The organism is Aliiglaciecola sp. SL4, assembly GCF_041538045.1.
In the GTDB taxonomy this organism is placed as follows: domain Bacteria; phylum Pseudomonadota; class Gammaproteobacteria; order Enterobacterales; family Alteromonadaceae; genus Aliiglaciecola.
In genome coordinates this window covers 576,714-634,384 of the sequence record NZ_JBGOSE010000001.1, presented here as the reverse complement: position 1 = coordinate 634,384, position 57,671 = coordinate 576,714, and the positions used below count along the sequence as shown (strand labels likewise).

The window sequence follows — 57,671 nt, the reverse complement described above, 5'->3', positions numbered from 1 at the left end:
CTTTGGAATATGATTTGTTCACCAAAGTTATCAATCTGTAAGTATAACTTCCCACTATCTTGCTGGTAATAGACGGTGTAAAACCCCACATTTGACTGCATTCCGCTAGTAAAATCACTGATTGATTTACTTTGGGAAAACGCTACTGATGAAAATAACATCAAGCAAATAACTACGTATTTCTTCACACCTGTCTCCTAAATTTTTAGTTTATTACCTAATAGAAAGCACTCTAAAGCATGTTTGTCACATGACGATGTGCAACTATTTAACGGTTAATATTATAATTATGATTAGTCTGTTTCAGGCTATGCCGATTATCACAAAACAAGTACACTATGCACTCGCTAATTCTACACAAGGACTTTTATGCTCTCCTCAACTCAACTTAATACTATGCTTAACCTTCAAGCCAAAATGAATCAAAAGGTTAATGCCCAGTGGTTAACTGCTGGATATCAATACCTTAGAGCTGCAATGATAGAGGCGGTCGAGGGGATTGAACATCATGGGTGGAAATGGTGGAAAGCGCAACAAAAAGACCTACCCCAGTTGCAAATGGAATTAGTGGACATTTGGCATTTTGCTCTTTCCGCAATCATTATCGACTTTGATGGCAACATAGAGTCCTCTGCCGAAACTATTGCAAGTGAATTGATTAGTGGTGTCCAGTCCGTTACGTTCGACGGCAAAGAATATGCGTTTAATGACCAAGATATTTTAGATAATTTGGAATTAATGGCTGGCTTATGCGCCGCTAAACGCTTTTCAGTACCATTATTCATTAAAATTGTAGAACAAGCTGAAATGGACTCAGATGAGCTTTATCGTCAGTACGTTGGTAAAAACGTTCTTAACTTTTTCCGCCAAGACAATGGCTATAAAGATGGCACCTATTTAAAAGTTTGGTTAGGCCGTGAAGATAACGAACACTTAGTTGAAGTATTAAACGAGCTAGATATCAGCCTTCATAATTACAGCGATTGTGTTTATCAGGGCCTGCAAAAACGCTATCCAAACTAAGCAGTTTGATAGTTAACCCCGAGTGCAAGTTTAAGGTTAAATCACAAGACCAATTTTATGAAAAATAAAGTGACTCCAGCACCTATTATTGACGAAAAATTAAAGCTAGTGAATAAACCTAATGGCAAAGGGTTAACGCGGATAATCAAAGCCACACAATGCTCTTTTCGTGGTTTTTCTGCGGCGTGGCAACATGAATCAGCATTTCGCCAAGAATTGATCATGGCATTGGTTTTGTTACCTTTTTCATTTGTGATTGCATCATCGACCTTACACCTGCTGGTGCTGATTAGCTGTTTACTTTTTGTATTGTTTGCGGAGATTGTTAATTCCGCCATTGAAGCTTTGGCTGATGCAATAACCCTGGAAAACAATGTCCTCATTGGTCGCGCTAAAGACATGGGCTCATCGGCAGTATTTATCGCGTTAACCCTGCTAACTTTAGTTTGGCTTGAAGCAATATGGCAGTTTGTAACACTTCATATTTAATCAAAAAATTTTTATTTTTCACGGTATAAAATCAAAAAGACCTCCAATTGGAGGTCTTTTAATTTATTGGTTTTTAGTACTAAAACAGATAGCGTTTAGAAACTGTACGTACCCTGAACATAGTAATAACCACCGTTGTAATCGAAAGGACCACTTTCATAATATATGGCACCTAACTCACCCAAAGTACCGTCTTTGAGTTTTTGAGCTTCTTGATCAAACAAGTTGTTTGCTCCAGCAGAAATGGTAAATGAGTCATTGATGTAATAGCTCACTTCAATATCTACAGTTACCGCAGAATCAGCAATCTCAGAACCCCAATCAGAGGTATCATCCGCATGAGTCGCGTAATATTCACCAAAGTAGTTAGCACGAACGAACATGCTTACATCTTCCCAGCTCTGGGATACGGTGAATGTTCCACGATGGTCTGGCATGCCTCTTTCTAAGCGGCGCACTTTACCTTCATCGGTTGTTTCTGGGTTAAATGAATCAACTGAAGTTTCATTCCAGTTATAAGCAAGACTTAAAGTTGTATCACCGTCAAACAAATTAAGGGAATAATTTGCCACTAAATCGATACCTTGAGTTGTAGTATCGAAATCGTTTGCGTAGTAAGTAACGGCTGAAATCAACTCAGGATTTTGCACACCTAGACTTCTAAGTTCCTCATAGTCTTCTTCAAGAACCGTAATCTGACTTGACTGTGCGATACGATCTGTCACTTCGATATTGTAGTAATCAATGGTGAAGAAAACATCACCCGTTTCAATTACAGCACCAAATGCAAAACTAGTTGATTCTTCAGGATTTAACTCTTTACCGCCGTAGAATGATGACAAAGGATCCGTTGGTGGCGCGATAAAGGTCTGGATTAAATCACCATTAACAATTGAAGTCTGGGTATTTACAACATTCGCCTGACCAACAGTTGGCGCTCTAAAACCAGTACTGTGAGAGCCACGTAGAGACACAGTATCGTTAACAACATACTGAACCGTCAATTTATAGTCTAATGTGTCACCAAAAGAAGAGAAGTCCTCGTATCTAATTGCTGCACCTAGTAGGAAATCGTCGGTTAAGTAACTTTCCACATCTAAATATGCACCCACATTGCGACGTGTGTTTACACCTGCCGACTCTGGACCAAAACCTTTGAAGCCGTGAGAACCGATGTTAAAGCCTTGGTCTGCGTATTCACCAGCCTCCCAAGAAGCCTGTTCACCTGCAACAATTTCAAAGCTTTCTTCACGCCACTCTAATCCAGATGCGAAATTAACATCTTTACCGCCCATTTCTAATTGTTTAACTAAATCGAAGTTAAAGGTTTTTTCTAATTGGATATATGAGCCTGTTTCAAATTCCGTAGGTGTATCTAAACCTAAAGAAGGGTTTAGAGTATTTTTCAGGTTAAATTTAGATTCACTGCGGCCGACTGAACCACTTAAATCAAAATACCAATCCGCCAAAAAGCCTGATTTAATCTCGCCTTTGGTTCCCATTGTTAAAGATGTATCGGTAATATTACCACCGAACTGAGGTGTATAACCGCCTGCAAAACCAGGAACCATGTTCATTGAGAAACAATTTGGATCTGCAACCATATCCATATATTCTTGCGTGTCTAGCACGTTGGGAACATTTGCAGGCACTACAGCACAACTGCTTTGATCGCCGTTTACAGCACCAACCAACAATGTTTCACCGCCGTCATTTGAATAAACGTTACCGCGGTTATGGGGATTACGGTAATAAAAACCACCTGTCACGTCACGCTCTGAGTAGTTACCGAATAAATAAAATTCTTTATCATCACCTAAATCAAGACCAATATTACCGAAAATGGTTATATCGTCATCAATTTCTGGGTTACCCCATATTTGTGCAGGGTTTTGTATTTCTGTATTGCCAGCTTCAAATATAGCCTGAGCATCTGGACGTTGCACACTGCGGCTAGTGGCATCTGCAGTTTTATACTGAAAACTAAAGTTGGCAAAACCTTCGGTAGTGAAAGGCAAACCAATGTTACCGTCGAATACTGTTGAATCACCATCACCTTCATAATAACTACCTTGGCGAATCGAGAAAGATCCCCCTTCAGAATCATCTTTAAGCACAAAGTTCATTACCCCAGCAATGGCATCTGAACCATATTGCGCAGCCGCACCATCCCGTAACACTTCAACTTGCTTAAGAGCGACACTAGGAATAACAGAAATGTCTGGGCCTTGTGCCCCATCGTTTACACCACCCCCTTGGAAAGCAATTACTGATGCACGGTGACGGCGCTTACCATTTAACAAAATCAACGTACTATCAGAGGATAAACCACGCAAATTTACCGGACGAATTAAGGAAGCCGCGTCACTAATGGGTTGTGCACGGACGTTAAATGACGGAACCGCTGCAACCAACATATCTAGCATGTCAGTAGATGCGTTTTTCGACAGCTCGTCTCCACCAATTATATCGATGGGTACAGGAGAATCACCTACTGAACGTGGCGCTCCGCGACTACCAACTACCGCAATTTTTTCAACGTCAGCGTTTGCATCAGCAGACTCTTGAGCCATTAGTGATGAGGTCATTGTCAAAGATAGTGCAGCCGTTGCCGACAATCCCATCTTTATTCCCATCGAAAGTTTAGAAAAGTTTTTCTTCATGTGTTGTTCCCATAATTTAAAATATTTGGATTTTTCAGTTTATTTTCCAATCTAATCACGCGATTTAGCTAAGCTCTTATTTGCGAACTGATACTAAAATCGACATGTTGGATGCGCTACTTATGACCTATAACTTTTTTTTAGCGCAACCACAATATTAGTTATAGTTTGGAATGGAAATAATTTCAACCAAATTGGCTAAAATTCCTTTAAAAAATAGTGGTTTACTGCTTAAATTCGATATCATCGTAAAGATTTAATTGCTACTAAACGAGATAGAAAAGATTCGTTTGCTACTATGCTTTCATTCGATACCACCTAAAATATTCGTTAAACCTTTATATTATTTAGAGTTTTTATATTGATGCAGTTGTCACCAAAAAGTGCTATCGAGCTGTGCAAGGAGTAATTATGGGTAGTTTAGATATAAAAAAGCCCCGTATAAAACGGGGCGAAAGCATCCAGCTAGACTGGAAAATTGGGGAGAAGCGTTTCACTTGTTGCATTAAGGTCAATCATTGACGAGCTTTGATCAGCAAATATTATCCACAAAGTGAACAGTTATTTAATCAACCTTAAGCAATCCAAGAAAACAAGTTCACTATTAGTTTACGCTTTGCTATGTAATTCAACATACCATCTACCGTATAATTCCTGTCATATATCGCATAACCAACTGAGTTTTGGTTAGAAATGAAAAAAGAAGTTTATTTTGATGATCCACGGTTTGCTATTATGGGCAGAACCTTAAGCACAAATAACAGCCTTGAGCTCAGTTATCCTGGGGTCAGTGTGCACTTTAATGCTTTAGCAGAAAGGGTTCAGTTGGTTGCTTACAGCCAACACGGCAAAGGCCGAATAGACGTTGTTGTAAATAACAAACTAGCCAAGATTTTAGTGGTTTCCAAGACACCTAAACCTTTTTATCTAATCAAAGCTAAACAAGCAAAACTCAACAAGATAGAACTAATTAATCGCGGAGAATCTTGGCATGGCATCATTAGTCTCAAATCACTCATTTTAGAAAGTGGCGACTTGTTAGAGACACCTTCACTGCCTTCCAAAAAATTACTTTTTGTTGGCGATTCAATCATCTCAGGTGCTTTAATGGAAAGGCCGGCACCAACCAGTAATACCCGCAAAGGCCCTCATTTATCCAATGCTAGACAATCCTTTGGCATGCTCTTAGGCAGAATGTTAAACGCCCAAGTACACTTAATCGCTTACGGGGGACGAGGACTACTACAAGGTTCAGATACGTCAGTACGTTTACCACAGTTGCCCCAGATTTTTCCTCTGACAATTCCAGAAACACCTTATAACCATAGATGGCCCACTGACGCCTATATACCAGATGGCATTTTTATTTGTTTGGGAACAAATGACTTCTATAATGACATTCCTAATATCGATTTATTCAACCAGCACTACGCTGATTGGATTGAGCATTTATTAGCCCTATATCCTGATACTCAAATTATGATTTCAGAAGGACCCATGCTCAGCAATAGCATGGAAAATAAGCTTAAAAAACACTGTTTGATCCAATGTTTGCACAGCATAGTCAAACAAGTCAATCACCCACAACTTCATCATGTACCTTGCATAAATTGTGAGGGGGATGAGTTCGATCCCCACCCCACAATTGACCAGCACTTGGCAATAGCAACGCATTTTTCGCCGCTGTTTACCGATATTTTAAACTGGTAACCTAGGTTAAATTGCGGACATAAAAAAAGCTGCAAATGCAGCTTTTTTAACGCTTAAATTATTTACACATCGTAGGTGGTTGAAGCAGTATCTCCGCCTCTGCCTGTCCAATTAGTATGGAAGAATTCACCACGCGGTTTATCTTTACGCTCATAAGTGTGAGCACCAAAATAGTCCCGTTGAGCTTGCAATAAATTCGCTGGAAGGTTTTCCGTGCGGTATCCATCAAAATAACTTAATGCGGATGATAAACAAGGAATCGCAACACCTTGCATAGCTGCGGTAGCGACTACTTCACGCCAACCTTGCTGAGCGTTAGCTACCACTTGGTTAAAGTAGTCATCTAACAATAAATTATCTAAGCCAAGGTTGTTGTCGTAAGCGGCTTTGATGTTATCCAAGAATACCGAACGAATAATACAGCCTTCGCGCCACATCATAGCGATGCTGCCATAATCGAGGTCCCATTTATATTCTTTAGCAGCTTCTTGCAAAACAGCAAAACCTTGGGCATATGAGACGATTTTAGAAGCCAGTAACGCCTGACGTAAGCTTTCAAGGAAAGCTTCTTTATCCCCAGTAAATTCGGCCTTAGGACCTGAGATAGTTTTCGCAGCTTGCACACGCTGATCTTTTATCGCCGAAAGACATCGAGCAAACACAGCTTCACCGATCAACGTTAGAGGCACACCTAAATGCAACGCCGTGATGCCTGTCCACTTGCCAGTACCTTTTTGTCCTGCAGTATCCAAAATACTATTGACTAGCGCTTCGCCGTTCTCTTTATAACCTAGAATATCGGCGGTAATTTCAGTCAGATAGCTCGATAATTCAGTTTCATTCCACTGTTTAAAAACAGCCTGCATTTCATCGGTGCTCATGCCTAATAAATCTTGCATTAGAATGAAGCCTTCGCAAATAATTTGCATATCGCCATATTCAATGCCGTTATGGACCATTTTCACGAAATGTCCTGCTCCGCCTTCTCCTACCCAATCACAACATGGGATCGATAGCTCACCGTTTTCATCTTTTACTTTAGCCGAAATAGCTTGGAAAATAGGTTTAACGTGTGGCCATGCTTGTGAGTTTCCGCCCGGCATAATTGATGGGCCAAGCAATGCGCCTTCTTCGCCACCAGACACACCCGTCCCCACGTATAACAACCCTTTTTCGGTTAACATGGCGGTACGACGGTTAGAATCTTCAAACTGACTATTGCCGCCATCAATGATAATGTCACCTTTATCTAAATGGGGGATCAATTGTTCGATAAAGTCATCTACTGGTTGGCCCGACTTAACCATTAACATAATCTTGCGTGGTGAACTTAATGAGGCAACAAGAGATTCTATAGAATCTGCTCCACGAATGGTTTTGTCTTTTGCTCGCGTTCCTAGAAAATTTTCCACTTTGCTATAAGAGCGGTTATAGGCCGTAACCGTAAACCCTTTACTAGCCATATTTAAAATTAGGTTTTCGCCCATTACGGCTAAGCCAACTACGGCTATGTCAGAAAGTGCTTTCATAAATTTCCTCGTTGAATATATGTTCAATCTACTCTGATTTTTGCGCAAGTATAGTCTAGACAGCGTCAGATTGATTAAGAATGATGACAAAAAGTGCGCGTAATTTACAGGAATATGGGCTGTATTTATAGTTTGATACTTAATCAATTGCTTAAAATCTTCAGTTTTAAACATTTTTCATATAACTAGACTTTATAAGACGCTAATTTTAAGCTGTTTAGCAAATTACTTATCCGTGGATTATTATGCTATTTCGACGCTTTTTATTCTTTTCTCTCACTCTATTTTCTGTGCTTGTAAACGCCGCTCAGGTTAGTCCGCGTATCGAAGCTAAGATTGTTGATACTTTGAATCAGCAATTACCTGAAGCCAAAGCACTGTTGATAGAGTCCGTTAATATCAATAGTGGCACCATGAACTTTAGTGGAGTCAAACAAGTTGGTATGTTATTTAAAGATGAATTAGAGCCCCTAGGATTCGATGTACAATGGCAAGATGGTGCTGAGTTTGGACGAGCTGGACACTTAGTTGCTAGCTACGGGAGCAAAGGCCCCAAAATTTTGATGATCGGACACCTTGATACTGTGTTTGCGAAAACTGACAGTTTTCAAAGCTATCAAAGTTTAGCAAATAACAAAGCCGCAGGCCCGGGCGTTACCGACATGAAAGGCGGCGACGTTATCATTATTGAGGTGATGCGAGCGTTAAAAACCCTAGGGCTGCTGGATGAAGTGAGCATTCAGATTGTGATGACCGGCGACGAGGAACGCAGTGGCAAACCTTTGTCAGCATCAAAAGCCGCTATAATAGATGCTGCAAGATGGGCAGATATTGCCCTTGGGTTTGAAGATGGTGATGGCAGTATTAAAACCGCAGTAGTGGCGCGCAGAGGCTCTGTTGATTGGCAATTAGAAGTCAGCGGTCGGCCAGCCCATTCTTCGCAAATTTTTAGTGAAAAAGTAGGCTATGGCGCAGTATTTGAAGCCGCTCGTATCTTAGATACCTTCCGCCAAAAACTAGCTAACCTGGGCGATTTAACTTTCAATCCAGGTGTAATTTTAGGAGGGACTGAAGTAACCTTCGATGATAAGTCAGCCAGTGGCAGTGCATTTGGTAAAAATAACGTAGTTGCGCAAAAGCTGTTAGTGAAAGGCGGAATACGAGCCTTAACTCAAGACGAGTTAACGACAGCCAAAACCACTATGCACAATATTGTTAAACAAAATTTGCTGCATACCAGTGCCACCCTAACGATTGGCGAAGGATATCCGCCCATGGCACCAACGGAACAAAACTACCAGTTACTGCAATGGTATAGTGATATCAGTGACTCCCTTGGTTACGGTAAGGTAGAAGCGGTTAACCCACGTAATGCGGGAGCAGCAGATATTTCCTTTGCCGCTGAGCACGTGGATATGGCCCTTGATGGTTTAGGTTTAATGGGCAGCGGAGGTCATACTAAAAACGAGATTGCGGATATGGATAGCTTTGCTAAGAATATGCATAAAGCAGCGCTATTGATTTACCGCATAAGTCAGAATTACCCAAGCCAACAACAATAGTTAGCAATAGTAATTAATACTCTTAACTCCTATGGTTAACCAAAAAAAAAGCCTGAATGGCGTTCATTCAGGCTTATTCAAAACTAGCTTATTAAGCCCAAGTTACGTTATAAACGTCCTTTAAATAACGCACAAAATTTTCATCATCACATAGGTTTTTACCTACAGTGTCAGATATTTTGGCTACGGGCTTTCCGTTTACTTTAACTAACTTCATAACCATATTTAACGGTTCAACCCCTTCAACATCGTTTGATAAAAAAGTGCCTATACCGAAAGAGGTGCGGATCCGACCTCGAAAGTGCAGAAATAGCTCTACCATTTTTTCAAAATTCAGAGCATCACTAAAAATCACTGTTTTAGTTGTCGCATCGAGCTTTAAATCTGTGTACATTTTTATGGCTTTTTCACCGAACTCAAAGGGGCAACCCGAGTCTTGCCGTAAACCCTCAAACAATTTAGCGAAGTATAAATCAAAGTCTCGCACAAAGGCGTCCATACCAATAATATCAGTAAGCGCATAACCTAATTGTCCACGAAACTCCTTCACCCAACACTCTAAAGTATGTTTTTGAGAATGGGCTAATTGAACCCCAACTTGCTGGGATAACATAAAGATTTCATGGGCCATAGTACCAATAGGATTGACACCCAACTCTTTGGCAATATGCATATTAGATGTCCCCAGAAAAAACTCTGGAAGTTGCTTGTTAAGCATATCAACCACGGTCAATTGGGTTTCATAGCTAAATCTACGTCGAGTTCCAAAATCCGCTAAGGTTAAGCCTGTAAGGTCGTGCTTTTGATGCTGTGCCTTTAACCAATCAATTTTGTTGAATAAAGGTTTACGCACATCTTGATAAGATTTGTTCGGATAATTTCGGCGGTTATATACTTCGGCTACCGTGGATAAAACCGGCATTTCAAAATTATGAATGTGCATTAACGGACCACGAGCACTAATAGCTAATTGACCGTTTTCTTCAGAGACGAACAAGAATCGACTTTGAAACGACCACATTCTTGCCCACTCAATGAAATCTTTGGTGTACCAAGGTGTTTTCTCTAACCAACGAATTTGATCATCAGTAAACTTCAAACCGTCGAGCTTTTGTAACTCTTGTTGAATCTCTGCCTGATAGGGCCGCAAATCCACATCACTACGCATGAAAAAACGGTATTCTGCTTCCTCAATATATGGGTATTGGTGCATGAAGCACTGCCACATATTCATTTTATAATAATCGTTATCTAGGGTAGAAAAATTGAGATTTTTGCGAAAAATAGAATTGCGTTTAACAGAAGCCTTGGGAAAGTTCACTAACCTGCACTCCGATTAGCTAGCCATGTTTTGACCTCATGACTGTTTTCCAAGATAGTAATGCCTTTAGTTTTCATTATTTCAATCTGTTCCTTTACTCCATCAGGATTAATTCCCCGACACGCTGCCAAGTTCAGAGCGACATTAAAGTGTCGAGAATTTTGCAACTGAATGGCCGTTGTGGCAACGCAAAAATCGGTAGCTAACCCGCCAACAATGACAGTATCAACATTGTTAAACACCAAATATTCAATCACACCCGTAGATAACTTTTCAGCAAGATCATGATAACAAGCTCCGTAAGGATGAAGTTCAGGTGCCACGCCTTTCCACACAAAAAAGTCATACTCTGTGGCAGCAGGGAGTCCATCCAGTAATTCAAACCCTATGGTTCCGGGTCGACAATGCATTTTGAATGTACAATCGGTATCGGCATATTCAAGGGGTTTAAATTGATCTTCATCTTTTTCGACTCTGAACAAAGCTTGTTCACAATGTGCATCACTTGAACCAATAATGAAATCAGCTAGTGCATTTTGAGCAACAAGTTCAGGGACAATTTTGTCACCTTCATTCACTGGCAATTCATCTGGACAAATAGGCGTAAAACCTTTTTGAGGATCCACGTTAATTGACGCAATTTTAGATTTCATTAACACCTTTCCCAGAATTTTAATGCTGTATTTACGCAGTATACATTTCTACAACATTTTGATTTTTATGTTTATATTTTTTCGCGGTTTTAACTACACTTTTAGTCAAAGTTATGGCTCAATAGTAAGACGTTAATCCCGAGTCAAATTAGTCATAACACTTATTTTTACTGGAACCTGAAAGTATGAAGATAGCGATTTTTGGTGCTGCATTTAATCCCCCCACTTTAGGGCATCAAGACGCAATAGAATACATATCTTCTCAACAACCAAGTTTCGACAGCATATTGCTTATTCCCTCATATGCCCACGCTTTTTCTAAGAAAATGCTTTCCTATGAGCACAGAGTATCAATGTTGCATTTATTTGCACAGCAACTAAATGATCCGAAGATTGAAGTATTCCCTGTTGAAGATCAACTTAGCGATGGTACCAATCCAATTTATACATTTGATTTACTTACCTATTTACAAGCAGAATACTTTCCTGATGCAAAGCTAAGCTTCGTAATGGGACCAGATAACCAAGTAAACTGGCATAAATTCTATAAATCCCAAGAAGTAACTGATAATTGGGATATATTAGTCGTGCCTGAACGTGTTGCTATCCGCTCAACCGCCGTGCGAGATAATTTAGTTAATCATAAAAACATCGACAATCAAGTTCCCAAAGAAGTGGCCCAGTACATAAACCAACACGATTTATACGTAAACTAGCCACATCACTTGAGATTGCGGGTTAACGGAATGTAAACCCCCTTAGTGGTCCTTAAGCTCAGCTTTACGCTGATTAAATAAGTCTTCTAGTATGGCTAATTTGTCTGCTCGTACCTCTGGTCTAACCGATATTTTGTCGGCAATCTCTAACCAGTCATCTGCTGTATTCGTTAACCTTGGCCATTTTGGCAAGTTCGGGCCGTTGGGGTTTTGCTGTTTAATAAAGTTATACCAATATTGACGCATTTGATTTAATACCGGCACATTATCAGATTGAAACAACATATAGGTTTCTGAGGCATGCTTAGCACCATGGGGAAATGCTTGTTTATCACTGACGTAATTGTAAAAGTAGCGATACCCTGCTTGACCAATTTTAGGCATACTTTGAGTGGTCAACTTAGCGGCTAGTAGATAGCGTAAATCACCAAATAAATGCTGATAAGCTAGTGCAGAGGTGGAAACCTCATCGAGTTTATATAGCTGTTTTATCCGTTGTTTATGTTTTCCCATTAACGAAAATAGAGCTTTTGGTGCTACCCCAGAATAAGGGTAAACGCTGCCTTCGTAACTATTCCCGCCACTGATGTAAGGCACCGAATGTTGCCGACCTTGTACAAACATAATGGCTGGTTCTTCAGGTAAGGTTTTGCCATCAATAATGGGAATGAGAAAACCATCAATGGCCGCCACAAGTGCTGCAGGGGAGGCTTCATACAGTAGACTTTTTATCACCTTTTGAGGCGTGTGGTCTTGCACTTCTATACCTAGCGCTTTGCGTGCAATCTGATCAGATATATGTTCGGCGCTAGGGCTGGTTTTAAGTTCGGTAACTAACTTCGTTCTAGGCAACGGCCAAGCGCCATAACCACTTTGTGCAATAGCACCTTGAAACAGTCCCTTACTTTCGGGGTTAACCATTAGCATCTGCACGGCCATGCCCCCTGCGGAACCACCGGCAATGGTGATACGCTTGGGATCACCACCAAAGGCACTTATATTGGCTTTTAACCATTTAAGTGCAGTGACCATATCCATTACACTAAAGTTGTTTCCTTTGGGTGTTGTCAGTGCGCTAGGGGCGAAAATTCCTAACGCTCCCAATCGATAGTTAAAGGTAACTAAAATAATCCCATTGTCGTTCCAATTTTTATGTCCATGGGCAGTCATATTGCCAGAACCAAAAACAAAGCCACCGCCGTGGATCCAAACCAATACGGGTAAACCTTGAGCTTCTAAATCAATTGAATCTGGACTGAATATGTTTAGGGTTAAACAGTTTTCACTTTGCTTTAATTTTTGATTTTTTTGCGGGCAAACTGGACCATATTGATCTGCGGACACTTCACCAGAAAATTGACTTACTGAAACGGGCGGTTGCCAACGTAACTCACCAATGGGAGGTTGGGCATAGGGTATCCCTTTGAATTGAATACTATTGCCCTGATGTATCCCCTTCACTGTCCCCTGAGATAGCTGTTTTGTGGTCAGTTCGTCGAAAGCCTGTCCTTGTAAAGACACCAGCAATAGCGATAAAACTACTACTAACCTCATTACACCCAGTGTTTTATTAAATAAAATATCCAAAGTGACTCTCCATTTCTAGCGAATTGCTGGGCCCATTAGATTTTCTGTTTTTCAATCCACTCTTTGGTTAGTTGTTCGAGCAAATCCAAGGGTAAACTGCCATTTTTTAGGATTTGATCATGAAACTTGCGAACGTCAAATTGCTCACCTAATTGCTGCTGGGCAAAATGACGTAATTCCATAATTTTTAATTCACCAATTTTGTAAGACAAAGCTTGTGCTGGCCAACTAATATAACGATCTATTTGGCCTATCACTTCATTCATACTTAGCGCGGTATTTTGCGCCAAATAATCAATAGCTTGCTGTCGAGTCCAGCCTTTGGCATGGATACCGGTATCGACTACTAAGCGACATGCGCGCCACGCCTCGAACGTCAAGCGACCAAAGTCACTAATGGGATCCTGATAGAACCCCATCTCCTTGCCTAAACGCTCTGAGTATAAGCCCCACCCTTCACCGTAAGCAGAGTGATAAAGTTTTTTCCGAAAGTTTGCCATATCTATCTCTTGGGCAATAGAGCTTTGAAAATGATGACCAGGTTCTGCTTCGTGGAATGTTAAAGCTTCTAATGTGTATAGGGGTTGGCTTTTTAAGTCTTGGGTATCTAAAAAGTAAGTGCCGGGCGTAGTACCACTGCCATCAGATCCCACGTAATAAGCGCCACCGTTAGGACTGGATTTAATATCAAATGTGGTGCGTGGTAAAACGCTAAACCACTTAGGTAATTGGCCTGCCATCATACGAGTGATGTAACTGGCTTTTTCTAACATATCTCGAGGGCTATCCGTATAAAACTTATCGTCGGTTCGTAAGTATTCGATAAACTCACTAAAACTGCCTTTAAAGCCTACATCTTCAATAATACTTTGCATTTCTGCTCTGATACGAGCCACTTCATCTAAACCAATTTGGTGAATTTCCTCTGCGGCCATATTGGTTGTAGTGTAATACTCAATCAGATATTTATAATATTCAGCCCCTTTATCAACACTGCTAATACCTGCGGTTTTGCGACAATTAGGCATGTATTGTTGGGTAAAAAAGTCGTAAAACTTTTGGTATTCAGGAATGACCTTTTGCATGATGAGTTGTTTGGCATCTTGTTGCAGTTTGCCTTTCACTTGCTCAGAAATCCGCGCTGGAATATTGGCAAATGGACGCCAAAACACACTATCTTCAACATCTTTTACTATATGTTTACTGATGGACTTATCATAGTTTCTAAAGGTCTCACAGTAATGTACATAGCCTTTGTCCACGGCTTCAGACAGGTCATTTAAGAACTCTTGATTGTAGCGAGGAAAGTCAGCCAAACTAATCAAATAGTTGTCATAATCTTTACGGGTTAAAAATGACATATTCGCTGGTGCGCCAGCGAAATAACTATGATACCCGGAATAATAATTTAACGGGAAAAAGCGGTCTAACTGTTGATAAGTTTTGGCTTCAGCCTGCCGCTCATAAGCGAACAATTTATAAGTGACCTGATCATTTTCTGACAGCTTAGAGACATCAATAGTCCCTAAACGTTGAATCAAGGTTTGATTAAACTTTTCTCTTCTATCCCGCCCTACTGCTGACATATCAGGTAATTTACCTTTAGTTCTAAAGGCATCTGGATCATTGCGAAAAAACAACTGCTCCTTGTTCTCATGTTGCCAATGATCATCGAGTAATTGTTGAAATAACTGGGCGTTTTTTTCGATGCTGCTATTAGCATCTTCGTCATTGTGGGCGTAGGCTAAACTCGAAAGGCAAGTAAAGGTGATAATGAAAACAATGAGTTGACTTAAATTTGTGACGCGCATATTAGCTCCTAAGGTTCAGCAAGCAGTGTAATATTTTTTGTCATGTCACACCATAAGCACTGTTACTGAACTGATTTTATTATTATTAATGAGAGTTTTTTAATGCCTAACTAAACAAGGTGGGAACAAATGGGGCAATCTACATGCTTATTGACCTTAAAGCTCTGCCACTGCATTGTCATTGCATCAAACAGCATTAGTTTGTTACTTAATGATTGTCCAAAATTAACCAGAATCTTAATTGCCTCTAACGCTTGCATCGCGCCAATGACACCTACCACTGGAGACAGCACACCGGCATCAACACAACTCAGTTGTTGCTCGCCAAAGAACCGACTTAAACAGCCATAACATGCATCCTTGTTTTGCGGTTGCATGCTAAACACCTGCCCTTCCATTCGAATGGCTGCCCCTGACACTAAGGGTACGTTTTTTTGTAGACAGGCAAGATTAAGTTGATTTCGAGTGGCTAAATTATCGCTGCAATCCAGCACAATATGATGCTCTGTTAGGACTTGGGCTAAATGATTGTCATCCAATCGCTGGCCGATGGTTTTAATTGTTGTTTGGCTGTTAATTAACGCCAGTTTTTGTTTTGCTGATTCGCATTTCTTGACCCCGATATCAGACTCAGTGTGTAAAATCTGGCGTTGTAAATTAGAGTGCTCCACAATGTCATCATCAACTAGGGTAATTGCCGCAATCCCGCTGGCCACCATATATTGGGCGGCAGCACAGCCTAAGCCACCAACGCCAATTAACAATACTTTTTTAGTAAGCAAAAGCTCTTGTTTGTCTAAATCAAACCCTGGCAACATCACCTGCCGACTGTAACGCATTGCTTGCTCATGAGTCAGTTGGCGAGGTTGATTGTGTTGGCTCATTTGCTGATCAGGCCGTGTTGAATGGACTGACGATAGGCGCTAATTGCAGGTATACACGCAATTAAGAAAGTCGCGCCACTGACTATGCCAATAATCGCCAATGATCGCAGTCCAAAAATACTGTTTTCAATAAATAAACCGTATTCAGCACTTAACCATTTGGCCCCAAATTGGAAACCTAACCAAACTAACACTAAGGCAATCACACTGGCTGTCAGGCTCAGCAACATTGCTTCCATTTGAATCAATAAAAAGACCACTCGGGAATGGGCGCCAATGGCACGAAGCACGGCCATTTCTTGTCGCCTCTCTCTGACCGTAGTGAGTAACATAGTGGCTAAACCCAGCAATGACGAGAACAAAATGAGTGCCGAGATAAATAACAATAAACTTTCCACATTGCCCACTAATTGCCAAAGCTCAGCAAACGCCACTCCAGGTATAATGGCCAACATAGGCTCTTTTTTGTATTGGTTTATACCGCGCTGCAATTGAAACAATTGCATTTTAGAATTAAGGCCAATAAACATGGCGGTCACACTATCAACGTCGATATCAACTTGCTCACCGGCTTCAATTTGATGGAGAATTTCGTGGATCTCAGACTCACTTTTATGGGCCGCTTCTAAACCTTCTAAACTCACATGAATGGTTTGGTCCACTGGGGTGCCTGTTGGCTCTAAGATCCCTTTTACAATAAAGGGAGAATCAGAATGTTTAGTAAAGCTAACCTCAGCCAAACCATGGGACATCTCAATTTCATCGCCTATTTGATAATTCAATTTTTTAGCGACGCCAGAACCTATGACGGCATCAAAGGTTGAAACTAACGAGGTTCCTTGAGCCATTACTAAAGGTTGTTTACTGCCATATTGAAAATGCTGAAAATAGTCATTGGTGGTACCCAACACTCGGAAACCACGATGTGAGTCACCTAATGCGATAGGTATGCTCCACTTAACACTAGGCAGTTTTGCCAAGGCTTGATAACTATCCCAAGACACATTGTTCGTTGGGTTACCAATTCTAAATACCGAATAAAGCAACAAATTAGATTGTCCCGTTGGCGCTCCCACAATGAGATCGACACCAGAAATGGTGCGGCCAAAACTGTCTTTGGCTTGGATCCTTAAATGTTCAACACTGAGCAGCAGCGAAACACTCACAATTATCGATAACATAGTAAGTAATACTGCGGTTAGCCTATGATTGAGACTCTTTATGGCAATACTGAGTATCATTCACTCGCCTCCCATGCTTGGTTGATATCAGCAAGCTTAATATGCTGTTCAAAATAATGCGCCAAACTTAAATCATGGCTTACGAATAATAAGGTAAATTGGTAACGTTCGGCGCTATCCATTAAAAGTTGCATAAAACTATCTCTAGCCGAGGTATCTAAAGCGGAGGTAGGCTCATCGACAATTAACAACTCAGGTTGATTAATTAACGCACGGGCAATGGCCACCCGTTGCTGTTGACCAACACTAAGTTGGCTGGCAGGCTTCTGGAGCAATGCAGAAGGCAAATTCAACTGATTACAAATATTGATAATCGTCTCAGATGGCGCAATTTTAAGACCTTTCCCGAAGTAGGCGGCTAGTTCAATATTTTGTTTCACACTTAAATATGGGATCAAATTAAACTGTTGGAAAACCACTCCGATATGTTCTGCGCGAAACCGGTCACGTTTGCTCTCTGACAACTCAGAGAACGCTTGTCCCAAAATGGAGATAGTGCCACTTGTAGGCTTCAAAGTGCCACAAATCAGATTTAGCAATGTACTTTTACCGGAACCCGACTGACCAGAAATAAATACGTTTTGGTTTTCTTCCACTTGCCATTTTTTGATGTCAATTGTAAGACTTTGGGAATCCGCTAAACTCGCCGCGTTTTGATTGGGGTAACCAAAAGTCACATTATCAAATTCGATAGACCATCGCTTAGTTGTCATAAAACCTGTATCTATTATGCTGCCATTGATAGCTATAACTTTATCCCTTCATTGCTTCAGAAACAAATACTTAGAGTTGAATGTATCTTAGTTCACGGTGAATGTAAGTTCATTTCCCCCAACTCAGTCTATCAGGCTAAGCAATGTCAGTTGGGAAGTCTGTTTGCCTAGCAAGTGAGCCAGCACCATATTGACTGATAACTGAAGCGTTGCGCTAAATGAGGCTAAAGAAATTTACGTTCTCTCAATTTGTTCATGGAGTTAAATTTCAAACCTTTTGTTTATACAAAGTTTGGCACGCCCAACTGTAACGATTAAGTAACAAGCTTAGGTAATTAAATTTATACCCGTACTAGCCCTTGTAAAAATCATGTTAAAATCGTAAAATCCTAAAAATCCCAAAACTTAAACGAATAAGTTAAATTATATTGTGGTGAATAATGAATCTAGAAATTGAGAGCAAACGCTCATTAAAACGTATTTTAGATAGTATTGACTTAACTGCGTTGACCAAAGCTGACAAATTGTTATTTGAGCAGCGTTTACACAGCCATTTCCCTAGGTTATTTGCTCTTTATCTAGAAATTTACGGCCACCATTATGATGTTTATTTTTACCTTCAAGAGCTTGTAAATTGCTTAGCTAAAGGCTTTAGTGAACGCTCTAGGGCATTAAAACTAAAAGACAAAAAACGTCTTGCTGATCCATTGTGGTATAAAAATGAAAACATGCTAGGCATGGCCTGTTATGTCGACCTGATCGCCCAAGATCTACAAGATTTGCAAGCCAAAATTCCTTATTTAAAATCGTTAGGGATAACCTACCTGCATTTAATGCCTCTGTATGATTCCCCAAAAGGTGACAGTGATGGCGGATATGCAGTTTCCGATTACCGTAAGGTCAATGAAAAGTTAGGTACCACTAAAGATTTAATCGCACTGGCTAAAGCGTTAAATAAAGAAGGCATTAGCCTAGTATTAGATTTTGTGTTTAACCACACCTCAGATGAACATAAATGGGCAATGGCTGCGAAACAAGGCGATCCCGAATTCCAAGAGTTTTATTATATGTTCGATGATCGCACTATACCGGACCAATACGAACACAATTTACGAGAAATTTTCCCTCAGGTTCGTCGCGGTAACTACACTTGGAACGAAGACGCAAAAAAATGGGTATGGACAACGTTTAATAACTTCCAATGGGATCTGAACTACTCCAACCCTGCTGTTTTCAACGGAATAACCTCAGAAATGCTATTTTTAGCCAACCTAGGTTGCGAAGCATTGCGCTTAGATGCCCTCGCCTTTATTTGGAAAGAAATGGGAACCACCTGTGAGAATCAAGATAAAGCACACAAATTAATTCAAGCATTTAATAGCTGTTTACAAATATCAGCCCCCGCTGTTGTATTTAAATCTGAAGCTATTGTGCACCCAGACGAAGTAGTGAAATACATTGACGCTGAAGAGTGTCAGTTATCTTACAACCCTTTGTTAATGGCACTGCTGTGGAATAGTCTTGCTACCCGCAAAACCAACTTATTAACCCAATCAATGCAAAAGAGTTTCAGTATTTCACCTAAATGTACATGGGTTAATTACGTACGCTGCCATGATGATATAGGTTGGACGTTTGATGATGAAGTCGCCGCGCAACTAGGCATCAATGGTCAAGATCACAGACATTTCTTAAATCAATTTTACACTGGAAGATTTGAAGGGAGCTTTGCTAAAGGTGTGGCTTTTGGAGAGAACCCAAGTAACGGTGATTGTAGAGTCTGTGGTTCAATGGCATCTTTAGCAGGCTTAGAACAAGGGATCGAATTAGAAGATCAAGCATTGATTGAAAATGCCCTTGCTCGAATCCAATTAATCAATGGGATTATTTTATCAATTGGCGGCATTCCACTGCTCTACTCCGGGGACGAAATTGGCTTGCTGAATGATTACAATTATCGCCTTGATGAAAGTAAGTTGCACGATGCGCGATGGGTCAATCGTATAGCCCTTACTGAGCAATTAATTGACGAGGCAAAAAACCCTAAATCTGCCTCTAATAAAGTGTCCAAGCAACTACAAAAGCTAATTGAATTACGTAAAAATCTACCTGTACTTGGTGATGCGAATACGCAAATTTTAAGTAACGAAAATCCCCATGTATTTAGCTATACCCGATACTCAGACACAGGTGAAGTTTTACTCGCCATCAACAACTTCAGTGAACATCCGCAGCTTATTGGCTCGCAAATTTTACGTCAACTTGGTGAAGGCCCGTATCATGAACATATTTCTAACGAAACCATTGCCAGCACGCAAAACGGGGTAAAACTGTCGGCTTACCAAGTAATGTGGATAACCTTGAAATAACAATCATATTATTCAAATAAGAGCTGTTAGTATAAATATACACGGCTTTGACAATGAACTTGTCAAAGCCGCTTGTAGAATTGGTTAAACAGGTTTACAACTGCCTCGCACTACAAGCTTAGTTTCTAACACCACATTTTCATTGTCCTTTCCGTCCAATAATAAACTGGCAGCAACACGCCCTTTCTCAATACTTTGTTGACACACTGTGGTCACAGCAGGTTCCGATCTTGCAGATTCAGGAATATCATCAAATCCGGTAATACTCAGCTCTTGTGGTACTTTAATATTCAACTCTTTAGCAACCCGAATGGCTGCTAAAGCGATAATGTCACTCATACACAATAAAACACTTGGGCAGGGATTCATGGTAAGGGCTTCACGGGCAGCTATTTCTGCCAGTTCTGCATCATTAATAGGAATATGCCACATTGAAGCAGCTGCAATCGAACAGTTTTTACTATCCGCGGCTTTAAGATAGCCTGCTAATCTAGCATGAGAGACTTCTTGTGAATCTTGCACTAAATCAGCCTCTGTCAGACGGCATACTCTATCACTATCAATTAGACGCAGACCTAAAATGGCCACCTGTTCCTTTTCATCACGAATGGCATATTGTGCAATTTTGAATGCACCGTTTTTATTATCGATATTTACCGATGCCGTTTCTTTATATTCCGAGTCCACAACAACCACCGGTTTACCCGTTTTTAAGATAAATTCAAATGAACGTTGATCGATAGCACCGTATAAAATAAAGCCATCAGGTAAGGACTCAGCTCCTCTCTGTTGACCAGCGTCTCCATGACTAGACAACAGCAACATATGCTTATTGCGGTCCACTAACACTTCAGCAATGCCTTGTAGCAACTGATTCGCCACAGGATCAGAAAGACTGTAGGTAAGTGAATCCAATAACATAACGCCAATCACATCAGACTCACCACGGCGCAACGTTCGAGCAGCTAGATTAGGACCGTGATAGCCCAGCTCTGCTGCTTCCAATAGGATACGTTCCCGTAACTTTGCAGATAATTGGTCCGGACGGTTAAATGCGTTGGAAACACTAGCAGTGGAAACACCTAATGCCTCTGCGACTTGCTTCAGATTTAACTTCTTAGTTCTTGCCATGCTACTCACCTTAGTACCAAACTGCTCAGGTACCCGTCAACTCCTGATCATATCAATCGAAACGACTTTATATACCTCGTAGTGATCTCAAAGGAATACCATCTTAATCGATACCTTAAATTTAAGAATAAACTTAATAAACTCTTAACAATCTTAACGATTATTAAAATTAAAGCTACTAAAATCTAGCTTCACTTAGCCAGTTGACTAGTAATTGTGTAAATAAAAATCACTCAAAGTTTACTAATTTCTACTCAAGTACCAATTCGTTTGACTAACAATATAACAATTTAAAATCATACACTTAACTAAATTAAACTTTATTTAATTGCTAATAGAAACTTGAGTATAAATTACATAAAATCCAATTTTTAAGGTACGTAGGGTTATTTTATAATTTTCGACACACTGCCCAGCTTGCCTTTTGTAGGCAAAGGGGTTTCTAGAAAGCTTAAGGAAATACCGAAACTCTCCATCTTAAAGCATTAAGATTCTAACCAGATATAACAACATTACCCCCTAAGTTATCGTTGTTATTCTTAACTTAATTAGATGCTATTTGCATAACTGCAATTTCCCTCACCTCGCTGACTACTATAGAAATTACTGACAATGAGGGATATTAAAGGGCTTCGGGCAAAAAACACCGTCAACAAATAGCAGGAGGTTAATTCCACGTTCTAGTGGAAGCTGAGGTATAAGGCTGAGAGTCTCAGCGAGGGAAGTGAGTGTATTGAGTTATTACACCTTTCACTACTCTTCATATTTTCTAATAATGCAATTCTATGAGCTCATTAGTTTGAGAATGAATACCTCTACTAGAGGTAGTGTATGTAATGACTACAGCGTTATGAGCAGGAATAATTTGCTTTAAATCTGCTGTATATGCCAAATGAGTACCCAAATAAAATCGCATCCCCTTGCGAGTGCTTTCTTTACCGTCAGGTGAGCGCGAATCATCTGAATCATAGGGTAAATGTTGATGAGCAACAGCAGATTTAAGGAAAGATAAATAATGTTCTAAGTCTCTATTAGAAGCATCTGGGGACTGTGTCGCCACCCATGCAGAAAAGTATTCGTTACCAAGTTCGGTTACATCAGTTTCTGCTATAGAGCCAAAGGACCACAATAAAGTAATAGACATAACAATCCATTTATTCATAAAACCTCCGATGTTAAACTAGGTATAAGCCAGCGTGTAAGGCACCTTTTATGGAGTTTAGTTAGAGGCTAATGTACGCGCCCCAACTCCGTAAGACGAAATCAAGGATACTATGACACCTTTATTGTGCCTTTGATTTAAGTTCACTTATTGCCTTTAACAGAGCATCTCTGTTTTTCGATGCCTTTATCCATTTGGGAAGCCTACTTCCTATAGATGCGTTACTCCACCCCTTCTCATCATCTTTCGTTCGTTCCCTTAACTTTGCAGAAACGTAGGACTCCAAAAATTCTAGGTGTCGAATATTGAAAGCCCATAAAGAGTTACCGATACAATCTATTCTTAACCACAAATTAAAACCAAAGTATCCATCTGTTGGGTTTTCGCCCCCCCAATCGAAAGCACGACCATTTGATGATTTATCTATGCTATATCCACACTTAGTACAAGACGCCCGTACCTTATCTTCGCCAAAAGGAATAACAACAGCTTTACTTGAGCACTTAGGGCAAGAAATTAGTACTGGATCAACTTCTGTAGGTTTACTAATTGTAAACCTATGCTCCCGCCCATCCTTAAATCGAGTATCACTCATAACTCCTCCTTTAAAGTGCTAATTATTCAAAGCACTTTGTTGGAAGTATGATATCAAAAACCAACGAAGTAAAATGAAGAAGTACCCCAAAGAATTTAAACAAGAAGCTGTTCACCAAGTGGTTGACAAAGGTTATTAGTACCCGATGTTTGTAAGCGATTAGGTATATCAGACAAGCTAAATGTCTACAAAACTGGGGAAAAGAAAATCGCTATTTACATCAAAATAGTGTTTAAATAATAAAGGGTACATCTAGATATACGAGAAAGGAATTGATATGGAAATCACAAAGTTTAATGATTTACTCAAACTATATGGTTGGTTGGCTTGGTTTATTGGACTAGTTGCTGGTATTGTTTTTTTCTTTGGGAAAGACTCTACCACAGCCACAATCACAGTATTTTCTCTATCTTTACTTCTGTTTCATTTCGTTCTGTTTAGATTCTCTAAGCATGAAAAAATCTGGAAGGCGACGGATTACCTATTCGAGATCATCGCAGTAATCAGTATCATAGCTGCGGTTTCCGGACTCGGCATTGCATCAAAACAAAAAACGCTGCAAGAGGCATTTTCCGAAAGAAAATTGGCGCAAGTTAGGTTTATCTATGCGGTGGAGCTGACAATATCTCACGACTGTAATGTAAAAGAGAGTCGCAAAGATATCTGGACGCCAACACCCGAGCCTTTAGCGGGGGAGTGTGAACGAATTGAGAGCTTTCTGCCTCAAATGAAGTTCGAATTTGACCAAGAAACAGGACCTGACAACATGACCGCTGAAGGACTGTGGGGTTTCAATCTCTCATATGATGATGTGAAATTGGACGGCACATGGTCAATGATTCATACCAGAGCTAAAGAATTTTTAGCAATTAACGAGAAAACTGAAGGCGCCATCGAACTTCGAGATTCACTAAAAAATACTGATGGCTTCGACGTATCAAAGGTAGACAAAGTCGTATACTGGCACCACATTCTGGCGTTTTTCTTGGCATTAAAAATTGCTCGGATATCAATGGGTATTTTTAAGACTTCGTCATGAAGAATCAATAGCGCGTTTGTAATATATAGAGACACTAACAAATCAAAATTCAACCTATTTGATAACTCACACCTATCGTTTAGCAAAAGAGAAACGGTTGCTTGAGGTATGGACAATTCGAATTATCTAATCTTGATTGTTTTTGTCTTTAAAAAGCTTATTACATCATTGACCCTTTTCTTTTGCGAAGGGGCCATAGGATAGGAATCCAACTGTTCCATTTCCACCCATTTCCAGTTTGTGGATTCTTCATCTATTACAATTTTAGAGGCATTAGATCTAGCATAAAAAAGAACCGAAAACTCTCTTCTGACTTCCCCATCTGAGTATGCTATTTTCGTATTTGGATCAGTATAAGTTCCAATTATGGCTTCCAATTTGATGTTCAATCCAGTCTCTTCCTTGACTTCTCTGACAATGCATCCTTCAAGGCTTTCATCCATCTCCATAGTACCACCCGGCATGGCCCAATTACCACTATCTCGTCGTTGCACCAGCAACAACCTAGATCTGTCATCAAGAATAGCGGCTGCGGTTGCTGGAACCAATGAATTTGCTACAAAGTTTTCACCTTTAGAATCTATTCTATTTACCCTCAAAGGATTTGTAGCCCATTCCAAATCAGATTGAGAAGCTGTTTCATTAACTTTGTCGTTACCCGCAGGATATTTAACGAAAAGAATCCGAGTTTCCTGTTTTACTTTTTGAAGGTATTTTGTCTCTGGGTAAATGACATAAAAATCACCTGCTACAAACCTATGCACTTCCCCCGAATCTATATCTTTGTATTCTGTCATCCCTTTAAGAATGTATTGATATTCTTTAGCTTTGACATGGGAATGTGCATCTTCATATCTTGCATTTTTGTAGTCAGAAATACCAATCTCGAGATCTTCATCATCAATATGTTCTAATTCTTGGGGTCTTCCTAGCCTCCCCAAAAGGTATTGACGATCTAATGATTCTAAACAGTTTTCAATTGCAGTATTTTTGATTCGTTTAAAGCCCATTATTCCACCTATTAAAGAAGCGCAAGTGCAGTACTAGGATGATAATCTCCTTCCTTTAACTTTTGCAGGTTTTTAACGTCATTTACATATCCAGCGTCAGTCAATGATTTGAATAAAGCAAGCCCGTCAACGTCAAGCTCTTCATCAAAAACTGTGCAAAACTTCACTTTCATTAACTCTACTTGCAGCCTACCCCATAACTGGTCTGTTTTTAAATAACAGCGATTGGCTTTATTCAGCGAATTTATAGCTAAATCTCGTTCTTTAGAATCGATGTAAGTTGCAGCATCTACTAAGTATGTATGCCCCAACCACCCATCTAAGTTTTGGGAAGCAAATTTAAACCGCACTTTCTCGGTCATTTCTATTGCCTCTCCATAAGATTTTTCCATCCTAAGCTGATCGGCTAATGTACATTCAATGTAATTTGTATACCTCTTCGTATGCAACTTTTCAGATATAGAAAGAGCTTTTTCCAAATAACATCTAGATTTTTCAAGGCGGTTTTCCAATCGATGAAAATCGCTTACTTTTCGATATATTCTAAGCCTAAGTTCCAAGCTATTTACTTTATATGAAGCTATGAGTGCTTTAATTAACCAAGGCATAGCATCTTGTTTTATGCCTCTTGTTGCTCCTAAATTTCCACCGATTAAAAAGAGTAATTCGCAATGAGCATCTTTATAGTTGTCGCATGAACCTTTCTCGGCTAGTAATTCGCATTCCGACCATACAAGATCAATAGACTTGAACATCATTGAATGATGCAGCTTTCTTACCTTAGCCATAGCTATTTTATCATTGTCCAAATCAAAATTTGCCGAAGAGTTTATCAAATCATCGAGTAAGCGCACTGACTCAACATACTCGCCCGTCAGATGCATTAAATCTGCGAATGCAACCTGAACCTCTATAGGCCACTGATCATTTGGTACAAAATCTTTAATCAATTTCAACCCATTGAGTAAACTGTTAGCAATGGCTCGCTTTTGAAGAATCTTAACTGCCCCAAGCCCAGAAGAGTTTAACCATTCAACAATAAACTTCTTATCTTTGAGTTCAGATAACTGTCTAACACAAATATTAAAAGGTGTTATTACGTCATGATCCAAACTGCTAGAAGTAACCTCCGCAAGGCGTTGTTCGAAATGACGAAAAGCAAATGTCCTAATATCGACTAGTGTAATATCAGGAGTATGTGATAATAGACTCCTCCTCATTAAGTCATGTAAAGTCGCACTACCATCCTCATGCAGTTTTACAAATGAGAATCTTCTATGAGCATGCAGTTCATCGTCATTAAGGGCAATGTTGAAATGCCTTACCGCGGATTTTGTATATCTGTCGTCGTAACTGGATAAAGGAGCTAATCTTTTTAATAATGCTAATTCATTCGAACTCAAGCTCTTTGAAAAGCGGTCAAAAAGCTCTCGTTTAGAATCTGGCCATTCCGTTATTTCAACAGCCCCATTCTGCGCCAAAATGTCCAGACACAAATCTAGATAGTATGGGTGTCCACCAGAAACTGAAGCTATTTTTTCTACAAGCTCTTTATCCTTAATACCAGCGGAATTAAGAAACCTGACAACGTCTTCTTTTGACAAATTATTTAGCAAATGAGTATCTATCGCACTTTCCCATTCATTGTTGTACTCTTGCCACCTTAATTTTTCTCTGCCAGCAATCACGATCAAAATATATTGACTTGAATTTGCCAATTGCCTTACCCAACTATCTCTTGTGAATGCATGTTTTTCGCCAGAATAGCCATACCAAAGTGCTTCATACGTGTCGAAGAAAAGTACCGCTTTAGAAGATTTTTTCTCACAATAGGAATTGAGGTCAAAGCTAAAAAACTCTGGTAATACACTTACAATTTCTTTTTCACTCATATTCTGTAATGACTGTAGAGCTAATTTAGCTTCCTGATCTAACAAAAGCTTCTTGGAATACTTGTGAGTTTGGGCAACAATTCCACTGATAGCTCCAACAATTCCTAGACCGTCCATAACAGAAATAATGCTACCAAGAACACCTGCTTCCTCTATCAAAGGAAGCTTTTGGTCAGAAAACTCAAATTCTGGATTTCTCTTTCCAAAGAAAACAGCGTAAGCAAAGTCAAACAACTTAAACTGAACCTTCTTGTCAAACGAGTTCCTCAATCTCAACAATGCTCTAGAAGACTCATTTATCGAATCATCATCAAAGTCAATTTTTGAGCAAATTATGTCTTTGTGCAGTGACGGAAGAATATCTTTTAGCTCTTTTAACAAACGACTCTTTCCAACACCTCCAACACCATAAAATTGAAGAACATTCGGCAAAAGCCTTTCTGAGGTATCGTTTTCATCCACTAACCTAGAGATGGCATTCTTAAACGAGAGAAGTGGTTGTTCTCTGTCAGTAAAAGATGCTTGTGCCCGCGGCTTTAGAAAACTAAATGAATTTTTACGAATTTTCCTAGTCCTTCTTTATTTTTTAGCATTTACAAAATTTTTCTGGTCATAAAGAACAACTCGTTAGTTCCGCAAATGACAAACTATATTGACATTATTTTTCTAGATAACTGCAGTTGTGATTATTTAGCTTTAACGACACCAACTTCGCTGCATAAAACTCTGTTTTTTCCACTATTAAACGGAAACAGTATCTAATACTGGAGCCTAGTATCGAGCCTGATACAAACAGGAAACGACTATGCCTACTAGCGCAATATCGAGTTTCCACAAGTGAACTAAGTTCACAATACTACACCCTTAAACCAGCGTTTGAAAAATTCAACATTGGCTAATCTGTCTTCCGAGCAATATTTCATTATATTTTCGTTAACTTCAGATATTTGCTCAGGTCGGCACGTAGAATTGAGATTATTTATAATTTCGTTTGGTGTTTTGAAATCAATTCCATGAAGTGCAGCCAATGTTATTATTTATTCTTCCTTTAGCTCTTGGTCAGAGTTCTTACTTCTCATTGCTAAAAACCGAGCTCTATTGATAAAACGTTTAACTTTTCTCGGTGTAGCTCCAATATCATCTACCGCAATCCCCACGCCTTACTATATTTATTTCAAAATTTCGCTAATCAGTTGCCACAACACTTTGACATTACCTAAATTTCACAAAAACAACAAAAGTGCCAAACAAAACAATAAAAAAGCACTATTTGGAATATTTGTTTAATTATTGACTGGACTTCCCTGCTTTCACTAGACAGTCTGTAATTCAAAAATCAGTTCCTTGGATTTTGAGCGATTGAGAACAAAAACAAAGCCCGCGAGGGCGAGGCTTTAGATTCAAATTAAATTAAAATTTAACTTGTTCATTTTCTGGTTTAAGGAGAATGTCTTCATAGCATACGCCTATATGATTGCACATCCGATTATCCTTCTTTTGCTTTTTTATATCAAATGGCAATGCAGGGATAGCAAAAGCCAAAATGATTGCGATCATAGACAAACTATATCTATAACGTGAGAACACTTCCGTCCGTATCTCATAAATTAAAGCATCTAATGCGAGTGTTAAAGTTAGAAAGATTGAATAGCTCAGAACTAACTTTAATGTATTACTCGGTTAACTTTGTTCATTTTTATCTTCTAAAGCTTAGGATATTTCTGTGTAAGGATTAACACCAATTTCTGCAATCTGACCTAGCTTTGAATTGTTAGTTACTCCGCTTATAACGTTGTTTACTGTTGAGGTTTGAGCATTACTAACAATAGAATCTGCAACCTTAAATGAAGTATTTAAGGCGTTATCTGTTACCACCACACGATCGACAGTAATTAATGCTGCACTCTTGACCCCGTCAGGATAAGTATACTTATAAGGATTATTGTTCACATGCAAATAGCAATTGAAGAACATAACTGGATTTGATGCAGTATAACCAACCGGATCAATACGATAAAAACACCCGATAACTGGATCATAGTATAGTTCCGACATAGACAGTATTTAGAACTTCTGAGATACACAATTTCATATGGTTGTGCTTAGAACCATAGTTTCTTTATCAACACCCTACATTGAGTATTGAGTATTGAGTATTGAGTATTGAGTATTGAGTATTTAACGATACGATAACTTTTTGCTACATGCTCCAAAAGAGCCGGGACGATGGCCGCACCAGCTCATTAATGATTTAACAGATGGATACTCATACTTAGTTTTGTTAATGGGCAGAGAGTACTTAGCAACACTGTTTTTTAATTTCATCCATGGAACAAGTAATTACGCTGACGTTTTCATAACCGACTCTGGCCAGTTGCTCTGCGCCTAGAGCTGCGCGCAGTGAAGATGCGCAATGCAAATAAATTGGACGCTTGGGATCTTTTTCAAGCTCTAGCATTTTGACTTCTAAAAGCCCTCTAGGGACATTTATTGCGCCGCTAGCGGACCCCGCTTCAAACTCTGCAGGCTCTCTTACATCGATAATGATGCCGTTATTTTGTTGTTTTTCAGCATTCGCTTCTTCAGCACTTATAGTTCGAACATTTTGTCGCGCTTCTTGCAACAACGTTGGAATCGTTTTAAGCATTATTTCTCCTTTTAAGACTTTTCACCTTTGGTTAAATTGGCGAACAAATAGCCATATTTGATGAGTTAAAATATTGATATATGACGTTTACTGTATCAAATCCACGATGATTTTTGATTATTTCCGTGGCCTCAGGGTAACCTTTTACATCTTGCCGATAAAAATTTGCTGCTTTTGATCCCGTTTGAGTTTATCAATCATTTTCTGACTTACCAGCCTAAAGCCTTTTTGATTAATTCGAAAGCCATGCCTTTACTCTTCTTACATATTAATACCTAATTGTGATTAAAGCACTTTCCAAGGTTCTGGTATTGATCCTAGTCAAAGTGAGGAGTAGAAATGTGAATTTTTTTACATGCGGTTGTTAAAACTGTATTTAAGCAGCCGCTTTAATTGTGGCCACTTGAATCACCAAAAATAGATAAAATAGCCTAACCTCGTGACAATCAATTAAGTGCTTTTTTAATGTGAGCTTTAATCATCTCAAACCGTGCGGGCATATGGCGATTGCGCTTTTTAATTAGATATAAGGTTTCCGCCACAACACTATCAATGTCTAGTATTTTCAATTGCTTGGCTAATTCAAAGTTATTTACTGTGCTGCGAGGCAAAACGGTAAAGCCCAACCCCTGGGAAACCGGCAACAAAATCTGATGTATCTGGTTCACGTAACCTTTGGTTTTTATCTTGCGTACATCTAAGTAGGTCAAAACCGTTTCTTCACAGTGGGCAAGATACAAACGTAAATAATGGTCAATATCTGGATGGCGAATTAACCCTAGTTGCATAATCTCAGCAGCGAGGTTGTCTAAGTTTAGTGATTTAGACGAGGGAAAAACCAGAACCAACTCTTCTCGACCTATGATTTCACTTGAAAAAAGTAACGGGTCGGGTTTTTGGGTAACAATACCTAAATCCGTTTGGCCATTACTAATTTGCTCTAGAATCCGATTATTCGGTGCCGCTTCTAAGTGTATTACTAAATTTTCATATTTAGTTTGCAACTCAATAAAGCCAGAATAAAGTAAGGTCGCTAAAGAGCCAGAACAAGATAACGCACATTTACCTGAGGTTTTATCGTTCGCGCCTAAGGTCTCGAAAAACGCGGACTCTTGTTGTTGTGTGGCTAAAATATAGTTGTATAACAATTCCCCTTGAAGCGTTACATCAAAGGATTTTTTTTGCCTTCTAATTAAATCGTAACCGCAGGCTTCTTCTAATTTTTGAATGTGTTGACTCACGCCTGGTTGAGTCATATGTAAGATCTCGGCAGTACGCGTAAAGTGCCGATTTTCAATTAAGGTTTTAAACGTATTTAACCAAACAGGATTTAACATCATAAATTAATGTTATCAAAATAATAATATTTGATAATTTATCACAATAAAAATTCCTTTGTACTATAGATTCCATATTAAACCTGACGACCAAGTCATAAAATGGAGTCATCAAAATGATACCTAACAAACAATATCCTCGTTCTTTCTCTCACATTGGAATTTCTGTACCAGATCTTGAAAAAGCCGTTGAATTTTATACCAAAACTTTAGGGTGGTATTTGATTATGGAACCAACTGAAATACTAGAAGACACAAGCCCTATCGGTGAAATGTGTACAGATGTATTTGGTAAAGGCTGGCAGAGCTTCAAAATTGCCCATTTATCGACGGCTGATCGCGTGGGAGTGGAGATTTTTCAATTTAATGGACAACAAAACCCAGATAACAACTTTGAATACTGGAAAACGGGTGTTTTTCACTTTTGTGTTCAAGATCCAGATGTAGAGGGATTGGCAGAACAAATTGTTGCAGCCGGCGGCAAAAAACGCATGCCAGAGCCTCGTTATTATTATCCTGGAGAAAAACCCTACCGAATGATCTACATGGAAGACCCTTTTGGCAATATCCTAGAAATATACAGCCACAGCTATGAACTTATTTACTCTAGCGGCGCATATAACTAGGTATAAACGCTGGGGGGTAATCTCTTAATAGCGTCTTGCAAACTAACAAAACGGCAACCATTTTTGTTGCCGTTTTGTTTAAAATAACCACATTTGAGAGCTGTTTTGTGATCATGACTTTTCAGTTAACTGAATACTCACCCAAACGCCTTAAGAAGGTTTACAGGGCCTCATCATTCTCTTCGCCAGTGCGAATACGAATGGCTTGTGCTACTGAGGTTACAAAAATCTTACCATCGCCAATTTTACCCGTTGCAGCAACTTCCATTATGGCTTCGATGCAACGTTCAACTTCTGAATCAGTTACTACCAATTCTATTTTCACTTTAGGTAAAAAATCGACATTGTATTCTGCACCGCGGTAGGTCTCTTTATGACCTTTTTGTCTGCCATACCCCTTAACCTCTGTAACCGTCAGGCCAGTGACACCGACATCTGTTAACGCGGCTCTTACTTCATCAATTTTAAACGGTTTAATAATCGCTTCTATCTTTTTCATTCAGTTTCCCAATTCGTAAGCAAAGGTTCAGATTTAAAAATGGTATATGATTTCTACCCATTTATATATCAAGTTTTTTTAATACACCGCATTCACCAATAGAATGTCCAGCAGAACAAGAAGCGGCGATATCGGTTAAAACAGTTTGCAAATGAGTTAACTCATCAAGACGTTTAGAGACTTCTTTAATATGCTGTTTGACCATCTGATTAACTGATTCACAGCTTTTGTCTGGTTGTTCTCGTAAAACGATCAATTGTTTAATTTCATTTATGGAGATACCTAACGAACGACATTGACGAATAAAGGTTAGCTGTTTTAATGCACCATCGTCATACTCACGATAATTGCTTGCGTTGCGCATAGGTTGTTTAAGCAAACCTTGTTTTTCATAAAAGCGGATAGTTTGTACAGAACAGTCCGATTTGTTAGCCAGCAAACCTATTTTCATTTCCACCATCGAAAACTTGACTCTATAGTAGATATAGACTTTACACTTGTATCCATCAGTCATCAATATGGAAGTCACTTGCAATGTACTACACTGAATATGCAAAACCCTTTGTTGAAAACAAAATTGCGTTAGCGCAACAGGCCATAAAAGGTGGAGATCAACAACAAGCATTCCGGTATTTGGAAGACGCCCATGTAATTGCTCAAAAATCTACCTACTTACATTGTCTAGTTCATTACTTAATGCTAAAACATGGTTATATTCAATGGAATATAAAAGAAATGAGCGGTCAAATTTTTCGGCTAGTAGGAGCGTTAACTAAAACATGGATCGGGTGGATACCAACGGGAAATACCGGAGGTACCAATGTCAGCCCATTCAAACCTATGCCGATTTCTGCACACAACCAAAAAATAATTGATGTTATAGAGCAAAAAATTAAGCAACAAATAAAACAATAGGAAGTAATATCTCGTCATGGGTAAACACACTCATCACCACGGTCATTCGCACTCTCATGCCCATCAGCACTCGGCGTCCAATAGAATTGGCTGGGCATTCTTTTTAAATGTCACTTTTACTATTATTGAGTTTATTGGAGGCTGGTTAACTAACAGCACCGCGATAATGGCAGATGCGGTGCACGATTTAGGTGATAGCTTAGCGATCGGGACCGCTTGGGGGTTAAATAAACTAGGCGAAAAAGAGGCCAATCAAGCATTCAGTTATGGCTTCAAACGCTTTTCTTTATTAGGTGCCCTTATCAATAGTTTAATACTCATTGTCGGCTCAGTGTGGATTATGTTTGAAGCGATCCCTAGGCTGAGTAGCCCTGAAATGCCAGAAACACAAGGCATGTTTGCCTTGGCTATATTTGGTATTTTAGTCAACGGTTATGCCGCCTATAAATTGAGTGACGGCGACACGTTAAATGAACGGGTGTTGAATTGGCATTTGATAGAAGATGTGCTGGGTTGGGTAGCGGTATTGATTGTATCTGTTGTACTCATGTTTAAACCTTGGCCCATATTGGATCCCATATTATCCATCGCATTTACCCTATTTATTCTTTTCAATGTTGTGAAAAACTTAAAAATCACCTTAAGGCTTTTTTTACAAGGGACACCAGACAATGAAGCGCGGGAGCAAGTAAAAAACATACTGCTATCTCCTGATAGCGTAAACGATGTTCACCATCTACACATTTGGTCATTGGATGGCGAGCAACATGTAATGACCGCTCATTTGGTGTTAAATGAACAAATTGGTATTCCATTGATGAAAGAAATAAAAGCAGACCTAAATACACAATTGGCCCCTCTCAATCTTGCTCATACCACCATTGAGTTTGAATTTGCAGATGAAAGCTGTCGTGATACTTAGTGATTAATGTTTTTAACCTGCAATTACAAATCCAAATTAGCAAGTTAGGGTTTGTAATCGCGATAATTAATATCGCTCATTAGTACGCCGTCAGCTAAACACTTCATTCAGCATCAAAGTCTTCTCCTTCGCCATTAATTATCGCATCGGCAACATCAATATGATTTTGATTAAACAATGGACTGGCTTGTTTATTCACCTAATATTGACTAAGTGAGCCCTAAAAACACTTTTTTGTTGATGTTCTTTTCTACTGGGGTTGGAATTCGCGCATTAACTTTAGCTGTACGTGTTGCTAACCCAGCGTCTTGCAGAACTTTTTTCAACGCCCGCCCTTGAACATCAGCGGTTTTAACCGATGTATCAGACTCATCCACGCTGATCAGTTCAATACTTTTAATTTGCGTAGAAGCATCCTGTAAACTTTTTATTTCCTTTTCAAACTCGGCATCACGAATCACCTCGTTACTTTCATCAAACCGCACTATTCGAGCCAAATTCCCAGGCACCTCGTTAATAATTTTACTTGGTGTGAGGATAACGAAGGTGATCACTGGGCAATTGCTTGGAAATGAGGCTCGTTCACTGGCCTGTGTAAAGTGAACTGAATCATTACTGATGTTAAGCAACTCAGCGATAGCTTCATTTTGCCGTTTCGCGCTTGCCTCGTTAGGTTTATGCTGTAAATCTCCATTTTCATCCACACTAGGTTTAATGCTAGAAAAATATGAAACTTTGCTGGCATCACTAAGGAGCTCCTGCAACGCGATGTTTGAGCTTAAATGTGACTGCCAGTTGTTACTAAACAATTGTTGAGAACTTGCCTCAAACTTCGAGGTGTCCCAATAAAATTGCAACGAATTAAGATCATAGTATGTCACTCGGTTACCTCCCAGCTTACTATCAAAATCAATAAGAATGACATCTAATGCCGCCCTTTGCGCTTCATTCACTTGTTGACCGGGAATGATTTCTATATCAAAGAACGAAGGTGTCACTAGATACACTTGATGACACTGCGTAGCACTGACTAAAACTGAGGCTTTTGGGCACTGGGTAAACATGCCCTGAGGTATAAGTAAGGTGTCCATATTGTCGTCAGGATTGTCGCTGGCGATGCCTAAAGTATTAATAATACTATTGGTTTGAGCACGGGTAATCTGAGCATTATTAGCATCCTCTTTAGGATGCATAGCTCCTGCACGGGTAATAACGTAATTTCCAGCTTCCTGCCAAACGGCTTTTAAATTAGTCTGTTGCTGTTGTGACGCGAATTCACCCGTACCTTTTTTAAACAGAGGGTTCACCCCCAAAGCTCTCGCATTATCAAAATCAAATACTGTATCTAAGGTGATATTTGAGCCTGGTTGATACTTAGCAACAACACCGTTAATTCTATCTAAAACACTTTCGGGATTGGACGTAACAACGTGATAAACCTGGTGGCAATCAGTTTCCACTTGTTGCTGAGCTTGTTTTACAAAATACACAATAGCACCATCACGCTGCGAGCCTTGCAGAGACGCAGGCAATGTTTGTTTCACAACTATCGGCATATTAGTCACAAAGTTGCTCACGTCATCAAGCACGGCGTTAGTACTGTTAACCCGAGAAATAGCAAGCGCATTACCTTCGTTAACTGCATCACCTGTACTTGCAATAGCGGCAACTATGGTTTGCGATTGACTGGTCAACAGCGTTTTCCACGCTTCTTGCAGTGTTTTGTGAGCACTATTGATCACCGCAGAGCTAGCGGAAAAGTTGACTTCAACCACAGACGAAGCTTGGCTTACCGTTGTTTCAAAGGCGCTATCTATTGCCGCGAGTAACTTTTCGGTATTAGCATCTTCAGGGACTTCGACTAGGTAGATTTGATATTGTCTAGTTTCCTGCACGACCTCTGGAACCGAGTCACCTTCACAGACTTTGGTTCGTCTTCGATGAAATAAAACCCAAGGGTATTGCCCTTTAACAAACAATTCATTGGGTACCTTAACTGGCGGCGGAAATAAAAGATGGCTAGCGCTTTCCACAAACCCAGGGTTATCAAGAGCACCTGCTATTTGATTTAGTGCCACTAAGGATTGGTTATAAAAAGGGTTACCTGGGGTGAGCACCTTGTCATCCGGTACAAACCTTGCCGACAAAAAGTTAACTTGGTTAGGTTTTCCCTCAACAAGGGTACTGAGTTGCCCTTCTACTTCACATTCGCCAGCCTCATTCCACGTTTGCGTATATGTCATTTCAACTAATTCAGAGTTTCCAAACAGTGACGGACTGGGAATATGAATAGCAATATTTGCGCCTTTATTGGTCACTTCTCGACTAAGAACAATGTCGTCGTTGAGACGAGCGCTTGATACTTGATTTTTAGGAACGCCGTTATGGGTAGTGGTGTACTGCAAAATACTGTCGCCCACAAAACGTCCGGTTAGCCTTCTGGTTTGGTCACGCTGAGTCACATTTTCAATAATCACCTGCCCAGTGATATTCAACTCAACAATGGTATCAAGGGTAATATCCCGATCCTTGCCTGCATACACTAAACTCGTTTCCAAAATAAAACGGGCCGACACTTGTGATCTTGCACCTGGGTTTAGGGAGAAGACATTTTTATCAGATTGCATCTGTCCCCATAAATTAATGTCTGTTTTTATTTTTTGACCATCGACTACAGTAGACGCAGAGTTTTCAGTTGCTAAATAAAAGCCCAGTTTACCGTCTTGATTTTCGGCTCTAGCTGCGCCGCTCATATCTTTACCAAAGTCTAGGTTTCCCTTAGAGAAATTGACCTCTGTTATATTTGCACTTGAGTTAAATGATGCCGAACGCATGACCATTTCATCGCGAATACTATTTTTATCCAGTGAGTCTTTAAAGCCGTCCTCGACTAAATGCAGCATCATGTTTAGGATAGTGTCAGATGAATAGATATGCCCTTGGAAAGCAGGTTGAACTTGTGCAGGTTCAGAGCGATTAATTTGCCCTTCGGGAACCAATATATCCACTTCTTGTAAATTTTCGGGGTTATCCAAACCGGATAACAAACAGATGCGTTGCATATGCTGTGATTCTTCAAGTGCATGATGAACAAAGTCAGCGCGCACGGCACAAAAGCGCAAATCAACGCCTTTACCCATTAATTGACGCACTTGTTGATTAATCGATAAAGAAGAATCTGCTACTACCGGTAAATACCCTGCACTGGGTAATTCGACGATGCCGCAATCGACCAACAATTGTTGGCTCACTGAACTGCTTCCAACGGCTTTCAATCTATCGATGCTGGCCTGCAACCCTTGCACATCTATGGCAGCCATATTGAATTGAGATACGTTATCTCTCTCAGGGGCAATACTGGCTTTCGGAATGATACTGGCTTGTGACTCTCTACTGGAAAACTGCATTTCAGTCGCTATTTGCACGTCACTGGCTATTTGCATTTCACCCGCTCCTGGCACTTCACCCGCTCCTGGCAGTCTCTCAATCTGAGTAAGCTTTGCAGACACATTGGTGTAATAGGTCAATAATTGCTGCATGTCGGCTGCTGCACTTTTGATCAAGGTTTTTTCTTCAGCGCAAGGATCATTAGTAACTGGCGGATTTTGTGGATCAAAGCTGCCTAAGCAATCTCGTAACTGACATTGAAACTGTAAAATTTGTGCCAAATAAATTTGCCAATTTCGCATTCCCATTCGTGCAGCCCAATATTGCTGAGGGGGAGGAACAATGCGTTCGCGGCGCGCCCCCCACGCATCTAAGAACACCACTGTTTCACCAATTTTAGATAACATACCAATGGCGATCCCCTCGCCTGTCAGCGCTTCTGCTCCTAAACACCAGGTTGCAGCATTTACCCCTTGTTGGCTTATCAGCGACGAAATTGCATTTTTTTCTTGCTCAAAATAGGCACTCACCGTCCGTGAACGAAGATGTTTTTGGGTTAAGGTCACTTGGCTGGAATCTTTCAGCGCTTCAGTTAAGGTCAATGGCACTGCACGTATACTTAATCCCTCAACGATGTGAGTTCGTTGTGTACTGCTGACGCACGCTTCTGAGCATAATTTACCGTAAACGTCTTCTTCACCACAGTAGGCTTCCAAATGATATACAACAAGCAAATACAACTCTTGATTAGCCAGAACATTGTTAGAGCCTGTGTCTGATGAACGTAATTCACAGGTTTTAAATTGACTATCTTTCAGCTCTGAGGCTTTTTCTATTTCCAAAGATGTCTTTGCCATGGATGTATTGTTTTGTTCAGCTAATAATTGGCTCAACTTCACTTCAATATTTTGGCCTAAAACCAAGGCTCGACCTTGCCAGTCGTAACCAAGCCCAGCACTAATGGCTATTGTCTGACCAGAGGTTAGACTGCAATCAAAACCATTGACGATTCCACCACCAGAGGCTTGGTTAGATAATCGAATTTGATTCAACAATGCCCCTTGCTCAAGTTGCAGATCAGGCGCTCGTAAAAACTTACCATCAAAATAATTTAAGCGAGTGAGTGAACTGGCACTATCAATAACGGTATGTCCGCTGGTGTTACCTTGACTAGTGGAATTACTCGATATTTTAGTAGTCACATTGGAAGTTTTAAGACTGCTCATGATCCACTCCTTGTTTTAAACATGTAGATAAAATCATTGCCCTGAAAAGCTGAACCCGCAGGGCTGTCCGTACCACCAGCCAAAGGAATACGGTTGCGACCTAAAATAGGTGTTTCCCCTGTGCCTTTTACAATTAACCTGACTAACACACCCGCTGGAGCATCTCGCAACTCAATCTGTAGACGATTCTCTGCGCTGTTGTAATTTACCCCTTTGATAACACAATGCACCCAACCATCTCGGCTATCAAAAGCGGTCACACTGATGCCTTTTGCGTCCACACTGGCTTTCATTAACGGTGTCCCTACTACTTTCATATTGATAAGCTCAGTGCCTTGCATCGCCACACTTTGTGCATCAATACGTGGCCCCCCGGCATCATTTTCGGGTACATCAGGAAGGTTAGCTTCTAAGTCTTGCGGTGAATAACAGCCGCCACTCAATAACGATTGAATGGTGGAGGTAGGCAAAAGGTACGGCCGCACAAAGGGGTCCACTGTGCCATCAACAAGTTGCCAACTTTGTTGCTGTTTATGTAATCTAATACCGTGTAAGTTGGCTAACAGTACCTTGCAAGGCGGTTGTTGTGGAAAACTGCCAAATTGGCTGTTATCTAAGCTGCCTTGTGGCGTGATATCCATTCCATCTAACACCGCGAATTGGGTAAACCATTTATGGCATAGTGACGCTTTATTGCTATCATCTGCGGCCAGTATTTGCGCTTTGGCGTGCAATACGTCGGTGTCACTATCTAGTACTTTGCCGTCGTCATCTTCTCTGGCTTCAACCAAACCAAATAACAAATTTAAACGATGATATTGGCTCACCTGTGGCACCTGATATTCACCAGCCGTCAAATACACTTTAACGGTTTCAACCACGCGAGAATACGCCGTTGACGTACTACTGGCGTCACAACTTTCACTCAGTGCTGGTACTTGTCGAGCTAAACAACTATGAAACTCCAAAGTCACATGGGCGTCGAATATCACGTCACCAGTTTCTTCATCATGGGTGATAACTTGTTGCAATGCCACGTCATCTTGATTGGCTTCATACCAAGCGGCTAGATTTAAACAAGCCGCTTGCTCTAGCAGTAACTCTCGGCCAACTGCATCCATGGCTAATCCAGGTGTGACTTTCACTTCACCGAGAAAAACCACCTGCTCAGTTTCTTCACTTTCCATTTGCGGCAAACTCACATCAAGCCCCCAAACTACGCCCTGCCCGTGTAACCAGGCGTTGTGATACCAAATTTTTCCTCGATGATAGGCATCTAACGTTTGAAAATCGTCGACCCCTAGGAGCATGCCAAAATGCACATACAGAGATCGAAATGGATCCACTGGCAGCATTTGGTTAGATAAGCCAGCAGTGTCTGACGTTTGATTCACTAATGCTTCTGCGCTCACAATATTTCTCCAATAATCCTTATGATGGGTTCACTTCTCTGAAGGCCTTACCGGTTTTTTCAAACTCTTTTCGAATAGCCATAATGAAGTGGTCTTGGTGTATATCTTGTTGCTGTTGCGCTGCATAAAAAGCAGCCGCAACGGCAGCATTTCTAATTTCTCCACCGACCAACGGAAACAACGTGGCCAATTGAGTAAAATTCACATCTGTATGCAAAGGCGCGGTTTGCGGAACATGACAGCGCCATAAATGTTCCCTGTCGGTCACATTGGGTTCACGAAAATCAACAATAAAATCAAGTCGACGAATAAAGGCCACGTCGATGTTGTTTCTATAATTGGTGGCTAAAATTGTCATGCCGTCATAGGCTTCTAAGCGAGTTAACAAATACGCGGTTTCAAGATTCGCGTAACGGTCATGGGAGTCATTGACCTCTGTTCGTCGGCCAAAAATGGCATCTGCTTCGTCGAACAATAAAACCGACTGAGATTGCTCGGCGTAACTAAATACTTTTGCTAAGTTTTTTTCTGTTTCTCCCACCCATTTAGAGACCACAGCGGCTAAATCCACAATCAGCAAATCAACCTGAAGCTCATTGGCTAATACCTCTGCCGATAGGGTTTTTCCGGTGCCTGGCACACCAGAGAAAAGCAACCTGACGCCTTTTGCACCTCGGCGGTTACGCAAAAACTGCCATTCATCTAACACCTTGTATTGCAGCTTTAAACGACCAATTGCATCTTTAAGCTGTTGTAATTTACTCTGGGGTAAAACTAAATCTGACCAGCCCACACTGGGAGTAACCCGTTTAATTCCTTGGGGCAACACCGCACCGGAATACTGTTTGAATGCGTGACTCAGCTCCTTCAGGCTGTGCGTCTTTTGGCTATGTTTATGTAACGCTTGCCAACTGTTGACCCGCTGCATTGCTTGATAGGGATCTAAGGGAAACCAAGCGGCAAGTTGTCCAGCATCAGAGTGAAACTCAGGCAGTAATGCCTGCCACATCAGCAAAAGTTCACTGTGGTCAAGGCGTTGTGCAGGAAGATCAACTTTGATCCGCCCAGATTCGATGATATTGATAGTGTTGCTAGTGCATATAATCACGCAGGGACAAAAACCATTAAATAAGTTGAGATCCAATGGGGCCGCATTTTGTTTAAAATCACAGACCAATATAGGGATGGCAGCACTGAACAGACAGTCACACGCTAATTGTTTAAATTCTTGCAGGCTAAAGGTTTCGTTAAGCCGCACTACCGCAGATTGACGCTTAGTTTCATTTAGCAGTGCTAATGCACGATTTAAACTCAGCAAATTATCGCTGTTTTGAATCAGAATATATGAGCTATAAGATTGACCAATACATTGTTTTGCGTCTTCCACAAACGGGGTTTTTAACCACTTGGATAAACCGTGGAAACAACTTTGCACAGACACAGAGTGCGATAATAAAACACTAGATCTCCCCGTATTCAAAGCATGCCAAGTAACGGCATCGAGGATAATCGAACGGGTAAAAATCGGTGATTTTTCTGACAATTCCAACAAACCAAGCTTGAACAAAACCGACTCATTTAAGCTAGCGCACAGGGATTGTCGTTGGGAAGGTTGATGACAGACTAATTTGGCTAGCAAGGCTGGGGTTGGATAAGGTTGCTGCTGGGGGTGCAAATGACAAAACAGGTTTGCGAAACCTTCATGTTCCTGTGCCATGCCAGCTAACACTAACATTTGTATTTCAATGGAAGAAAGCTTCAAACCAGAAACCAGACGAGCTAAAGGGCTAGCTTGCGAGCTAAGTCTATCTTCTGCCACGTCATTGATGTTAGTTCCGTTAATGCCTTGCTGGGCAGGCAAATCATCATTGATGGACTGTAAATAATTGTGCAGAAAATCCAGACCAGACTGAATATAAGGATCATCTTTGCTAAAAGTAGCCTCTAGTAACTGAAATAACTGATGGCTGAGCTCCGCCACCTGTTTAAGCACAGGACCTCTACACTCATTTAACCGCTGAGCACAAGGGTCTAATGTTTGCTCAGAAGTAGCCTGTTCTGGAATTGAACCTGCTGCAGCACCGCTTAAATAATGCAAAGAATCATTCATAATAGAACTTCACTACGTAACCTAACCATGGTACATAATCAGGATCCAAATCTAATCCTGCCCCGCGAATTTGTGTATCAATGTCCTCCATTTCAAACACAATATTCACCCAGCCGCCCTGATACTCAATTCGCCCTTTGCGCTGACATAGGTGCTCAAATACCTTAGTCTCGTTGCTGTTCTGCGGTTGCCCTAAACCCACAAATAAAGCCCCTTTGATTTCCTCGGCAAACCTTTGGTAGGCAGTATGATCTGCGCCAATAATAAGGCCTTCGTTTCTTTGAACTGGCTCAACCGCGAATAACTCCCCACTGAAAACTTTCATCGCTGGATCGAGTGTTCCTTGGGGTAATAGGTATTGCCCTAGTAGGTTTAGTTGCTCTATAACTGGGTAGGGTTTATCTAATAAAACCGCTAAATTTTGTTGCCATTCGGGCTGTTTAAGAATGTTTAACACATAGAGCAAACCCGCAAAATCGCTCAATAAATCTTCATTTTCTGGGTTCAAAATGGAAAGGGGTTCCCTGTGATTTAATTTCACCTTAGGGGGCGCATTTTGCTGTGTAGCAGTTTGCGGATTATTTTGTTGTTTAGCTGCTGAAATTGCAGAATCTGAAAGTAGATCTAAAGCTGCGATAAGCTCTTCAAGCAAATCACAAATATAGTTGCTTAGGGCTTGATTATTAGCAACGATTTGAGCATAGCCATTATTTGAATGTGTGCACAATAACCGCAAAAATACCAAACATTTAATATCATTTAACTGCCATTTCGCTATCTGTTTTACTTTTTCACCTAGGTGTTGATTCAGCTCTCCAACGGAGCGAAAGGTATCGGGTTTAATCTGTAAATAGTGTTTAAGCCACTGAGGCAACACCGTGAATGCCCAGTGCTGAGGTGCAAGTTGTGACCTTAGGTGGCGGCCCAGAGTCATCGCTAACTCGGTAAAATGAGGTCCATAGTGACGGTTAATATGCTCCACTATGTCTACCCAGTTAGGGCTAAACTCTAACAACCCATCCATCAAGCTGTTGCTGTCTACAAGTTCAATAACCCGTTGTTCGATTAAAAGGTTAAGTCGCCCTTCCACAGCCAATCCAAACACCACCCCTTTGAGTAAAGACGGCTGCCTGATTAGATATGCAAGCCAAGCCGCTTTAGCCTCGCCTAAATTGACACTAGTATTAGCAACAATTCCCATCTGCTGCCACGCCCACACGTTGCCTAAACGCTGCATTGCCAAGTCAATGGCAACGGATTTAAGAGCATCAACCTCTGAGTGGTAATGTAACCATTGCTTAGGATCCGCGTTCGCAGCTAACGTCTGCAAGGAAGTTTCCAGCTCGACTAGCCAATCTTGAAAGATTTCCACATCGGTTTTGTTATGGTCAAATTCAATGGGTAAATACCAGTTTTGAATACACACAATATCTTTTTCTGCATACCCATAACGGGCCAAGGCCAAATCGATGTATTCACGGAATAACTGTTCAGTGAGATAATCCAACCTCGCTTTATAATTACGTTGCGATTCAGTTAGCTGATAACGGCGTAAAACCTGATTAATTTGAATATCCATCACCCTACCCTCGAGTCAAAACCCACTTGACTATTGCCAACGATAGTTCCAGATTTCGCTTGTCCCAATACATCTGTGGTAGCCAGAACGGATTTACCGATTTGCAATTGACCAAAGCCCGAGCTTTGGCCAACCACCGAAGACATGCCTAAATACAAACCAGTGCCAATGCGCATACCTGAATCCACTGAGCACAAATCAAACACCGTATGGGCAGGCCGATGGATCTTTAGAATATGCTCGACTACAGCACGGCTTTGTTCATCTAAAACTACTGGCACTATGACGCTGAATTTGTGTGCATGGAGTGAAATAGCATCTAAATAAGACACCGCTACTTGATTACTACTCCCTTGAATTTCTGCGTCAGTTAAATTTTGCTCACCACTGACAGGGTTCTTTTCAGTGGCGATCCTAGTTGCCTCTGTTTCACCTAATTTCCCGCCAATACGAAAGCCCGCGCCGAGAATAGAGTTGGCCGCTAAAGCATCATCTTCGCCTACAAAGGCACCGCCTAACCCACGGACCTGAAAATGCTCAATAATAGTGATATTTCGCTGTAAATAAATTTCGATAAAACGTTTTAATCCTGCCACAGTGCCTCGATATTTAAACAACCACATGGCCTCTTTAACAATCTGCCGTTGGGCGACCTCTGGCCATCGGTTATCAAGCTCCATTCCCAATAAACTGCTGAGCCACGGAAGCGCAGCAATAGGCGTAGACAAGGGATCGAGCAAACGATGACGTTCATCTGAACGTTGTTCAAGTTCGTCAAAATTACTGTTTAACAGAGTTAAATATCGATCTAAAAACTCACTGGCTGCGCCTTGAACAGAGAACACTCGGGGTAAACGCCGCAAGAGATCTTTGGCTGGGTATTCCACTCGAATATTTTTCAGTTTAGGTGACGCATGGGACTTTCCAAAGAGGTCAATGACCAACCAAAGATAGCGACCAGCTGGGGCGTTGACGGGCGCTTCATAGGTACGCCAAGGCTCATCGGTGAAAGACCAAGGTAGTTCGCGGTTTTGGCTACGCCGATGTAATTTTTGACTCACCAACACCTCTTCAACGGCTAAAAGTGAAGGTAATGGCGGTGTAAGATCAGGACGATTTAACTCATATTCACCAATATTTTGCGGTGCAGACGCCGCTAATTGCGGCCCATTTAGCTGTTCATCACTGACGATATAACCTAATTTCACAAAAGTACCTACTGGTAAACAGGCATCAATAAATACCCTGCCCCAGTGGCGCTGCATTTCATTATTATCAAGTCTGAAGCAGACTAAACGACCTTGATTGGCATACTGAATTTTGGCGACAGTTGCATACATTAAGCCTTTTTCTGACCAATAAACGACTTTGCCAAAGGGATCTAGCGCGATGCCCCGGCCGTCGTAATAAGGCCCTTGCAGGTGAGGTAATCGGGCAACACTATTGGGCGTTACTCTAAAGCGCTGAAAATCAGCATCAGGTGCGCCCGCCACAACAATGGTATTATCATCGGTGGCCAAAATATCATTGGCATAAGGGACATCAATTAATACATTTTCACCATCAATTGCCCAAATGGCCGCCGTTTCTGTGCCCCCTCCCACTAACACAAACACCCGTCCATCTGCGCCTATTGTGACACTAGAGATCACGACACTGGGGATATCCTCGGGAAACTGAACATCAACCTCCACCGCTTCAGCGGTGGCACTTAATTGAAACAGACGGTTTGCTGGTGCAACTGCGGTAGTTGCACTAGCTGGATGGTAAGTAGAGACAACCGCATAAACCTGTTGACCATCACCGGCCAAGACACTGGGCGTGCCATCTAAATAAAGACTGCGTAACAACTTATTGTCGATAAGATCAAAAATTAAGATCCGCTGATTGCCGCTATCTGCGATAAACAAGCGACCTTTGCGATCCACTACAAGTCCCACAGGCGTGCTTAAATCAGATTGCTGCTGTTGCCCTACAAATTCACCATAGTTTTGTTGCAATGTGCGAAATAGAGACTTAGCCCGACTAGCTTGACGTTTTTCCGACCACAATAATTTGTCTATGCGATTGTCTTCGGGAATAGCGTGATACAGGCGACACCAAGGATCAAAGATTAAACCTGCGGGTTGGGCAGAAAAAGCATGGGAGTCGAGCATTGCTTGATGTTCCCACGCCAGTTGCACGCTTTGTTGCTGGATATCCACACTGGTATTGTCGTGGGCAACACGCATCCATTGATCAACACCTGCAATCATCGCAAATTGAGACATCAGCACACATCCTTAATCACTGGGACTGGCACTGCGACACCATCGGTTTCAGCGGGGCTAATCATCTCGCCGGGACTGAGTGTCACTGCACCGTTTTCAACGGTGATGCCAATTAACTCGGGGACTTCATTTTTTTGCAAATTCACCGTATTGGTAATTTCATTACCAGCGTCGTCCCACCCCACCAATTGCAAACCTTCTAAATATTCAACGCCTTCCACTTGATGAGCCGCAGCTTCTAATTCCGCACCATGCACTCGGCGCCCTAGTGGCCAACCTTGTCCACTAGGGCCATAAGGTGGCAGTGGTGCAAGAAACTGTCGCAGTGCCAACTCTACCCAATGGCGAACCGCGTCAATCCCAAAGCCATTTTTCACTTTCACGCCCACCGCAATGGCCACGGGTACGTACTTAGGAGGCAAAACATATAATTCGGTGGTAATGAGACGCCTAGCATCTAAATATTGGCACACGCTACGAAGCTGATTTTTGTTAGGCACTGGCGCATTGGGATTGTGCTTATCTTCTTTTGGCCATACCACCACACTGACTACACCAGCAGATTCTTGTAATGGTAATTCCGGATGATAGCGAGGTAACACCTCAGAACGCGCTAGATCTGCCCCAGGGGACTGCAATGCTAATTCTTGAAAATCAGAACCTGTCACCGCGCGATTACGTCTGCGTAATTCGCTGGGGATCCGTTCTAAAGCCGCTTCTAGGGTTTCAGCATCAGTACCACCATAGGCATTGAGTGGATTACTAACTTTGACCAGTGGATTCTCAGCCACTTTGTTAATCGCCTCGGCTGCGACATTGCCGACTCTACCGCCACCATATCGGTATTGAATCACCCTTACCCGCTGGCCTATCTGCACCACTGCACCATTAATGCCTGTACCAAAACGAACTTGTCCAGCTTGTTTATCAAGCATAAAGTGGCGGTCACTTTCGGAGCTTGAATAAAAGCCTACCACTTCTTGCCAGTCCGTCCAACCTTGAGGCTCTTCTACCTGCAACTGAACTGAGTTTGCCAATACCTGTTGATGATTCAAGTTATACACTTGATTGGGTTGACCATTACCGGTGCCAATAAACTCTGATTTTGCCTGTACCGCTTGTTCCGCCATGGTGGCATTGGCGCCTACATAGGTAATTTTACCAATAACAGTGTCATCGTTGCGGAAGGCTCGCAGCCAGCAAATAACCCTAGACTGGGTATCATCATCCAAAATCGGTGGGTAACCTCCAACCCCTTGCATGTTGATATCGGCCAATTTATAGTCCGACATATGCTGTTCGTCGTTAGGCAGTTGTAGTCGAACAACGCCTTCTTTTTCTAACCCGTTGGTGGTGTCGCCTTCTATCTGTAATGGGTAATAAATAGGTTTATTATCATTACTGATCCGCCCCGTCGATATTTGCCAACTGACAGGGCTACCACTTGCTTGAGCAGCATCTCCTGGACACCGAAAACGCTGGGCAAACTCAGCGCTATGATGATCTAAATCGTCTTCTAAACGAATCTCTGGCACAAAGCCAATATTAAGCAAAAGTGGGCCATTGGGGTGATGCAATAAACGCTGTTTTACTAATTCGGTTTCTGCCGCTTTTTCTGCAAGCACCGCGACCCACAAAATGCCATCTACGGCACTATTCATGTCTCTGGCAACACCGGGTTCATCCTGCCAAATGGTTTCAACATGGTAGGCTTGGGTCTTACTTGCTTCAACGCTGGCCGCTGCCTGCTGATAGAAAATGCCTTCCTCACTATCTTCATCAGGAACTTGATCAATTACCTTGAGCACGCCAAGGGCACTAACTGGCAACACATGGACTTCTTGCAAGGTGGTAAATTTGACGTCGCCCGCACTAGCCTGGCTGGCGAGTTTAGCGGCCACACCTTGCAATTCTTTTGTGGTAAAAGACAAAAGGGCCGTGGATGGATAAGCGCTTTTTAAGGGAATTTGCAGCAGTCGCAAAAATTCCATTTTGGTGGAATCGGGTATTTGATTAAACCGATAAAGTAAGTTTTCAGTTAAATAAGAAAACAATTCGATCAGTGCAATACCTGGATCGCTAGGGTTATGATCCGTCCACTCTGGGGCGTAAACCGGAATACGTGCAATCAATTCATCACGTATTTGCTGATAGGAGCGATCATCTAAAATAGGTTTATTGAGGCTCATCCTTAGCTACTCCAGATAAAAGGGAAATACAAGGTTTTCACGACTTCCGTCCTGAACATGAGAATATCGAATGCTGATCATTGCCACTGCGGGATCTTCACCACCATTCACTTTGACTTCTTCGAGTTTTATTCTTGGCTCCCAACGACTTAAGGCGCGCTCAATGTCCCGCTGTATTCCTGCCCACGTTGCAGAATTATTTGGTTGCATTAAGTAACGTCGTAAACCGCAACCAAAATTAGGTCTCATGATTCGTTCTTTAGGCTCTGTTTGTAATATCATCCAGATTGATTGCCTCACTTTTTCTGCCCCTTCCACATAGGCGATGGTTTTATCTGCTTGACTCGGTTGAACCGGAAATGCCCATCCTTTGCCAAGAAAAGCTTTTAGTAGTGAAGACTGACTCATGAAGCCTCCTTGCTGAATTCAACTTTTTGGAAATACACTAAACCACTTTCTGGAGTAGGCAGTACTCCTGCTAATTCAGGATGTGTTACCTCTTCATATTCCGTTTGCATCGCAATAAAAATACCAGCCAATTCATTTAAGGTAAGACTGCTTAAACCTGGACTATCGCCGCCACTTTTCATATCGGATCGCATGTCATCGGAGGCATTAATGCCGTTGGCGATCATTAGCGCCAAATCCGCCTTAATTTTCGACGCTTCGGTATAGATTTTTTGGTTATCTTTGTCTTTATTCACCGTAATCGAGAAACCGGGCTGTGAAATCTTAGCCTCGATATCAGGTCCCAAAATAGCCAGTTGCACGGCTAAATCAGCGCTAAAATCCGCCATAAGTTGCACGTGAGCATCAATTGAAGCGTTAAAATCGACACCAAAAGAGCCATCAAAATCCAACTCGCCTACTAAGCCAGCATCAAATTGGAAAGACGGTGGTATACAGAATTTTAGTTTTAGCAAAAACCATAAATTAAAAATGAATAGTAAAATCGGTAAAAACAATCGAAATAGGAACATGGCAACAATGAAAAAAAGAAAAATCGAAAAGAAACAGATTTGCTGACCCGCCCGAGTCAGTGGCTCCCCCCCTTGGGGCATATCCATATTATCAGTAGCAAAGTTTAGGGAAGATTCTGGCGGCGCAATAATGCGCGCATTTGCGCCTCGTCCAGCAGGGGCATTGTTCACCTGCTCTCGAATTGCGGGTAAGTCAGGGAGTTTGATATTGACAGGCCGATGACTGGTTCCATCTAGGTCAAAATGGGCGGCAATTTGATAACCTTCTGTAGCTTTGCTCCAAATTAGATCACCACAACAATCACTTTGGTTAGTCTTGGCTGGAAACTGGTTATGGTGACGACGCACAAAACATCGAATTTCATATAGATCAGAGTCATCAAATCTAGGATTATTATTGCCATCTACATCCCCTAAACTGGTGGGGATAACCCCAAACCAAAGGGTTCGTCCATGGGCAGAATGTTCAGGTTTAGTGGGATCAGCGATAAGTGGATACAAGGGGATCACCTGCTCAGTTAATTGCTCAGGGGTTTCCTCTATCGCCTGCCAATTTCCCACGCCTTTAAGATCGCTGGGCGTCCACCCTTGGAGTTCAACCTTAATATCACCTGTTGCGGTCATCTGATTTAGCTGGGCAGATATATCTTGCAGTTTTTGAGTCAGGTTTTGGGTTGTACCAGACTGTAAACCTGAGAATAGTCGCGCACTCTTAGCTTGTATAAAGCCACTTACACTCTGCGCAACCCTGCTCTCATTTAATTCTTCGGTTTTCCCTTGTATATTAATTTTATTGAGATCATTTTGGAGTTGGCTGCGTTGACTCAATAAGGTATTCACTTTGCCTTTTAGCTCTGGCGTAATAACGGGCACACGACGGCGCACCACAAATCCTGCCTCACACACTTTGTCACGGCTGACTTGGGGAAACCCAGCCACATCACAATGTAATTCGCACATCACTACATAAAAACGACTATGGGTATCTAAATATAACTTCAATGGCGACTGTGATTGAGCGTGCTCAATGGGGGTGATAACTTTATTGGGATCTGTAGCCAAAGGTTGAACAAAGTCTTCACCGTTAAAACGCAGGGAATGCTGAGGTTCATCCACAAGGTTATTGGCAAAATTAGCATCGGCATATTTTTGGATAATTGGCGCAGAAAAACGGTTTATCGCCGTGTTGCTAGGGGCATACCCACCCAACGATGAAGGGCGATACCAAGGAGCAACCAATTTCCAAGGATGTTCTGCTGTATCTAGCATAACTGCACTACCATAGGTTGCCCACCCCAGGAGTATACGAAGGTGACACCACAGCGGCACTAGCAATCATAGTGGTACAATTGATAATACCGTCAAAATTTGCCACAGGTGCATGGACGTTAAACGCTGCGGCATTCAATTCAACAGTGGAATTGGCAGTGATCTCGATTGCGCCGGATGGGGAAAATTCAATTTTGTGACCACTTGAGTGAGTGATAGTAATAGCACTCGATGCTTCATCTAAAAGCAATTCATGGCCTCCCGAGGTTTTTAAGGTAATTTTGGCGGCACCTTCACTATCATCAAAGGTCAGTTCACTTCCTGAACGGGTTTTCAAGGTGCGAATGTTATTGGCATCCTCAGTTTGTTGCGGCGGTACAGCCCGACCATTCCAGCAGGAGCCAATAATATAAGGTCGCCGCAAATTTCCCGCTTCAAAGGCCACCACCACTTGAGAATCCACTTCAGGCATAACTTGTAAACCTTGATCATCATCTGCATAGGGAGTTGTCAAAGTGCTCCAAGCTTCAACAGTCGATCCACTCAACCAAGGAAAGCTCACTAACACTCTGCCCAAATTTTGCGGATCAACAATATTGACGACAATCGCTGGATAAACCCCGAAATAGCGTTGTCTGCCGCCATCTGGTGCGTATTGGTTAGTCATTTATCACTCCTTAAATGCATGCTCTTGGTTTAGTTAAATAATCTGTCAGTTCAGCTAGGTTATTCATTAATAAATGCTCGCTGGGCCTCAAAATGAGTTTGATGGCCATCTGCTAAAGTGTATAAATGCTCAAGCTTAGTCACGTAATAACCATCTCCGGAAAACGGCGCACCAAGCTGTTCTAACCTGACAGAGCTGCCAACCACTAAATCCGGAACCCCGACCGATATGGCATTCACCGTGACAAACTGCCGCGCTCTACGTTGCATCTCAGCAATGGCCCATGAAGCAGCTTCTTCTGCCTCCAATGGCACTTCCATAACCCGCTTACTGATGCGTTCACCAAAGGCTTTTTGTAAAATGCTGACACCGGAGCGCCCACCTGCAATTTCACTGGAAATGGCAGCATCATCGGCCCATTCATCAATAGGTTGCGCCTGAGTGGCGTCATATCCGGCAACATGCACTTTGGTTTTTTGATGAGCCAAATCAGCGCTGACTCGCACATGCATCAAATCTGTGCCGCGAATTAAGGTCAAACTGGTGCCACTGCGCTTATCACGGGTTTTATAGTGTAGGCTTTCATTTTCTAACCACACCTCGGCTTGCAGTAGACGAGCTCGCTCCCGTAAAAACGCTAGATCGCTCATATTGCATTGCTGAATTTGGTTATAGGTAGGCCCATTGGCATCTACCTCACTTTGTAAGCCATGTTCATTGGCAATTTCTTCGGCGATTTGCTGATCACTCATATCTTCATAGGTTTTCGAGCGGCGGATCATCCGTAAATCCATCAAACGATCTTCGGCACAAAAGCTAAACTCTGGCTCCTGGCCTTCTTCAAATTGAATTTCCAACGCACTGATATAGCCATTAAAAATAATTCGTTGCCGAGCCCCCGCGCCAATCGCCACTTTGACTTGTTTGCCAAAATCCAAATAACGTCCATCTAAATACAATAGACTCTCGGTTCTTTGTCCTGGCATAGGCCCAATGGCGGTAAACCTAGCAGTCAGGGTTTTCATTCCATCGAGTCCCTCTTGCACACTCAAGTAGAGCACATCTCGAATCAGCTCATTGATGTCTTCACCGTCAACGTTGAACGCCGGTTTGGCATTAAAAAATAATTCGTCAATCATCTAGACCTTCCGCCTTAGTCCGTTGGGATTGTGTGTATTGGCGTTTAATTACGGCCTCTATTTTTTGCTGCTCTAACCAGCGCTTATCGCTTTCCTGCTCGCCTTGCTCACGCTCAGGTTGAACCACCACTTCAGTTACAATACGGTCAATATAGGCTGTCATTTAGTCACTCCTGTGCATTGGCATCCTGTAGAAAAGCTTGAATTACCAAACCCCGGTGATTTCGAATCAACAGCTTGTCGCTGGGCATCTCTTTGCGGTAAGGCTACCCACGGGGGAGTTGCAGCGTTGGAAGTAAAAGGAACACCGTGGGGATGGTTAGCAATAGCAAGATCACGGTCTGCATACACCTTCATGACATTTTGCGTTTGCGAGACACCAAACAAAGGCTCCAATGGAATGCCTTGACCATAGGTCATTGCCCGTTGATCAGGAAAAGCTGAGGTTTGCGTAAATTCATTGGGCATTTGCGTGTCGCTTTGGTTTTGTGCTCGAACCAAAGGAGCCCGGCTAATCCCTTTACTTTTTCCAGTTTGATCTACTGCGTTTCCACCGAGCACCTTAACAGTACTTAACAAATCACTATTGATGCCAAATGCCGACACGCTCAATTGGGTTTGTTGCTGACTATTTTGCAGTTTCACCCCATTTATTGTCGCCCCAATACCGCCAAGGCTAGAGATGGCTTTGCCAGCTGAGTCAGCATCATTTTTGCTCTGGGGAGTCATTGTTGAAAGTGGGTTATTCAATTGCGATACAGTTGACAAATTTAGCCCTGAAGAGGCTTTCTGGTTCACATCCGACTCGGCATTAACCCCACTACTTACACCTATGCCAGGACTAATATTAGTGGCGGTATTAAAGACTACTTGGCTACCCGCAGCGAGATTTCCCCCAGTATCAGCGCCCACGTCTAAACTTCGCCAAGCGGCAGGATCCACGCCCATTCTTGCTGCAAATTCAGCGCCCATTTCCCCTTCTAAGGCAAAACCAACTTTTGCCCCAGCAGATATACCAACACCCGCGCTAATACCGGCACTCACACCAAAGCCTGCACTCACACCTGCGCTGATGCCTATGCCTGCAGACAGACCTATTCCCGCACTGATACCTGCAGAAAATCCAGAATTTGTGCCAGCGCCAGGCAAACTCGCTTTTGCACCGGGATTTTGTGCGTTGCCCGTGCCTCGATCTGCCGGTGTAAATACAATTGTTGGGTCTTGTTCTTTAATACTTAAATTAACTTTTGCCCTTAGGGGATAACCGTTAGCAGCAAAGTGCTCCAGACTGACATCAATACTATTGGCGATACCCACGACGGTGAGATCCCCCCAGTTAAATTTCAATTTAGGTGGCGGATCAGGATTATTTTCCGGTGTTGAAATAAATTGTTCTAGTTGCTTAGTTTTCTGGCGGACTGACACTGGCGAATCTTTACTGCCTTCATCGGCAGTATCAAAAATTAGTTCCATGGTTAGAACACGGGAACTGTTTCCGGTTTGTTGCCGGACTTGTTTGGCTGCTGACCGACCGCCTTCAATTTGATTGGTGATGCGTATTTTTAATGAGGATGGATTAAATTGCACAGGAAAAGCAACACCATCTCCGGTTTCCGCCTCATCAGCCAATACCTTTTGTAATGTCGCTTTAACTAAATTACTCACTCAAACTTTCCCTATATTTTATCTGCATGATTAATCAAATAACATTCGTAACCCTTCATGGGCTAAGTGCAGTTCTTCTAACGCTACATCGCCACTTTTTGCGTTCAGAGATGGCCCACTGACTTTGGTAGGCAATGCCCGATCAAAGGCCCAAGTCGCAATGATAGGCGCATCTTTTGATGGGCTTTTACGATGTCCATATACCTTAATAATGCCGTCATAGCGGGTAACGGGAAGACTGCCACTGACCACCGATTGAATCCATTCCCACACATCCATAGCAAGCTTGTTATCAGCGTTATAAAACATGCCTCTTTTGAGTACTAAGTTTTGATACTTTGCGCTGCCTACCTGCTGAATAACCCCATCATTTCGTCCACCTTCTTGAATTTGCTGTACGTCCATTTGGATCTCTAAACCGCTGCATTCAGCAAAACCTCCGTCTCCCAACACATCCTTACCACTGGTATTGGGACTTGATGTGAGGTTGCTACCAGATTCAATATTCGCTGCCTTGATTAAGCTAATTTCAAAATTGAAATTTGATAGTAAAAATCGGGATTCCATTATTTGCTCACCATTTTCAATGACCCATCGGCTTCACGACTGAATTGCAAAATGAGGTATTCCAAAGGTTCTGCTGGTGCCACGCCAATGTGTGCCACTAACCTGCCCGAATCGACAACTTGAGGACTATTTAAGGTTTCGTCACAGCGCACAAAATACGCCTGTTCTGGCGAGTTGCCTTTGAATGCGCCAGCAATAAATAGTTGTTTTAAAAAGCTCTGAAGTTTGAACTTCACGTCCAGCCATAACGCTGGCGTATTGGGTTCAAACACCACCCACTGCATCTGTTGCAACAAGACCCGGCGCAACATCACCATCAACCTCACCACACTTAACTGTCGCCATTGCCGTTGCTGGCTGACGGTTCTTGCACCACTGAGCCATATACCATCTCGCTGCTGCACAAAAACGTTTATGCCCAATGGGTGCAACTGATCATGAAATTTGTCAGAAACCTTAATCTGTAACGAGAACACTGATTTAGCGAGACGATTGGCAGGGCCATGGGTTAAGCCATGTTGCAACTCACTGGCAGCGATAACACCAGCTGCCACGGCTGAAGGGTTAATAATTTTAGGTGAGCTACCAATTTGACCATCGGGATTGTATTGATTAACTTTCAACCAAGGATGGTAAGCGGCGCAATATTCACTATTAAATTTAGATCGCCACTGGGTAATTTGTTGTGGGGTTAGTGTCGGAGGCACATCAAGCAACACCACAAACTCTTTCAATTGCTTGGCAAAAGACACTAAGCCTTGTTGCAAACTAATAATAAGGTCTCGATCTTCGGGCAATTGCGGATCGAGTCGTAACTTTAGCAATGAAGGTAAAGCCGTTTCAACCTCCAAAGTCGCCGTTTCCTGTTCAATGCAGGGCGCAAAATCAGCACCAGACAAAGGTTCTGGTGGTTCATTATGCAGCACTTTTTCAAAGGGTTCAGGGCCATATAAGTCTGGGACGACCATTAAAGAACAATCCGACAGGTTCGACACACAATGCACACCACTGCCAAAATGCTCATCTCCTAACACCCAACGGCTATCAAAAAAATCGGCATGGGAGATATCTTGATAACGGTCTTCACCACCACTAAATAGGCTAGGATTAATCGCTAACTGGGTGGCACTGTTGAGGGTGTGTGCATTTTGGTTAAAGGGAGATAAATCCTGAGGATAGAGTTCACTCAACAACCAATTACGTTGTGGATCAACTAAGTTCGACTCAGTTAACAACACCCGACCTAAAAAACGCGGGTGACTTGGACTAAGGGCTAAGTTAGCAAACTCTTCTGATATGCCGGTAGCATTATCGATAATGCTCAGTTGGCCTTCAACCAATTCTATTTTTTTAGGTACAGCTGGTAAAGGCGCAGTACTAAAATCCAAAGTCCAATATTCAGATGCACTAACGCTATCCCCTTGCCGTTTAAATTGGTTAATAAACCGGTATTCAGAAAATTGACTGCCAGGGTTTGTAATATCGTCATTGACTATGCGCAATAAACAGCCACTTTCAAGGCCTTGAGTACTGGCAAAACTAATTGTGCTGGCATCACTGTTGTCTGTTAAAAACTCAACCGGCGTTAACGAAATTCCTGCTGCAGCACTGAGTTGGTTTCCCCAAATGCCTTCATTTTTGGCATTTAAACCTATGCCAGCTCCCTGGGCTCTGAGGTTTTCAATCATGCAGCTGGCCACTGCATCGAGATTAACCACAGCATCGTCATATTCATGGACAATTCTGCAGATGTAGGCTTCCTGACCACCTTGTTCAAAAAAGTTAGCTACGGCGTAGACCAACCTTCCTGGCGATTCGAAACCACCATAAAGCCGTCTAAACTGCTCCCAACTACTCACTTTTATCGCCACTGTTCTATCTCTTACAAACCAATTGTCGGCGATACTCTGCAAGTCTAATTGTTCACCAGTGGCTATATGATGACGCCGTGATGGTCCCTTAGGTGCTACTCCCACAAAGGCGCACACATCCATTTTGACCTGACCCAACGAACTTTGGGTTCGATCCATTATGGATATGATATTTGGTGCACCAAGTAACACGCCTAAGCCCATTGGCAATCTCCTCAAAACCTACGGATTTAGCTGTATTTACAGCCTTCACAGACTAAGCTAAGCTCTTCCATTGCCACTTCCCCACCGCCTTTTGCGGCCAAAGTTGGCCCTGTCCATTTTTTCGGTTGCGCGTTGCGCAATTCCCAACTGGCTACGGCTTCTCTTGCTTCATCCAATAACGTAATCACAACTAAACGTGGTTCATGGGCACCCGCACTTACGTTAGTCAGCCACTCCCATAAGGCAGTTGAACCAATTAATCCTCGTTTTAAGATGATATCATCCACTTTGAAGGTATTGGCAATTTTGCGCACAGTATTCACTTTCTCGTTACCGTTGCGGTACTCGGCGTAACTCACTTCAACCCCCAGCCCACTGACGTCTGAAAAGCCACCGACTAACTCGGATTCTTGTCCATCATTCAGTGATACTAAAAAATTAAAGGCGCTGTAGGGATCTTCTCTAAATGTCGCCATAACAAATGTCCTCTTGTAAATTTATTAGCTTGCATCAGCGGTATATTGACCAATCCGGAAAATCACGAACTCCGCAGGTTTAACCGGCGCGATACCAATTAAGCAAACCAGACGACCATTATCTAAATCGTTCTGGGTCATAGTGGTACGGTCACAGCGCACGAAAAATGCGTCTTCTGGTTTTGCACCAAGGAGTGCACCATCGCGCCATAAAACCAACAAAAAATCTTCCACCATGCGCCGAATATTGTCCCAAAGAATCCGGTTGTTAGGCTCAAACACCGCCCATTGACTGCTTTGGTCAATGGAGTTTTCGATGAAGATAAATAAGCGACGCACATTCACGTACTTCCACTCGGGATCTGAGCTCATGGTACGCGCGCCCCACACTCTAAACCCTCGTCCTTCGAAATAGCGAAGCGCGTTAATGCCTTCAGGATTAATCACTTCGTTGCGGGGTTTATTAATATTTAACTCAAAACGGGTTAGGCCACGGATGACTTCGTTGGCAGGTGCTTTGTGGACTCCGCGTTCAATATCGTTGCGGGCATAAATACCGGTGATAAATCCACTGGGAGGCAGGGCAATTTGTCGCGGCGGTGTGCCCTGTGAAA

Annotated in this window: 46 protein-coding genes (2 of these 46 cut by a window edge); 10 read left to right on the top strand and 36 right to left on the bottom strand. The window is 41.7% G+C overall.

Annotated elements, in window-relative coordinates:
* Nucleotides 1–161, bottom strand: partial view of a zinc-dependent metalloprotease gene (locus AB6T38_RS02835; RefSeq protein WP_372546043.1) — the start only. 2,200 nt of this gene lie to the left of the window's left edge; the window shows 161 of its 2,361 coding nt (coding positions 1–161); its start codon is at nucleotides 159–161; its stop codon lies beyond the left edge, outside the window.
* 208 nt (nucleotides 162–369) lie between these two features.
* Between AB6T38_RS02835 and AB6T38_RS02830 the strand changes: the two genes are divergently transcribed.
* Both AB6T38_RS02830 and AB6T38_RS02825 read left to right on the top strand, forming a co-directional pair.
* Complete coding sequence (locus tag AB6T38_RS02830) at nucleotides 370–1,023, top strand: dUTP diphosphatase (RefSeq protein ID WP_372545832.1); 654 nt, start codon at nucleotides 370–372, stop codon at nucleotides 1,021–1,023.
* 57 nt (nucleotides 1,024–1,080) lie between these two features.
* Complete coding sequence (locus tag AB6T38_RS02825) at nucleotides 1,081–1,512, top strand: diacylglycerol kinase (protein ID WP_372545831.1); 432 nt, start codon at nucleotides 1,081–1,083, stop codon at nucleotides 1,510–1,512.
* A 95-nt stretch (nucleotides 1,513–1,607) separates the two neighbouring features.
* Here the strand turns inward: AB6T38_RS02825 and AB6T38_RS02820 are convergent, their stop codons facing one another.
* Nucleotides 1,608–4,175, bottom strand: coding sequence for a TonB-dependent receptor plug domain-containing protein (locus AB6T38_RS02820; RefSeq protein ID WP_372545829.1), 2,568 nt, complete (start codon nucleotides 4,173–4,175; stop codon nucleotides 1,608–1,610).
* Between the two features lie 693 nt (nucleotides 4,176–4,868).
* Here AB6T38_RS02820 and AB6T38_RS02815 point away from each other — a divergent pair.
* Complete coding sequence (locus AB6T38_RS02815; protein ID WP_372545828.1) at nucleotides 4,869–5,885, top strand: GDSL-type esterase/lipase family protein; 1,017 nt, start codon at nucleotides 4,869–4,871, stop codon at nucleotides 5,883–5,885.
* 62 nt (nucleotides 5,886–5,947) lie between these two features.
* Here AB6T38_RS02815 and gnd read toward each other — a convergent pair whose 3' ends face one another.
* Nucleotides 5,948–7,414, bottom strand: a complete 1,467-nt coding sequence (gene gnd, locus AB6T38_RS02810; RefSeq protein WP_372545827.1) for a decarboxylating NADP(+)-dependent phosphogluconate dehydrogenase — start codon at nucleotides 7,412–7,414, stop codon at nucleotides 5,948–5,950.
* Between the two features lie 245 nt (nucleotides 7,415–7,659).
* Here gnd and AB6T38_RS02805 point away from each other — a divergent pair, with 245 nt between their 5' ends.
* Entirely contained in the window at nucleotides 7,660–8,976 is a 1,317-nt protein-coding gene (locus AB6T38_RS02805; RefSeq protein ID WP_372545825.1) for a M20/M25/M40 family metallo-hydrolase, read from the top strand.
* A 91-nt stretch (nucleotides 8,977–9,067) separates the two neighbouring features.
* On the opposite strand, the gene pncB is transcribed toward AB6T38_RS02805, so the two are convergent.
* Together pncB and AB6T38_RS02795 are read right to left on the bottom strand one after the other, a co-directional pair.
* Entirely contained in the window at nucleotides 9,068–10,297 is a 1,230-nt protein-coding gene (pncB, locus tag AB6T38_RS02800) for a nicotinate phosphoribosyltransferase (protein ID WP_372545824.1), read from the bottom strand.
* Entirely contained in the window at nucleotides 10,297–10,950 is a 654-nt protein-coding gene (locus tag AB6T38_RS02795) for an isochorismatase family protein (protein WP_372545822.1), read from the bottom strand. The genes pncB and AB6T38_RS02795 overlap by 1 nt, the downstream gene beginning before the upstream one ends.
* Nucleotides 10,951–11,135: 185 nt before the next feature.
* Between AB6T38_RS02795 and AB6T38_RS02790 the strand changes: the two genes are divergently transcribed.
* Nucleotides 11,136–11,666 (top strand): nicotinate-nicotinamide nucleotide adenylyltransferase, encoded by a 531-nt coding sequence (locus tag AB6T38_RS02790; protein WP_372545821.1) that lies wholly within the window; start codon nucleotides 11,136–11,138, stop codon nucleotides 11,664–11,666.
* Between the two features lie 42 nt (nucleotides 11,667–11,708).
* Here AB6T38_RS02790 and AB6T38_RS02785 read toward each other — a convergent pair whose 3' ends face one another.
* From AB6T38_RS02785 to AB6T38_RS02765, 5 genes are all read right to left on the bottom strand, one after another.
* Nucleotides 11,709–13,220 (bottom strand): carboxylesterase/lipase family protein, encoded by a 1,512-nt coding sequence (locus AB6T38_RS02785; RefSeq protein WP_372545820.1) that lies wholly within the window; start codon nucleotides 13,218–13,220, stop codon nucleotides 11,709–11,711.
* 68 nt (nucleotides 13,221–13,288) lie between these two features.
* Complete coding sequence (locus AB6T38_RS02780; protein WP_372545819.1) at nucleotides 13,289–15,064, bottom strand: DUF885 family protein; 1,776 nt, start codon at nucleotides 15,062–15,064, stop codon at nucleotides 13,289–13,291.
* A 110-nt stretch (nucleotides 15,065–15,174) separates the two neighbouring features.
* Nucleotides 15,175–15,948 (bottom strand): molybdopterin-synthase adenylyltransferase MoeB, encoded by a 774-nt coding sequence (gene moeB, locus AB6T38_RS02775; protein ID WP_372545818.1) that lies wholly within the window; start codon nucleotides 15,946–15,948, stop codon nucleotides 15,175–15,177.
* Complete coding sequence (locus AB6T38_RS02770; RefSeq protein WP_372545817.1) at nucleotides 15,945–17,189, bottom strand: ABC transporter permease; 1,245 nt, start codon at nucleotides 17,187–17,189, stop codon at nucleotides 15,945–15,947. The genes moeB and AB6T38_RS02770 overlap by 4 nt, the downstream gene beginning before the upstream one ends.
* Complete coding sequence (locus tag AB6T38_RS02765; RefSeq protein WP_372545815.1) at nucleotides 17,186–17,902, bottom strand: ABC transporter ATP-binding protein; 717 nt, start codon at nucleotides 17,900–17,902, stop codon at nucleotides 17,186–17,188. The genes AB6T38_RS02770 and AB6T38_RS02765 overlap by 4 nt, the downstream gene beginning before the upstream one ends.
* A gap of 440 nt (nucleotides 17,903–18,342) precedes the next feature.
* On the opposite strand from AB6T38_RS02765, the gene AB6T38_RS02760 reads away from it, so the two are divergent.
* On the top strand, nucleotides 18,343–20,271 hold the full coding sequence (locus AB6T38_RS02760; protein WP_372545814.1) for an alpha-amylase family protein: 1,929 nt from the start codon (nucleotides 18,343–18,345) through the stop codon (nucleotides 20,269–20,271).
* A gap of 84 nt (nucleotides 20,272–20,355) precedes the next feature.
* Here AB6T38_RS02760 and AB6T38_RS02755 read toward each other — a convergent pair whose 3' ends face one another.
* The 3 genes from AB6T38_RS02755 to AB6T38_RS02745 all read right to left on the bottom strand — a co-directional run bounded on the left by AB6T38_RS02755 (nucleotide 20,356) and on the right by AB6T38_RS02745 (nucleotide 23,159).
* Nucleotides 20,356–21,402 carry a LacI family DNA-binding transcriptional regulator gene (locus AB6T38_RS02755; RefSeq protein WP_372545813.1) on the bottom strand — a complete coding sequence of 349 codons (1,047 nt, stop codon included), beginning with the start codon at nucleotides 21,400–21,402 and terminating at the stop codon, nucleotides 20,356–20,358.
* 769 nt (nucleotides 21,403–22,171) lie between these two features.
* Nucleotides 22,172–22,564: a nuclear transport factor 2 family protein gene (locus tag AB6T38_RS02750; RefSeq protein ID WP_372545812.1), complete on the bottom strand. Its 393-nt coding sequence runs from the start codon at nucleotides 22,562–22,564 to the stop codon at nucleotides 22,172–22,174.
* Nucleotides 22,565–22,685: 121 nt separating this feature from the next.
* Nucleotides 22,686–23,159: a hypothetical protein gene (locus AB6T38_RS02745; RefSeq protein ID WP_372545810.1), complete on the bottom strand. Its 474-nt coding sequence runs from the start codon at nucleotides 23,157–23,159 to the stop codon at nucleotides 22,686–22,688.
* 277 nt (nucleotides 23,160–23,436) lie between these two features.
* Here AB6T38_RS02745 and AB6T38_RS02740 point away from each other — a divergent pair, with 277 nt between their 5' ends.
* Nucleotides 23,437–24,198, top strand: coding sequence for a hypothetical protein (locus AB6T38_RS02740; RefSeq protein ID WP_372545809.1), 762 nt, complete (start codon nucleotides 23,437–23,439; stop codon nucleotides 24,196–24,198).
* 122 nt (nucleotides 24,199–24,320) lie between these two features.
* On the opposite strand, the gene AB6T38_RS02735 is transcribed toward AB6T38_RS02740, so the two are convergent.
* From AB6T38_RS02735 to AB6T38_RS02715, 5 genes are all read right to left on the bottom strand, one after another.
* Nucleotides 24,321–25,208 (bottom strand): NUDIX domain-containing protein, encoded by an 888-nt coding sequence (locus tag AB6T38_RS02735; protein WP_372545808.1) that lies wholly within the window; start codon nucleotides 25,206–25,208, stop codon nucleotides 24,321–24,323.
* An 11-nt stretch (nucleotides 25,209–25,219) separates the two neighbouring features.
* Nucleotides 25,220–27,562, bottom strand: coding sequence for a hypothetical protein (locus AB6T38_RS02730; protein ID WP_372545807.1), 2,343 nt, complete (start codon nucleotides 27,560–27,562; stop codon nucleotides 25,220–25,222).
* A gap of 1,248 nt (nucleotides 27,563–28,810) precedes the next feature.
* Nucleotides 28,811–29,155: a hypothetical protein gene (locus AB6T38_RS02725; protein ID WP_372545805.1), complete on the bottom strand. Its 345-nt coding sequence runs from the start codon at nucleotides 29,153–29,155 to the stop codon at nucleotides 28,811–28,813.
* 244 nt (nucleotides 29,156–29,399) lie between these two features.
* Complete coding sequence (locus tag AB6T38_RS02720) at nucleotides 29,400–29,747, bottom strand: rhodanese-like domain-containing protein (RefSeq protein ID WP_348489572.1); 348 nt, start codon at nucleotides 29,745–29,747, stop codon at nucleotides 29,400–29,402.
* 446 nt (nucleotides 29,748–30,193) lie between these two features.
* Nucleotides 30,194–31,087, bottom strand: a complete 894-nt coding sequence (locus tag AB6T38_RS02715) for a LysR family transcriptional regulator (RefSeq protein WP_372545804.1) — start codon at nucleotides 31,085–31,087, stop codon at nucleotides 30,194–30,196.
* A 113-nt stretch (nucleotides 31,088–31,200) separates the two neighbouring features.
* On the opposite strand from AB6T38_RS02715, the gene AB6T38_RS02710 reads away from it, so the two are divergent.
* Entirely contained in the window at nucleotides 31,201–31,710 is a 510-nt protein-coding gene (locus AB6T38_RS02710) for a lactoylglutathione lyase family protein (RefSeq protein ID WP_372545803.1), read from the top strand.
* 160 nt (nucleotides 31,711–31,870) lie between these two features.
* Here the strand turns inward: AB6T38_RS02710 and AB6T38_RS02705 are convergent, their stop codons facing one another.
* Both AB6T38_RS02705 and AB6T38_RS02700 read right to left on the bottom strand, forming a co-directional pair.
* Nucleotides 31,871–32,209, bottom strand: a complete 339-nt coding sequence (locus AB6T38_RS02705) for a P-II family nitrogen regulator (RefSeq protein WP_348489577.1) — start codon at nucleotides 32,207–32,209, stop codon at nucleotides 31,871–31,873.
* Nucleotides 32,210–32,270: 61 nt separating this feature from the next.
* A complete protein-coding gene (locus AB6T38_RS02700) occupies nucleotides 32,271–32,660 on the bottom strand; it encodes a Cd(II)/Pb(II)-responsive transcriptional regulator (protein ID WP_372545802.1) in 390 nt (129 codons plus the stop codon).
* A gap of 83 nt (nucleotides 32,661–32,743) precedes the next feature.
* Here AB6T38_RS02700 and AB6T38_RS02695 point away from each other — a divergent pair, with 83 nt between their 5' ends.
* Nucleotides 32,744–33,124: a DUF3703 domain-containing protein gene (locus AB6T38_RS02695; RefSeq protein ID WP_372545801.1), complete on the top strand. Its 381-nt coding sequence runs from the start codon at nucleotides 32,744–32,746 to the stop codon at nucleotides 33,122–33,124.
* A gap of 16 nt (nucleotides 33,125–33,140) precedes the next feature.
* Nucleotides 33,141–34,046: a cation diffusion facilitator family transporter gene (locus AB6T38_RS02690; RefSeq protein WP_372545800.1), complete on the top strand. Its 906-nt coding sequence runs from the start codon at nucleotides 33,141–33,143 to the stop codon at nucleotides 34,044–34,046.
* 209 nt (nucleotides 34,047–34,255) lie between these two features.
* Here the strand turns inward: AB6T38_RS02690 and AB6T38_RS02685 are convergent, their stop codons facing one another.
* The 16 genes in view from AB6T38_RS02685 to AB6T38_RS02610 are tightly spaced (at most 59 nt apart) and all read right to left on the bottom strand, a layout consistent with a single transcriptional unit that may run on beyond the window.
* A complete protein-coding gene (locus AB6T38_RS02685; protein ID WP_372545798.1) occupies nucleotides 34,256–38,659 on the bottom strand; it encodes a hypothetical protein in 4,404 nt (1,467 codons plus the stop codon).
* On the bottom strand, nucleotides 38,656–40,071 hold the full coding sequence (locus tag AB6T38_RS02680) for a hypothetical protein (protein WP_372545797.1): 1,416 nt from the start codon (nucleotides 40,069–40,071) through the stop codon (nucleotides 38,656–38,658). Before AB6T38_RS02680 ends, AB6T38_RS02685 begins: the two co-directional genes overlap by 4 nt.
* Nucleotides 40,072–40,090: 19 nt before the next feature.
* A complete protein-coding gene (locus AB6T38_RS02675) occupies nucleotides 40,091–42,181 on the bottom strand; it encodes an ATP-binding protein (protein ID WP_372545795.1) in 2,091 nt (696 codons plus the stop codon).
* Nucleotides 42,174–43,760 carry a hypothetical protein gene (locus AB6T38_RS02670; protein ID WP_372545794.1) on the bottom strand — a complete coding sequence of 529 codons (1,587 nt, stop codon included), beginning with the start codon at nucleotides 43,758–43,760 and terminating at the stop codon, nucleotides 42,174–42,176. The genes AB6T38_RS02675 and AB6T38_RS02670 overlap by 8 nt, the downstream gene beginning before the upstream one ends.
* Complete coding sequence (locus AB6T38_RS02665; RefSeq protein WP_372545793.1) at nucleotides 43,760–46,030, bottom strand: phage tail protein; 2,271 nt, start codon at nucleotides 46,028–46,030, stop codon at nucleotides 43,760–43,762. Before AB6T38_RS02665 ends, AB6T38_RS02670 begins: the two co-directional genes overlap by 1 nt.
* Complete coding sequence (locus AB6T38_RS02660) at nucleotides 46,030–48,219, bottom strand: putative baseplate assembly protein (RefSeq protein ID WP_372545792.1); 2,190 nt, start codon at nucleotides 48,217–48,219, stop codon at nucleotides 46,030–46,032. Before AB6T38_RS02660 ends, AB6T38_RS02665 begins: the two co-directional genes overlap by 1 nt.
* A 6-nt stretch (nucleotides 48,220–48,225) precedes the next feature.
* The gene (locus AB6T38_RS02655) at nucleotides 48,226–48,627 is read right to left on the bottom strand and encodes a GPW/gp25 family protein (protein ID WP_372545791.1); all 402 of its coding nucleotides are present in this window, start codon (nucleotides 48,625–48,627) and stop codon (nucleotides 48,226–48,228) included.
* Complete coding sequence (locus tag AB6T38_RS02650; protein ID WP_372545789.1) at nucleotides 48,624–50,468, bottom strand: hypothetical protein; 1,845 nt, start codon at nucleotides 50,466–50,468, stop codon at nucleotides 48,624–48,626. Before AB6T38_RS02650 ends, AB6T38_RS02655 begins: the two co-directional genes overlap by 4 nt.
* A 7-nt stretch (nucleotides 50,469–50,475) precedes the next feature.
* Nucleotides 50,476–51,135 (bottom strand): phage baseplate assembly protein V, encoded by a 660-nt coding sequence (locus AB6T38_RS02645; protein ID WP_372545788.1) that lies wholly within the window; start codon nucleotides 51,133–51,135, stop codon nucleotides 50,476–50,478.
* A gap of 59 nt (nucleotides 51,136–51,194) precedes the next feature.
* The gene (locus AB6T38_RS02640; RefSeq protein WP_372545787.1) at nucleotides 51,195–52,274 is read right to left on the bottom strand and encodes a phage late control D family protein; all 1,080 of its coding nucleotides are present in this window, start codon (nucleotides 52,272–52,274) and stop codon (nucleotides 51,195–51,197) included.
* Nucleotides 52,267–52,437, bottom strand: coding sequence for a hypothetical protein (locus AB6T38_RS02635; RefSeq protein ID WP_372545786.1), 171 nt, complete (start codon nucleotides 52,435–52,437; stop codon nucleotides 52,267–52,269). Before AB6T38_RS02635 ends, AB6T38_RS02640 begins: the two co-directional genes overlap by 8 nt.
* Nucleotides 52,434–53,939, bottom strand: a complete 1,506-nt coding sequence (locus AB6T38_RS02630) for a hypothetical protein (protein ID WP_372545784.1) — start codon at nucleotides 53,937–53,939, stop codon at nucleotides 52,434–52,436. The genes AB6T38_RS02635 and AB6T38_RS02630 overlap by 4 nt, the downstream gene beginning before the upstream one ends.
* 30 nt (nucleotides 53,940–53,969) lie before the next feature.
* Nucleotides 53,970–54,506, bottom strand: a complete 537-nt coding sequence (locus tag AB6T38_RS02625) for a phage tail protein (RefSeq protein ID WP_372545783.1) — start codon at nucleotides 54,504–54,506, stop codon at nucleotides 53,970–53,972.
* Entirely contained in the window at nucleotides 54,506–56,581 is a 2,076-nt protein-coding gene (locus tag AB6T38_RS02620; RefSeq protein WP_372545781.1) for a phage tail sheath family protein, read from the bottom strand. The genes AB6T38_RS02625 and AB6T38_RS02620 overlap by 1 nt, the downstream gene beginning before the upstream one ends.
* Nucleotides 56,582–56,607: 26 nt before the next feature.
* Nucleotides 56,608–57,057 carry a phage tail protein gene (locus AB6T38_RS02615; protein ID WP_372545780.1) on the bottom strand — a complete coding sequence of 150 codons (450 nt, stop codon included), beginning with the start codon at nucleotides 57,055–57,057 and terminating at the stop codon, nucleotides 56,608–56,610.
* 24 nt (nucleotides 57,058–57,081) lie between these two features.
* A protein-coding gene (locus tag AB6T38_RS02610) for a phage tail sheath family protein (protein WP_372545778.1) crosses the window boundary here: on the bottom strand, nucleotides 57,082–57,671 show its 3' end. The gene runs 1,318 nt beyond the window's last position; 590 of the gene's 1,908 nt are visible here — the last part of the coding sequence; its start codon lies off the right edge, out of view; the stop codon is at nucleotides 57,082–57,084.

Coding starts and splice junctions, on each gene's coding strand:
- AB6T38_RS02830 (WP_372545832.1), top strand. CDS start 370: ATGCTCTCCTCAACTCAACTTAATACTATGCTTAACCTTCAAGCCAAA.
- AB6T38_RS02825 (WP_372545831.1), top strand. CDS start 1,081: ATGAAAAATAAAGTGACTCCAGCACCTATTATTGACGAAAAATTAAAG.
- AB6T38_RS02820 (WP_372545829.1), bottom strand. CDS start 4,175: ATGAAGAAAAACTTTTCTAAACTTTCGATGGGAATAAAGATGGGATTG.
- AB6T38_RS02815 (WP_372545828.1), top strand. CDS start 4,869: ATGAAAAAAGAAGTTTATTTTGATGATCCACGGTTTGCTATTATGGGC.
- gnd (WP_372545827.1), bottom strand. CDS start 7,414: ATGAAAGCACTTTCTGACATAGCCGTAGTTGGCTTAGCCGTAATGGGC.
- AB6T38_RS02805 (WP_372545825.1), top strand. CDS start 7,660: ATGCTATTTCGACGCTTTTTATTCTTTTCTCTCACTCTATTTTCTGTG.
- AB6T38_RS02795 (WP_372545822.1), bottom strand. CDS start 10,950: ATGAAATCTAAAATTGCGTCAATTAACGTGGATCCTCAAAAAGGTTTT.
- AB6T38_RS02790 (WP_372545821.1), top strand. CDS start 11,136: ATGAAGATAGCGATTTTTGGTGCTGCATTTAATCCCCCCACTTTAGGG.
- AB6T38_RS02785 (WP_372545820.1), bottom strand. CDS start 13,220: ATGAGGTTAGTAGTAGTTTTATCGCTATTGCTGGTGTCTTTACAAGGA.
- AB6T38_RS02780 (WP_372545819.1), bottom strand. CDS start 15,064: ATGCGCGTCACAAATTTAAGTCAACTCATTGTTTTCATTATCACCTTT.
- moeB (WP_372545818.1), bottom strand. CDS start 15,948: ATGAGCCAACACAATCAACCTCGCCAACTGACTCATGAGCAAGCAATG.
- AB6T38_RS02770 (WP_372545817.1), bottom strand. CDS start 17,189: ATGATACTCAGTATTGCCATAAAGAGTCTCAATCATAGGCTAACCGCA.
- AB6T38_RS02765 (WP_372545815.1), bottom strand. CDS start 17,902: ATGACAACTAAGCGATGGTCTATCGAATTTGATAATGTGACTTTTGGT.
- AB6T38_RS02760 (WP_372545814.1), top strand. CDS start 18,343: ATGAATCTAGAAATTGAGAGCAAACGCTCATTAAAACGTATTTTAGAT.
- AB6T38_RS02755 (WP_372545813.1), bottom strand. CDS start 21,402: ATGGCAAGAACTAAGAAGTTAAATCTGAAGCAAGTCGCAGAGGCATTA.
- AB6T38_RS02750 (WP_372545812.1), bottom strand. CDS start 22,564: ATGAATAAATGGATTGTTATGTCTATTACTTTATTGTGGTCCTTTGGC.
- AB6T38_RS02745 (WP_372545810.1), bottom strand. CDS start 23,159: ATGAGTGATACTCGATTTAAGGATGGGCGGGAGCATAGGTTTACAATT.
- AB6T38_RS02740 (WP_372545809.1), top strand. CDS start 23,437: ATGGAAATCACAAAGTTTAATGATTTACTCAAACTATATGGTTGGTTG.
- AB6T38_RS02735 (WP_372545808.1), bottom strand. CDS start 25,208: ATGGGCTTTAAACGAATCAAAAATACTGCAATTGAAAACTGTTTAGAA.
- AB6T38_RS02725 (WP_372545805.1), bottom strand. CDS start 29,155: ATGTCGGAACTATACTATGATCCAGTTATCGGGTGTTTTTATCGTATT.
- AB6T38_RS02720 (WP_348489572.1), bottom strand. CDS start 29,747: ATGCTTAAAACGATTCCAACGTTGTTGCAAGAAGCGCGACAAAATGTT.
- AB6T38_RS02715 (WP_372545804.1), bottom strand. CDS start 31,087: ATGATGTTAAATCCTGTTTGGTTAAATACGTTTAAAACCTTAATTGAA.
- AB6T38_RS02710 (WP_372545803.1), top strand. CDS start 31,201: ATGATACCTAACAAACAATATCCTCGTTCTTTCTCTCACATTGGAATT.
- AB6T38_RS02705 (WP_348489577.1), bottom strand. CDS start 32,209: ATGAAAAAGATAGAAGCGATTATTAAACCGTTTAAAATTGATGAAGTA.
- AB6T38_RS02700 (WP_372545802.1), bottom strand. CDS start 32,660: ATGAAAATAGGTTTGCTGGCTAACAAATCGGACTGTTCTGTACAAACT.
- AB6T38_RS02695 (WP_372545801.1), top strand. CDS start 32,744: ATGTACTACACTGAATATGCAAAACCCTTTGTTGAAAACAAAATTGCG.
- AB6T38_RS02690 (WP_372545800.1), top strand. CDS start 33,141: ATGGGTAAACACACTCATCACCACGGTCATTCGCACTCTCATGCCCAT.
- AB6T38_RS02685 (WP_372545798.1), bottom strand. CDS start 38,659: ATGAGCAGTCTTAAAACTTCCAATGTGACTACTAAAATATCGAGTAAT.
- AB6T38_RS02675 (WP_372545795.1), bottom strand. CDS start 42,181: ATGAATGATTCTTTGCATTATTTAAGCGGTGCTGCAGCAGGTTCAATT.
- AB6T38_RS02670 (WP_372545794.1), bottom strand. CDS start 43,760: ATGGATATTCAAATTAATCAGGTTTTACGCCGTTATCAGCTAACTGAA.
- AB6T38_RS02665 (WP_372545793.1), bottom strand. CDS start 46,030: ATGTCTCAATTTGCGATGATTGCAGGTGTTGATCAATGGATGCGTGTT.
- AB6T38_RS02660 (WP_372545792.1), bottom strand. CDS start 48,219: ATGAGCCTCAATAAACCTATTTTAGATGATCGCTCCTATCAGCAAATA.
- AB6T38_RS02655 (WP_372545791.1), bottom strand. CDS start 48,627: ATGAGTCAGTCTTCACTACTAAAAGCTTTTCTTGGCAAAGGATGGGCA.
- AB6T38_RS02650 (WP_372545789.1), bottom strand. CDS start 50,468: ATGCTAGATACAGCAGAACATCCTTGGAAATTGGTTGCTCCTTGGTAT.
- AB6T38_RS02645 (WP_372545788.1), bottom strand. CDS start 51,135: ATGACTAACCAATACGCACCAGATGGCGGCAGACAACGCTATTTCGGG.
- AB6T38_RS02640 (WP_372545787.1), bottom strand. CDS start 52,274: ATGATTGACGAATTATTTTTTAATGCCAAACCGGCGTTCAACGTTGAC.
- AB6T38_RS02635 (WP_372545786.1), bottom strand. CDS start 52,437: ATGACAGCCTATATTGACCGTATTGTAACTGAAGTGGTGGTTCAACCT.
- AB6T38_RS02625 (WP_372545783.1), bottom strand. CDS start 54,506: ATGGAATCCCGATTTTTACTATCAAATTTCAATTTTGAAATTAGCTTA.
- AB6T38_RS02620 (WP_372545781.1), bottom strand. CDS start 56,581: ATGGGCTTAGGCGTGTTACTTGGTGCACCAAATATCATATCCATAATG.
- AB6T38_RS02615 (WP_372545780.1), bottom strand. CDS start 57,057: ATGGCGACATTTAGAGAAGATCCCTACAGCGCCTTTAATTTTTTAGTA.